This is a genomic window from Bacillus sp. SD088 (genome assembly GCF_017355205.1).
GTDB lineage: Bacteria > Bacillota > Bacilli > Bacillales > Bacillaceae_C > Lederbergia.
The window spans coordinates 1-57,671 of sequence record NZ_JADIJK010000028.1 but is presented as its reverse complement, the minus strand read 5'-3'; the positions used below and the strand labels follow the sequence as shown (position 1 = coordinate 57,671).

At 38.5% G+C, this 57,671-nt stretch carries 57 protein-coding genes (1 of these 57 running past the window's edge); 12 read left to right on the top strand and 45 right to left on the bottom strand.

All coding sequences use genetic code 11. From position 1 onward, the window contains the following. The 12 genes from sigX to IPU53_RS20340 form a co-directional block, all read right to left on the bottom strand. Window positions 1-155, bottom strand: the 5' portion of a protein-coding gene (gene sigX, locus IPU53_RS20395; RefSeq protein WP_207452842.1) for an RNA polymerase sigma factor SigX. 379 nt of this gene lie to the left of the window's left edge; only the first 155 of its 534 coding nucleotides appear in the window; it begins with the start codon at window positions 153-155; its stop codon lies beyond the left edge, outside the window. Between the two features lie 371 nt (window positions 156-526). Next, window positions 527-2,299 carry an ATP-binding protein gene (locus IPU53_RS20390; RefSeq protein ID WP_207452841.1) on the bottom strand — a complete coding sequence of 591 codons (1,773 nt, stop codon included), beginning with the start codon at window positions 2,297-2,299 and terminating at the stop codon, window positions 527-529. After that, window positions 2,296-3,009: a response regulator transcription factor gene (locus IPU53_RS20385; protein WP_207452840.1), complete on the bottom strand. Its 714-nt coding sequence runs from the start codon at window positions 3,007-3,009 to the stop codon at window positions 2,296-2,298. Before IPU53_RS20385 ends, IPU53_RS20390 begins: the two co-directional genes overlap by 4 nt. Window positions 3,010-3,148: 139 nt before the next feature. After that, on the bottom strand, window positions 3,149-4,339 hold the full coding sequence (ccsB, locus tag IPU53_RS20380) for a c-type cytochrome biogenesis protein CcsB (RefSeq protein ID WP_207452839.1): 1,191 nt from the start codon (window positions 4,337-4,339) through the stop codon (window positions 3,149-3,151). After that, entirely contained in the window at window positions 4,332-5,987 is a 1,656-nt protein-coding gene (gene resB, locus IPU53_RS20375; protein WP_207452838.1) for a cytochrome c biogenesis protein ResB, read from the bottom strand. The genes ccsB and resB overlap by 8 nt, the downstream gene beginning before the upstream one ends. A gap of 15 nt (window positions 5,988-6,002) precedes the next feature. Then, window positions 6,003-6,536, bottom strand: coding sequence for a thiol-disulfide oxidoreductase ResA (gene resA, locus IPU53_RS20370; protein WP_207452837.1), 534 nt, complete (start codon window positions 6,534-6,536; stop codon window positions 6,003-6,005). A gap of 87 nt (window positions 6,537-6,623) precedes the next feature. Next, window positions 6,624-7,361: a pseudouridine synthase gene (locus IPU53_RS20365; protein WP_207452836.1), complete on the bottom strand. Its 738-nt coding sequence runs from the start codon at window positions 7,359-7,361 to the stop codon at window positions 6,624-6,626. 106 nt (window positions 7,362-7,467) lie between these two features. Further along, entirely contained in the window at window positions 7,468-8,001 is a 534-nt protein-coding gene (locus IPU53_RS20360; RefSeq protein ID WP_207452835.1) for a spore maturation protein, read from the bottom strand. 3 nt (window positions 8,002-8,004) lie between these two features. Then, on the bottom strand, window positions 8,005-8,601 hold the full coding sequence (locus IPU53_RS20355; RefSeq protein WP_207452834.1) for a nucleoside recognition domain-containing protein: 597 nt from the start codon (window positions 8,599-8,601) through the stop codon (window positions 8,005-8,007). Next, window positions 8,594-9,718: a D-alanyl-D-alanine carboxypeptidase family protein gene (locus IPU53_RS20350; RefSeq protein WP_207452833.1), complete on the bottom strand. Its 1,125-nt coding sequence runs from the start codon at window positions 9,716-9,718 to the stop codon at window positions 8,594-8,596. The genes IPU53_RS20355 and IPU53_RS20350 overlap by 8 nt, the downstream gene beginning before the upstream one ends. Window positions 9,719-9,920: 202 nt before the next feature. Then, a complete protein-coding gene (scpB, locus tag IPU53_RS20345; protein WP_207452832.1) occupies window positions 9,921-10,514 on the bottom strand; it encodes an SMC-Scp complex subunit ScpB in 594 nt (197 codons plus the stop codon). Continuing rightward, complete coding sequence (locus tag IPU53_RS20340; protein WP_207452831.1) at window positions 10,501-11,259, bottom strand: segregation/condensation protein A; 759 nt, start codon at window positions 11,257-11,259, stop codon at window positions 10,501-10,503. The genes scpB and IPU53_RS20340 overlap by 14 nt, the downstream gene beginning before the upstream one ends. 168 nt (window positions 11,260-11,427) lie before the next feature. On the opposite strand from IPU53_RS20340, the gene IPU53_RS20335 reads away from it, so the two are divergent. Next, on the top strand, window positions 11,428-11,916 hold the full coding sequence (locus IPU53_RS20335) for a DUF309 domain-containing protein (RefSeq protein ID WP_207452830.1): 489 nt from the start codon (window positions 11,428-11,430) through the stop codon (window positions 11,914-11,916). 93 nt (window positions 11,917-12,009) lie between these two features. On the opposite strand, the gene IPU53_RS20330 is transcribed toward IPU53_RS20335, so the two are convergent. The 20 genes from IPU53_RS20330 to IPU53_RS20235 all read right to left on the bottom strand — a co-directional run bounded on the left by IPU53_RS20330 (window position 12,010) and on the right by IPU53_RS20235 (window position 33,967). Further along, complete coding sequence (locus IPU53_RS20330) at window positions 12,010-13,356, bottom strand: ABC transporter substrate-binding protein (protein ID WP_207452829.1); 1,347 nt, start codon at window positions 13,354-13,356, stop codon at window positions 12,010-12,012. A gap of 141 nt (window positions 13,357-13,497) precedes the next feature. Then, the gene (locus IPU53_RS20325; protein WP_207452828.1) at window positions 13,498-15,885 is read right to left on the bottom strand and encodes a glycosyl hydrolase family 95 catalytic domain-containing protein; all 2,388 of its coding nucleotides are present in this window, start codon (window positions 15,883-15,885) and stop codon (window positions 13,498-13,500) included. Then, on the bottom strand, window positions 15,878-17,014 hold the full coding sequence (locus IPU53_RS20320) for a PmoA family protein (RefSeq protein WP_207452827.1): 1,137 nt from the start codon (window positions 17,012-17,014) through the stop codon (window positions 15,878-15,880). Before IPU53_RS20320 ends, IPU53_RS20325 begins: the two co-directional genes overlap by 8 nt. Beyond that, window positions 16,998-17,882: a sugar phosphate isomerase/epimerase family protein gene (locus IPU53_RS20315; protein WP_207452826.1), complete on the bottom strand. Its 885-nt coding sequence runs from the start codon at window positions 17,880-17,882 to the stop codon at window positions 16,998-17,000. Before IPU53_RS20315 ends, IPU53_RS20320 begins: the two co-directional genes overlap by 17 nt. 17 nt (window positions 17,883-17,899) lie before the next feature. Then, window positions 17,900-19,711 (bottom strand): rhamnogalacturonan lyase, encoded by a 1,812-nt coding sequence (locus IPU53_RS20310; RefSeq protein WP_242698461.1) that lies wholly within the window; start codon window positions 19,709-19,711, stop codon window positions 17,900-17,902. A 110-nt stretch (window positions 19,712-19,821) separates the two neighbouring features. Then, complete coding sequence (locus tag IPU53_RS25490; RefSeq protein ID WP_207452825.1) at window positions 19,822-20,673, bottom strand: AraC family transcriptional regulator; 852 nt, start codon at window positions 20,671-20,673, stop codon at window positions 19,822-19,824. 55 nt (window positions 20,674-20,728) lie between these two features. After that, window positions 20,729-21,097, bottom strand: a complete 369-nt coding sequence (locus IPU53_RS20300) for a GNAT family N-acetyltransferase (RefSeq protein WP_207452824.1) — start codon at window positions 21,095-21,097, stop codon at window positions 20,729-20,731. 457 nt (window positions 21,098-21,554) lie between these two features. Then, window positions 21,555-22,874 carry a diaminopimelate decarboxylase gene (gene lysA / locus IPU53_RS20295; RefSeq protein ID WP_207452823.1) on the bottom strand — a complete coding sequence of 440 codons (1,320 nt, stop codon included), beginning with the start codon at window positions 22,872-22,874 and terminating at the stop codon, window positions 21,555-21,557. A gap of 92 nt (window positions 22,875-22,966) precedes the next feature. After that, window positions 22,967-24,424: a spore germination protein gene (locus IPU53_RS20290; RefSeq protein WP_207452856.1), complete on the bottom strand. Its 1,458-nt coding sequence runs from the start codon at window positions 24,422-24,424 to the stop codon at window positions 22,967-22,969. 130 nt (window positions 24,425-24,554) lie between these two features. After that, a complete protein-coding gene (sigF, locus tag IPU53_RS20285; protein WP_207452822.1) occupies window positions 24,555-25,313 on the bottom strand; it encodes an RNA polymerase sporulation sigma factor SigF in 759 nt (252 codons plus the stop codon). 12 nt (window positions 25,314-25,325) lie between these two features. Further along, window positions 25,326-25,766, bottom strand: a complete 441-nt coding sequence (gene spoIIAB, locus IPU53_RS20280; protein ID WP_207452821.1) for an anti-sigma F factor — start codon at window positions 25,764-25,766, stop codon at window positions 25,326-25,328. 1 nt (window position 25,767) lies between these two features. Next, on the bottom strand, window positions 25,768-26,118 hold the full coding sequence (spoIIAA, locus tag IPU53_RS20275; RefSeq protein ID WP_207452820.1) for an anti-sigma F factor antagonist: 351 nt from the start codon (window positions 26,116-26,118) through the stop codon (window positions 25,768-25,770). Window positions 26,119-26,489: 371 nt separating this feature from the next. Then, complete coding sequence (locus IPU53_RS20270; RefSeq protein ID WP_207452819.1) at window positions 26,490-27,653, bottom strand: D-alanyl-D-alanine carboxypeptidase family protein; 1,164 nt, start codon at window positions 27,651-27,653, stop codon at window positions 26,490-26,492. A gap of 157 nt (window positions 27,654-27,810) precedes the next feature. Then, window positions 27,811-29,004, bottom strand: coding sequence for a phosphopentomutase (deoB, locus tag IPU53_RS20265; protein ID WP_207452818.1), 1,194 nt, complete (start codon window positions 29,002-29,004; stop codon window positions 27,811-27,813). 93 nt (window positions 29,005-29,097) lie between these two features. Beyond that, the gene (gene xerD / locus IPU53_RS20260; RefSeq protein ID WP_242698460.1) at window positions 29,098-29,997 is read right to left on the bottom strand and encodes a site-specific tyrosine recombinase XerD; all 900 of its coding nucleotides are present in this window, start codon (window positions 29,995-29,997) and stop codon (window positions 29,098-29,100) included. Beyond that, on the bottom strand, window positions 29,997-30,224 hold the full coding sequence (locus IPU53_RS20255) for a YqzK family protein (RefSeq protein ID WP_207452816.1): 228 nt from the start codon (window positions 30,222-30,224) through the stop codon (window positions 29,997-29,999). Before IPU53_RS20255 ends, xerD begins: the two co-directional genes overlap by 1 nt. A gap of 658 nt (window positions 30,225-30,882) precedes the next feature. After that, entirely contained in the window at window positions 30,883-31,347 is a 465-nt protein-coding gene (gene fur, locus IPU53_RS20250; protein WP_207452815.1) for a ferric iron uptake transcriptional regulator, read from the bottom strand. A 169-nt stretch (window positions 31,348-31,516) separates the two neighbouring features. Continuing rightward, complete coding sequence (gene spoIIM, locus IPU53_RS20245) at window positions 31,517-32,161, bottom strand: stage II sporulation protein M (RefSeq protein WP_207452814.1); 645 nt, start codon at window positions 32,159-32,161, stop codon at window positions 31,517-31,519. 95 nt (window positions 32,162-32,256) lie between these two features. Further along, a complete protein-coding gene (locus IPU53_RS20240) occupies window positions 32,257-33,417 on the bottom strand; it encodes an endonuclease Q family protein (RefSeq protein ID WP_207452813.1) in 1,161 nt (386 codons plus the stop codon). Next, entirely contained in the window at window positions 33,410-33,967 is a 558-nt protein-coding gene (locus IPU53_RS20235; RefSeq protein WP_207452812.1) for an NUDIX domain-containing protein, read from the bottom strand. The genes IPU53_RS20240 and IPU53_RS20235 overlap by 8 nt, the downstream gene beginning before the upstream one ends. Window positions 33,968-34,118: 151 nt before the next feature. On the opposite strand from IPU53_RS20235, the gene IPU53_RS20230 reads away from it, so the two are divergent. From IPU53_RS20230 to IPU53_RS20210, 5 genes are all read left to right on the top strand, one after another. After that, window positions 34,119-35,036, top strand: coding sequence for an aldo/keto reductase (locus IPU53_RS20230; protein WP_207452811.1), 918 nt, complete (start codon window positions 34,119-34,121; stop codon window positions 35,034-35,036). A gap of 421 nt (window positions 35,037-35,457) precedes the next feature. Continuing rightward, window positions 35,458-35,631 carry an anti-repressor SinI family protein gene (locus IPU53_RS20225; protein WP_207452810.1) on the top strand — a complete coding sequence of 58 codons (174 nt, stop codon included), beginning with the start codon at window positions 35,458-35,460 and terminating at the stop codon, window positions 35,629-35,631. Between the two features lie 193 nt (window positions 35,632-35,824). Further along, window positions 35,825-36,154: a helix-turn-helix domain-containing protein gene (locus IPU53_RS20220; RefSeq protein ID WP_207452809.1), complete on the top strand. Its 330-nt coding sequence runs from the start codon at window positions 35,825-35,827 to the stop codon at window positions 36,152-36,154. A 263-nt stretch (window positions 36,155-36,417) separates the two neighbouring features. Then, window positions 36,418-37,074 (top strand): 5-bromo-4-chloroindolyl phosphate hydrolysis family protein, encoded by a 657-nt coding sequence (locus IPU53_RS20215; protein ID WP_242698458.1) that lies wholly within the window; start codon window positions 36,418-36,420, stop codon window positions 37,072-37,074. Then, entirely contained in the window at window positions 37,071-38,240 is a 1,170-nt protein-coding gene (locus IPU53_RS20210; RefSeq protein WP_207452807.1) for a toxic anion resistance protein, read from the top strand. Before IPU53_RS20215 ends, IPU53_RS20210 begins: the two co-directional genes overlap by 4 nt. Window positions 38,241-38,598: 358 nt before the next feature. Here IPU53_RS20210 and IPU53_RS20205 read toward each other — a convergent pair whose 3' ends face one another. Continuing rightward, window positions 38,599-38,928 (bottom strand): iron-sulfur cluster biosynthesis family protein, encoded by a 330-nt coding sequence (locus IPU53_RS20205; protein WP_207452806.1) that lies wholly within the window; start codon window positions 38,926-38,928, stop codon window positions 38,599-38,601. A 174-nt stretch (window positions 38,929-39,102) separates the two neighbouring features. After that, window positions 39,103-39,903, bottom strand: coding sequence for an SDR family NAD(P)-dependent oxidoreductase (locus IPU53_RS20200; RefSeq protein WP_207452805.1), 801 nt, complete (start codon window positions 39,901-39,903; stop codon window positions 39,103-39,105). A gap of 217 nt (window positions 39,904-40,120) precedes the next feature. Here IPU53_RS20200 and proC point away from each other — a divergent pair, with 217 nt between their 5' ends. Together proC and namA are read left to right on the top strand one after the other, a co-directional pair. Then, entirely contained in the window at window positions 40,121-40,942 is an 822-nt protein-coding gene (gene proC / locus IPU53_RS20195; protein WP_207452804.1) for a pyrroline-5-carboxylate reductase, read from the top strand. A 103-nt stretch (window positions 40,943-41,045) separates the two neighbouring features. Next, the gene (namA, locus tag IPU53_RS20190; protein WP_207452803.1) at window positions 41,046-42,065 is read left to right on the top strand and encodes an NADPH dehydrogenase NamA; all 1,020 of its coding nucleotides are present in this window, start codon (window positions 41,046-41,048) and stop codon (window positions 42,063-42,065) included. A 228-nt stretch (window positions 42,066-42,293) separates the two neighbouring features. Here the strand turns inward: namA and rnz are convergent, their stop codons facing one another. Continuing rightward, complete coding sequence (gene rnz / locus IPU53_RS20185; RefSeq protein ID WP_207452855.1) at window positions 42,294-43,223, bottom strand: ribonuclease Z; 930 nt, start codon at window positions 43,221-43,223, stop codon at window positions 42,294-42,296. A gap of 157 nt (window positions 43,224-43,380) precedes the next feature. Between rnz and zwf the strand changes: the two genes are divergently transcribed. Both zwf and IPU53_RS20175 read left to right on the top strand, forming a co-directional pair. Beyond that, window positions 43,381-44,871 carry a glucose-6-phosphate dehydrogenase gene (gene zwf, locus IPU53_RS20180; RefSeq protein WP_207452802.1) on the top strand — a complete coding sequence of 497 codons (1,491 nt, stop codon included), beginning with the start codon at window positions 43,381-43,383 and terminating at the stop codon, window positions 44,869-44,871. Window positions 44,872-44,965: 94 nt separating this feature from the next. After that, complete coding sequence (locus tag IPU53_RS20175) at window positions 44,966-45,409, top strand: YueI family protein (protein ID WP_313886540.1); 444 nt, start codon at window positions 44,966-44,968, stop codon at window positions 45,407-45,409. Between the two features lie 12 nt (window positions 45,410-45,421). On the opposite strand, the gene IPU53_RS20170 is transcribed toward IPU53_RS20175, so the two are convergent. The 3 genes from IPU53_RS20170 to IPU53_RS20160 all read right to left on the bottom strand — a co-directional run bounded on the left by IPU53_RS20170 (window position 45,422) and on the right by IPU53_RS20160 (window position 48,727). Beyond that, the gene (locus IPU53_RS20170) at window positions 45,422-46,612 is read right to left on the bottom strand and encodes a DNA polymerase IV (protein ID WP_207452800.1); all 1,191 of its coding nucleotides are present in this window, start codon (window positions 46,610-46,612) and stop codon (window positions 45,422-45,424) included. A 34-nt stretch (window positions 46,613-46,646) separates the two neighbouring features. Beyond that, window positions 46,647-47,117 carry a chemotaxis protein CheW gene (locus IPU53_RS20165; RefSeq protein ID WP_207452799.1) on the bottom strand — a complete coding sequence of 157 codons (471 nt, stop codon included), beginning with the start codon at window positions 47,115-47,117 and terminating at the stop codon, window positions 46,647-46,649. Window positions 47,118-47,605: 488 nt separating this feature from the next. Continuing rightward, complete coding sequence (locus IPU53_RS20160; protein WP_207452798.1) at window positions 47,606-48,727, bottom strand: M20/M25/M40 family metallo-hydrolase; 1,122 nt, start codon at window positions 48,725-48,727, stop codon at window positions 47,606-47,608. A gap of 203 nt (window positions 48,728-48,930) precedes the next feature. On the opposite strand from IPU53_RS20160, the gene prli42 reads away from it, so the two are divergent. Next, window positions 48,931-49,023 carry a stressosome-associated protein Prli42 gene (gene prli42, locus IPU53_RS20155; RefSeq protein ID WP_207452797.1) on the top strand — a complete coding sequence of 31 codons (93 nt, stop codon included), beginning with the start codon at window positions 48,931-48,933 and terminating at the stop codon, window positions 49,021-49,023. Between the two features lie 34 nt (window positions 49,024-49,057). Here prli42 and IPU53_RS20150 read toward each other — a convergent pair whose 3' ends face one another. From IPU53_RS20150 to IPU53_RS20120, 7 genes are all read right to left on the bottom strand, one after another. Then, a complete protein-coding gene (locus IPU53_RS20150; protein ID WP_396019966.1) occupies window positions 49,058-49,561 on the bottom strand; it encodes a L,D-transpeptidase in 504 nt (167 codons plus the stop codon). 146 nt (window positions 49,562-49,707) lie between these two features. Beyond that, window positions 49,708-50,145 carry a BrxA/BrxB family bacilliredoxin gene (locus tag IPU53_RS20145; RefSeq protein ID WP_207452796.1) on the bottom strand — a complete coding sequence of 146 codons (438 nt, stop codon included), beginning with the start codon at window positions 50,143-50,145 and terminating at the stop codon, window positions 49,708-49,710. A gap of 846 nt (window positions 50,146-50,991) precedes the next feature. After that, on the bottom strand, window positions 50,992-52,281 hold the full coding sequence (locus tag IPU53_RS20140) for a dihydrolipoamide acetyltransferase family protein (RefSeq protein ID WP_207452795.1): 1,290 nt from the start codon (window positions 52,279-52,281) through the stop codon (window positions 50,992-50,994). A 22-nt stretch (window positions 52,282-52,303) separates the two neighbouring features. Beyond that, entirely contained in the window at window positions 52,304-53,287 is a 984-nt protein-coding gene (locus tag IPU53_RS20135; protein WP_207452794.1) for an alpha-ketoacid dehydrogenase subunit beta, read from the bottom strand. Window positions 53,288-53,291: 4 nt separating this feature from the next. Beyond that, on the bottom strand, window positions 53,292-54,299 hold the full coding sequence (locus tag IPU53_RS20130; RefSeq protein WP_207452793.1) for a thiamine pyrophosphate-dependent dehydrogenase E1 component subunit alpha: 1,008 nt from the start codon (window positions 54,297-54,299) through the stop codon (window positions 53,292-53,294). A gap of 36 nt (window positions 54,300-54,335) precedes the next feature. Further along, window positions 54,336-55,754 carry a dihydrolipoyl dehydrogenase gene (lpdA, locus tag IPU53_RS20125; protein WP_207452792.1) on the bottom strand — a complete coding sequence of 473 codons (1,419 nt, stop codon included), beginning with the start codon at window positions 55,752-55,754 and terminating at the stop codon, window positions 54,336-54,338. A gap of 37 nt (window positions 55,755-55,791) precedes the next feature. Then, window positions 55,792-56,889, bottom strand: coding sequence for a Leu/Phe/Val dehydrogenase (locus tag IPU53_RS20120; RefSeq protein ID WP_207452791.1), 1,098 nt, complete (start codon window positions 56,887-56,889; stop codon window positions 55,792-55,794). Window positions 56,890-57,213: 324 nt separating this feature from the next. Here IPU53_RS20120 and IPU53_RS20115 point away from each other — a divergent pair, with 324 nt between their 5' ends. Further along, window positions 57,214-57,459 (top strand): DUF2627 domain-containing protein, encoded by a 246-nt coding sequence (locus IPU53_RS20115; RefSeq protein ID WP_207452790.1) that lies wholly within the window; start codon window positions 57,214-57,216, stop codon window positions 57,457-57,459. Window positions 57,460-57,671 lie beyond the last annotated feature (212 nt).

Sequence of the window (57,671 nt, the reverse complement as noted above, 5' to 3'; positions counted from 1 at the left end):
CTTTTCCCTTCAAATCGCTTATAAGAACTCATCACTCGGATATAGACTTCCTGTACTAAGTCTTCAGTTTCCTCCCGATTTTTCACCATATAAAATAAAAATTGAAAAAGATCGTGATGATATTTGTCATACAATTCATCGAACACGGAGTCCATCTACTTCCCTCCCCCGTTACGTATTAGTCGTTCACTATTTATAAAAGTTACAAAAAGTTTTTTAAGTGCCTCAAGGTCTTTGAGACGTAAAAAATGGTGTACCTCCCCGTTAATGCGGGATAAACTAGTTGATTCGAGTGGAAGGTGACAGGTGAGATCCCGGCAGGAGCGTTATGAGACCCTCCAGAAAGGCGCCCGAACGGAAATCAACGGTGTGCAGGCTCTTACTTTGTGTTTAACAAAAAGGAATTATGGAATGGATCGATTATATAAAAATAACGGATTAAACAACCTTTTCGAGTTATTCAATCCGTTTCGTTATACCAATCGTTTCTTGTGGAACAAGATTTTATTGCAGCATTCAACATTTTTTATTTCGAGTTCGGTAAAAAGACAATAAATGTCGTTCCCACATCAACCTTGCTTTGTACTGTTATTTCTCCATTATGAGCATCGACAATATTTTTCACAATCGCTAGTCCTAATCCTGTTCCGGCTTTTCCTCTCGTTCGAGCTTTATCCGCCTTGTAAAATCTTTCAAATACAAATGGTAAATCCTCTTCCGGAATACCCGTTCCGTTGTCGGATACTTTAATCGTTATACCAGCATCATTTCTTGTCTGTGTAATAGTCACACGCCCATTCTCAGCAGTATGACGAATGGCATTATCAATCAAATTGGTTAAGACTTGCTCAATCCGATCTGGATCCATAGAAAACAGCTGATTATCATGGAGTTGACTCTCTAATATTACCTGCTTTTCCTTGGCTATACCACCAAATTTATGCATAATTCGTTGAATAAATGTACCAATTTCAAGATTTTCATAATTTAAGGAGATATGACCTGCTTCCATTTTAGCGAGATCTAATAATTCATTCACAAGTCGACCGATTCGTAAAGATTCATCATAAATAATTCTAGCAAGTTCTTTCTTTTCTTCATCCGAATCGACAATATCATCAATGATCGCTTCACTATATCCTTGAAGCATAGAGATTGGTGTTCTTAATTCATGCGAGACATTAGAAACAAAGTCACTTCTTAATTTATCAAGTCTTCTTTCTTCTGTCATATCACGTATCACTGCGACGGCCCCTCGAACGCTTTGCTGGTTCTGCGTGTATAAGGGACTAACGATCACAACATAATACCGACCTTGTATTTTTAACTCCTCAGTCTGTTCTGTTTCTACTGATATCGCTTGTGCAAGCAAATCAGCCAGCTCACCTGGAATCGGGCTTTTGCTATTTTGCCCTTCACTATACCATTGTTGTAAAAACCGATCAGCAGGAGGATTGGTAATTAGTATATCACCACTTTTACTAAACGTCATAACTCCGTCTGCCATACTACTTAAAATGCTTTTCAATTGCTCTTTTTCTTGGCTTAAGACATTCATATTTATTTTTAATCTTTTAGCCATTTGATTAAAAGCAATTGCTAATTCCCCAATTTCATCATGACTTAAAAAAGGCACTTTTGTATCAAATTCCCCTTTAGAAACTTGAAAAGCAGCCTCTTTCATTTTTCTTAAAGGTGAAGTAATTCTCGTGGATAAGAAAAAGGCAAAAAAAGTTGTCAAGACAATCGCAATACCCGCTGCAAGGTAAATGATCCTTGTTGTTTGCTGTGTCGTATCCTTCAATACAGCTAAAGATTGGTAGATAAAAATAGCCCCATTTTGTTCATTAATGTGGAAGGGAACTGCTGCCACAATGATATTCTCATATCGACTTCCTTTATTCGGATAATCTGTTTGTGAAAATTCCTTGACTATATGTTTTTCATCAGAAAAAACTTTCATTAGTTCATGGTCGCTTAATAGGTCCTTTGCTGAATTTATCTCTTGTTCTGGGGCATCTGGTGAGAGCAGGAAATTTTCTTCATCGTAGGCAATAATCACTCCTAGAGGTTTATCGACTATTTCAAAAACAATTTCTTCTCCTAGTCCATCACCTGCATGCGCCTCCAGAATACTTGAAACTTTATTCGCCTGATTGGCCAATTCCTGCTCAATCTGACTGACATGATATTTTTCAAAAAACTCTAGAAGTAAAATGGTCAAAATGATTAAAACAAAGGAAACTAATAAAAGAATCGTCATCCATAGTTTCCCTACTACACTTCTCCAAAGTCTCATTCATTTGCCTCAAATTTATAGCCTACACCCCATACAGTAACAATCATTGCTGCTGCTTTTTCGGAAACTCGATTTAATTTTTCACGGAGTCTTTTTACATGGGTATCGACTGTTCTTAAGTCACCAAAAAATTCATATTGCCATACTTCTTTCAATAATTGTTCTCGATCAAAAACTTTGTCAGGAGATTTTGCAAGGAAATGAAGCAGCTCATACTCTTTGGGTGTTAAATTCACTTCTTCACCATTTGCTGTTACACGATGCGCATCATGATCAATCGATAAATAAGGGTACACAATGATATCCCTTGCCGTAGCCGTTGAACTTTTGTAGCCTGTTTGTGAGGATCTTCTTAGGAGCGCCTTCACTCTTAATACTACCTCGCGAGGACTGAATGGTTTAACGATGTAATCATCGGCTCCCACTTCAAACCCTTGTACTCTATTTGCTTCTTCTCCTTTGGCTGTTAGCATAATAATAGGCGTATCTTTTTGCTCTCGTATCTCATTGCATACCTCAATCCCGTCTTTTTCAGGCATCATTAAATCTAACAAAATACAATCATAATCATGTTCCACTGCTAATTCTAGAGCGGAATTTCCATCCCCTGCTTCTTCAATCACATAATTTTCTCTTTCCAAATACATCCTAAGCAACCTGCGAATACGATCTTCATCATCTACTACAAGAATTTTCACTTGCTGATTCATTATGTACCCTCCCTGAGTAATTTGTCCGTTTAGCAGCATCGGATAAGAAAAAGGCTCGCACTTTTGAGGGTGTGAGCACTTTTTCACTATTTCTATACCTCTAGTATGTTGATCTACCCTTTATCTCTCATTTTCCATTTTACGCATAGGAATGCAATCCAGCAAGAATGAGGTTCACAAAGATCAGATTAAATAAAATGATGGCAAATCCAACTACGGCAAGCCAAGCTGATTTCTCTCCATGCCAGCCTACAGATAATCGTAAATGCAAGAAAACTGCGTAAAATAAGAAGGTAATAAGCGCAAATACCTCTTTCGGATCCCATCCCCAAAAACGTGTCCACGCAATCTGTGCCCAAATCATTGCAAAAACAAGTCCCCCAAGACTAAATACTGGAAAACCAATGAGCACAGATCGATAACCAATCTCATCTACTAAATCTAAATTCGCTTTTTTCGTTAATGGCTGAAATATTGCACTAATACTCTTTCTGAAAATCAAACGTAGTAATAGATATAATATTGTGCCAATTAGTATACTCCAAATAACAGTGTTAAGTTTTTGAGCATTAATAAGCGCAGGCATTTTCACAAGTGGTTCCATACCTGTCCCGCCGATTTTCTCTGCCTCATGCGGGCCGACAATAGCAGGCAGATGATAATTTGCTTCCAACGTTTGCCCTTCCCGATTGACCCAACTGAAATCTGTTTGATAATGAGCCATTGAGAAGGATGTTGTAATAATAATAAAACCAAGTGCGACAACTAATGTGTACATAATAAATTCCAGAGAAAAAGCTTTAAGACTTCTTTTTGTGGTATCTACTACCTTTAAAAGATAAATAAGTCCGGCAATAAAACTAATTGATAAAATCGCTTGTCCAATCGCAGCTGTTGAGACATGGATGATTAGCCATTCACTTTGCAACGCGGGAATAAGTGGTGCAATATCCGATGGAAACATACTTGCATAGGCAATGATGAGCATGGCGATCGGTAATGCAAAGAAACCTAAAACATTCAAACGATAAATAAAATAAATTAATATAAAAGCTCCTACTAACATCATGCCAAAAAATGTAGTGAATTCAAATAAGTTACTAATTGGGATATGTCCCCCAGCAATCCAGCGAGTTGTAAAATAGCCTAGCTGAGCGATAAAACCGATGATCGTAATAGTGATCCCAATCTTCGACCACATATTCGTTCCCTTTTGTTTTGCTCGTGCTCTTTTATCCCGTATGGCCCCTCCGAAGAAAAAGACGGCCACTAAGTACATTACAAAGGCAATATTTAGTAGATAACCGCTTATTTGTACTAAATTAGACATGTGCATTCTCACTTTCTTTCTCTTTAGTTTTTTCCTCACGTTGATCAAGAGGCTCTGGCACGGAGCTACCTTCTATAATGGTCGCTACTTCACGCTTTAATCCAAACCAGTTTTTGTTCGTGTGTCCAGCTATTAAAATGTTTCCATTCTTATTTTGTAACCAAATACGTCGATGATTCCAATATGCTCCTTGGATAACGCCAATCATAAAGATTGCTCCACCTATCGCTAGAATCCATAAGGTTAAATCTTTCCTTACGGTTAAGATCGTTGCATTTCGAGTGGTCACTTCTTTAAACGCCATCTTATAATCTGTTTCACCTAACAACTCAGTTGTGCGCATAATCTCCACAAAACTGTTTTCTCCTTCAGGATGATCAGGTGAAACCATATTAAAAATAAAGGCAGGGTTATCTGGAACCGCAGAATCAGTCTGTGGTTCTCCTGACTCATCAATCCCGGAAAAATCAGGGTAATATCCTAATAATTCGACCTTATATCCATCTCCAAGATCGTATTCTTTTTCAGGCTCAAATAAATCAATGGTGATTTCTCCCTTGGGTTCATCCGTTTCTTTATTTACAAGTTCAAACGTCATAGTCTTTAATTCATTTAATTTATAATCTGTTTGATATACAGCATAATGATCGAATTTCAAAGGTTCATTCACACGAATTTGCTTATGCTCCCTCTCTGTTAATTCATCCTCAGAACCTACTGGTTGATCGGGATCCCTTTCGTACAGGATGACATCTGATTGAAAGTTCTTCGCAACCCCTCCTACTCGATCAATGGCATTATCGAAAACTTCTTTGTCCGTTCCTTTCTCATATGTTTCCAGAATGAACTTTTTATTTTCTAACACATATTGCTTATGTGTGCCTGGAATAATCTTTTTTTCCCCTTCCCGCAACCAAATCGATTCATCCACATACATTCCGGGTACAAAACGCAACATTGCGCCAAGTAAGAAAATAATTAAACCAATATGATTAACATAAGGACCCCAACGAGAGAACCGTCCTTTTTCTGCCAAAATTTGACCGTTTTCTTCTCGTATTTTATATCTCTTTTCCTTCATTCTTTGTTTGATCAATTCAAAATCACGCTTGGTTTCATCTGTTTCTTGAATGCGATTATAAAGCCTTTGTCGCTTTAAAAAACCCTCATGACGGCTAACTCGCTGATTCCTCAAAGCCCGATATAAAGGGATAAAACGATCAAGACTACAAATAACTAGCGAAACGCCGATCGAAGCAATTAATAGTAAGTACCACCACGAGCTATACAAATCATACAAACCAAATACATAATACATGGTTCCAAAGAAGCCATACTTTTCCGTATAGTATGTGGATGGGTCCGCATTCTGCGGTATGTACATAACTTGGGGGAAAATCGTGCCAAAAGATGACATTACTAATGTAATCACGATTAACCAAACGCCGACTTTAACCGAAGAAAAGAAATTCCATATCTTATCAATGATTTTTTGGTTGTAAGTTTGGGATCTCCGCGCACTCCCCTCATAACGCATGTCATGTAGCTTTTCTTTTTTGGCTTGGTCGGTTAATGCCCGTCCACAAGATTCACAAAGAATCGTTCCGATCGGGTTAATATGCCCACATTCACATTTTACTTCTTTCATACCTTTAAAACTCCCTTATTCCGGCGTAATATGCTCCATCATGGCTTTAATTCTTCCTTCGGGTAGTTGACCTTCTACAATATCGACAATCACACCATCTGCATCAACTATAATGGTCGCCGGCAGTTTATAAATATTATAAAGACCAGCTACATCCTTATTTTTGTCCTCTAAAATCGGAAAAGTAAAATCATATTTTTCTAAAAAGTTATTGATTAATAAAGTCGGTTCGCCCATGTTCACAGCCAGAACGACAACATCTTGATCCTTATACTCATTATATTGCGCATTAATATCGGGCATTTCTACTTTACAAGGCTTACACCAAGTCCCCCAAAAATTAATAAAAACTCCCTTTCCCTTATATTCAGACAACTGATGCTTATTCCCTTTCAAGTCTGTAAGAACGAAATCCGGGGCCTTTTCCCCTATCGCAATGGTCGTTTTATCTTTTGTCAAACTTGCATAAAGGGTAAATGCTACAGCGCCAAACAAAATCACTAATATAACTGTCCGCATTAAGAGACGTCTTTTCTTTTTCCCTGACATCTTTATACTCCCTCCTAGCCCATCCACACTACAATCATTATACACCTTTGTGTACATTATGGTTTTGAAGTTTATGTGAAACTTCCTCTATCTGTGGCCTATCTTTCCCGTTTGGGCTAATGTACGTAAAAGTTTTACCTCATGCAAGGTTAATTCTCTTGATTCACCTGCATTTAGTCCATGCAAATCCAAGAAACCATATTGCTCTCTTTTTAATTTCATAACAGGATGGCCAATGGCTTCCATCATTCTTCGTACCTGCCGATTTCTTCCTTCCTGCAAAGTAACTTCGATAATCGCTGTTCCCTTCCGCTTATCGAAGGAAGTAACTTTCACTTTTGCAGGAGCCGTTTTTCCATCCTCTAAATGGACTCCTCTCTCTAGCTTTTTTAAGGCTTCCTTCGATGGAATCCCTTTCACCTTCACAATATACACCTTTTTTATTTTATAACGAGGGTGCGCAAGCAAATTAGAAAATTCTCCATCATTTGTTAGGATTAACAATCCAGAGGTATCATAATCAAGTCGACCAACAGGATAAATTCTTTCTTCTATATTTTGAAAGAAATCCGTCACCACTTTTCTTCCTTTATCATCGGAAACCGCTGAAATCACTCCGCGTGGTTTATAAAAAAGCATGTATCTTTTTTCTTCTTGCACAACTGGAACTTCATCCACTGCAATTTTATCAGTAGGAAGAACTTTCGTGCCTAGCTCTTTTATTGTTTTTCCATTTACCTTTACTCGCCCAGTTATAATAAGTTCTTCTGCCTTTCTTCTTGAAGCGATGCCAGCATGTGCTATTACTTTTTGTAATCGTTCCATTTTTTCTTCACCTCATGGTTTTTCTGTTAGAATTATTACACATATATTTTAAAATTCAAAGAAAGAGGACTGATTACACTCAAAAAAAACAACAATCATGTCCAGTTTATGAACTGAACATGATTGTTGTAATCAGAATCGCTGCAGAAATACCTGCTAAATCAGCAAGTAAACCCACCTTCAAAGCATCCCCCATTTTTTTTATTCCTACAGCGCCAAAATAGACCGTTAACACATAAAAAGTCGTGTCTGTACTACCTTGTAAAATAGAAGCCATCCTGCCTAGAAATGAATCAGGTCCATGGACAGAAACCATATCTGTCATTAATCCTAATGCAGCATTTCCAGATATTGGGCGAATCAAAGCCAAAGGGATAATTTCTGCTGGAACTCCTATAAAGTCTAGGACAGGGCGGATCAATTGAATAAAGAATTCCAGAGCCCCTGATGCTCGAAAAATAGTAATTGCGACCAACATGCCAATGAGAAAAGGAATGATGGAAATCGCGATCTTGATCCCTTCTTTGCCACCCTCTACGAAATTTTCATATGCTGGTTTTTTCTTCCAAAGGCTATGAACCAAGATGATGGCAATCATAATTGGGATAATCCATAAGGAGATGACAGAAATGATTTGCATAGTTTACTTCTTCACGCCCTTTCTTATTCGGCGTCTATAAAAGTAGCGATCTACAATAATCGCTACAACCGTTGCACAAATCGTTGCCATTAAGGTCGGCCCAACAATTTCTGTTGGATTTACAGATTCATAGTTCATCCGGATTGAAATAACCGTAGTAGGAATAAGCGTTAACCCAGATGTATTTAAGGCGAGAAAGGTAATCATAGATCGACTAGCCGTCTCTTTTCCTCCGTTCAATTCCTTTAATTGTTCCATTGCTTTAATGCCCAACGGTGTAGCGGCATTCCCTAACCCTAGCATATTTGCAATAATATTCGATAATATATAAGCAGCTGCAGGGTGATTTGGCGGAATTTCAGGGAAAAGTTTTAAGACAATCGGTTTAAATAAAGCTGATAGCTTATCTAACAATCCACTCTCTTGTGCGATTCTCATCATGCCTAGCCAAAATACGAGAACACTAATTAATCCAATACAGATGGTAACTGCTTCATTTGCTGATTGAAAAATCGCTTCATTGACTTCCTTCATCGTTCCGTTGATCGCAGCAAAAACCAATCCAATTAATGTCATCGCAATCCATATATAATTAATCATGTGCATCTGCTCTGCTAAACATTAGATTTTTAAAGTGATCCCACCAATTTTCTTGCTTATGATTTTCTTCTAAATAAATAATTTCTTCTTTTACGGGCTGATCTTGCAAGTACATAATCGCTACTCCAGCCTTTCCATTCTCTAATGTTTTTAATTGATTCTCTGGTAACAGCTTATATTCCAACCGCACCTCATCTACCTCTTCCTCAGATAAGGGGTAAACGATCGAATCCTGAAGGAGGAATTTTTTTTCTTCCATTCCCGATATGTTTAAGGAAAGTGAGCCTTTCGGTAAAATCGTTTTTGGCGAATATGTTTTAAATCCATGCTCATACATAGCAATGTGATCTGTCCAATCATCTGGAGCATCTAATGTAACAGCAATTAAATCCTTATTGTCCTTCGTTGCTGTCGTAATTAATGTTCTTCCTGCCCTTTTCGTAAAACCAGTTTTTCCACCTGTACAATACTCATATTTTTCTGTTAACAGTCGATTTTTATTTCTCCATTTATGTGCACCATTTTCTCTTTTTAGTGTATATGATTTAGTCCCTGAAATTTCTTCGAATGTAGGATTCATCATCGCATAACGAGTTAGCAAGGCCATATCATAAGCCGTTGAATAATGTTCTTCATGATCATCTAAACCATGTGGATTCGCAAACATTGTATGGGTCATGCCGATCTCTGCGGCTTTTTGATTCATTAGAAAAACAAATCCCTCTACGCTCCCTCCAACTTGTTCTGCAATAGCTGTTGCCGCATCATTTCCTGAACGAAGCATTAATCCATAAACCAAATCCTTTAACTTAATTTTTTCCCCTTGTTGTAAATAAACAGAGGAACCTTCTGTATACACGGCTCTTTTGCTGACAGTTGTGGTTTCATCCATTTTTCCTGATTCTATCGCTAAAATTGCTGTCATTACCTTTGTAATAGAGGCAATACGATGAGTTTCATTAGCATTATGCTCAAATAAAACTCTTCCCGTTTCCTGCTCCATCAAAACCGCTGCAGAAGCACTTACCGAAACAGCTCCAGTCTTTTTCGGAAGTATCCCTAACTGCACACTCAAGACGAATACAATCACTACCAATAAACGTTTTCTAGCTTTCATTCACTCGCTCCCCAATACTTGATCTAACTATTTTCAACATTTCAAAATCATCCATAAAATGTGATCATTCACTGTTTTTACAACGTACCTCATTCTTTTTGGAATCCCTTTGCTTACATGCTGACTCTATTTGTACAAGTTTATGCCCTTTGTTTTTTGATATGATAAAAATAAAAAAAACTGCTGATTTATCAACAGTTTTTTAGTCTTCCTCCATTTGTTCTTTAAAAGATGAAAAGAATAAATCCGCTTCATCTTCCTCAGCTGGGCTATCATGCGACATTTCCTCAAGTAGAGGTAATTCTTGCAGATCTTTCAGCCCAAAATAATCTAGAAACTCACTCGTTGTTCCGTATAATTTGGCTCTTCCTGTACCTTCAGCTCTTCCCACTTCCATTATCAATCCCTTGGAAATAAGCGTTTGAATTGGTCGTTCTGTTTTTACGCCTCGAATCCCTTCGATTTCAACTCTTGTAATGGGTTGTTTATAGGCGATAATAGCCAATGTTTCAAGACCTGCTTGAGAAAGAGAAGACGCACTCGGACTTTCAACAAGTTTTTTAAGGTAATCAGAGAACTCTTTTTTCGTTACTAGTTGGTATGATTCTGCAAAGGCGACGATTGTCACTCCTCTTGTAGTATCCTCCTCATACTTACTCTTAAGAATGTCCAATAATTGGAGAGCTTTTTCTTCCGGTATTCCCATGGCTTCACCAATCTGTTTGATAGACAAGCCTTCGTCCCCTGCGGCAAACAACAGGCTCTCTAAGATTCCTAACTGTTTATCTTCCTCCAATAGCGACAAGCTCCTTTCGCAAGGATAGAAAAATATCACCGAACATATTTGTTTGTTCCACAATAATCTCATTACGCTTCATTAATTCCAACATGGCTAAGAAAGTAATCACCATATGTTCCTTATTTTCATATGGAAAGAACTGGTAAAAACTAATGCGATTCACTTGCGATGATAATTGTTGCAAAACTTCCGTCATTCTATCCTCAATCGATATTTCCTGATAACTAATTTTTGTTTGCATTGGCTTTTGTAATTTCTTTCTACGTATCAATTTATGATACGCACCAAGCATATCTGCTAGCGTTACATCTCCCAAGATCGGTTCTGTACCCATTTCCTTCGTATAATCCGATAGGTCCGAAGGGGGCTTTGTATACATTAGACTTCGATCAGCTTCCTTGTTTTTTAAAGTAATTGACGCCTCTTTAAACTTTTTATATTCGATTAGCTGCTCCACAAGTTCATCACGTGGATCTTCATCTTCGTATATATAATCTTCTTCAGGTTGATCATGATTAGGTAAGAGCATATTACTCTTAATCGAAAGCATTGTTGCCGCCATCACTAAATACTCACTTGCGTCATCTAATTTCAACTCTTGCATCGCATGTACATATGTCAAGTATTGTTCAGTAATTTCAGCCATAGGAATATCATAAATGTCTATTTCCAACCGATTAATTAAATGTAAAAGAAGGTCAAGCGGCCCCTCAAACTTCTCTAATTTTACTTGATACTCCATTCTATCACCAAATTTTTTTATTGATTTTCTTTCTTATCATATAACAGTGGCAGGAGAAAAAACAAGATTCTCTACTTTCATTTTCCTCTCAATGTTAAACTATAGTTTAAGAGTATCGTTAAAGATTTATATAAAAGCGCATAACATGAAAGAATGGAGACGATCGTTTTGGAATACCCTTTAGCCTATATCAAATATCTATACTATTTTCATGTAGATCGGGATTATTTTGAATGTCATGAAGTTCTAGAGGAGTATTGGAAGGATCACGGAATGAAGCGAAATTCAATTTGGGTGGGCCTTATCCAAGTAGCTGTTAGTTATTACCATTATCGGAATGGCAACAGGAAAGGGGCAAAAAAATTAATCAACAGGGCGATTATAATATTACATAATTCTCAAGAAGAAATTGAATGGCTAGGAATTCATTATCCTGAATTTATCAAAATTATAAAGGATAGCCAAGATAAAATGCTAAAAGAACAACCATATAAAGCCATTAATTTTCCAATTAAGGATAAAAATTTATATATGATTTGTCGTATATACTCTGAAAAGAATTCTATAAATTGGGGCAATCCAGATACGAATACACCCGTTCAAATTTTATTGAAACATAGATGGGGAAGACTGACGAAAAACAAAAATTCTGTCTGAATAAACAATAAGCGAAAGGCTTTGGTGAACCTCACAATGCATTAGCAGAGGAGGCTCACTCACCTCTCGAAAAAAGCGAAGTATATTTAATGTTTAATTTTTAGATAATACACTTTTCATGTTTCCTTCTGCTTTATCTTGCATTTCTCGAATAATTGTATTAATATCCCTTCCCTCAAATATACCTTCTCGATAGTCGACTCCCTCCATGATTTCACTTTCATACTGAGACATTCGTGGTAGAGGGGCTGGTTCTACATCTGTAATGGCTTCTAAGTTCTTATCCTTTAATATATCATCATAATGTTCATTGCCTTTCATAAATGCTTCACGTACTTCTGGTGTCACCACTGATGGAAGGTCCCCATTTTCAGACTTGACCATTTGATACTCATCACTTAATAAATACTCGATTACTCGGAAGGCTTCCCTTGGATGTTTAGAGCTTGTCGTGGCCACAATTCCATTTCCTGGCTCATTCGGACCATAATCGCCAAACTCTCCTCCCCAACGTGGATACGTAACAAAGTCAAAATTCAACCCATTGTCAACAGCCGCGCCTACATAAGCCCCTGCAAATGCTCGATCTGCCGCCATCGCAAGTTGCCCCCGTCTCATCAGGTCGACGCCTCTTTCATCTTTCATCTCTTCCACAGTATCAAAAGAATTCCCTGGAATAGCGTAGATCTCTTCTAATCGTTGCAGATAAATTTTGAACGCTTCGTTTTTATCAATGATTGGCTCATGTGTATCGGGATCGACAAGTTTTGCCGTTTCGGTCTGACGCATCATAAAGTCAAAATTTCCTGGGTGTAAACCACGGTATTGGACACCACCCATCTCCCCTGTTACTTTACGGGCAAGTTCAATAACTTCATCCCAAGACATATCATCTGTTGGATAGTCAACCCCAAATAAATCAAATATATCAGGGTTATATACAAGTGCATATTCTGGTCGGATAAGCGGGAGTCCATTTAGCTCTCCCTCATTCGATTGTTCTTTTAAATAATCTAAAATACTTGGCTCAAGTCGTTCTAAATCAAAACCAGTTTCCTCAATGTATGGAGTAAGGTCAAGTAATAATTCCATTTCTAGGTATTCTGCGCTTACACTTGTCATAATTAAATCAGGGTAAAGTTGCTTAGCAAACACATTTTCCTCAATCTCATCCCAACGTGATTGCACATGTTCCATTGTAATGTGATCAAATTTAGCCTCGATCGGTTCTTTAAAGTATGTTGCAAATTGTTCATCATTCCAATGTGTCATCATGAGTAAAGTGACTGGTTCTAATTCGTCTTCTTTTTCTTGACCTTCATCACTTCCAGTTGTTTGGGCTGAAGTTGATGAGTTATTATCACTTTCTGAAGATGAACAACCAACAACTAAAAATAGCGAAAACAGTATTGACAGCAAGATAAATCCATTTTTTCTCATAAATTGACCACCCCTCTGTTTTTGTTAAGCGCTTACAAATAGTATAAAAAAAGGAGCTCGGCCTTGCTCCACATTATTTGCGCAAAATAAATTATTCAATAAAAATTGCCCTTCTGTTTCGCAGCTTAGGACCTTGAGAAATTATCTTGACTGTAAAGTTAAAACCTCGCCTTTATTTATCTTAATCTCCAGACTGTTAGCTCCTATCACTCTCGTATTGGCATGGAAATGATGGAAATCATACTCACAAAATCCGGGTAATATTACCTTGACGTTTGTATCCCTTTCCGCTACTATCTTGCTAGAAAATACATTTGCCTCTATGTCCCAAGAGAATGATATCTTTCCAGTTGTAAAACAAAAATCCCTCACTTTACCTTGTTTCCATTTCGTTGGAAGAGCAGGTAATAATTTTACTAGAGTTGGTGAAATATAAATGAGCATTTCTTGCACTGCATTAATCCACCCTAAATTTGCGTCTAATTGAACCGGTGCCGTTTGCGAATTCATAGAAATGCCCATATCTCGCCAATCATTATGCAGAGTGAAGAAATTATTCACTAGACAGGATTGTGCGATAATATTTAAACATTCAAGTGCTTGATCTCCCGCACCAATTCGAGCATATATAGAGGACATATGAGCGAGTGACCAACCCGTTTGTGCACCAATTAATCGTTTTCTAACAGCCGCTTCAAAGGCCTTAAACAGGGATGGATTATCCTCGCAGGTAAATTCTTGACCAGGAAAAATCGGATAGATATGAGACAAATGGCGGTGATCATAGCGATCATCAAAATCTGGATGCATCCATTCACGGATTGCTCCATCCTCATTTATTTGGTAATCCGGGATTTTCACTAACATATCTTTCCATTGAGCAATCCTGTTACTTTCTTCTTCCCCAGCTATTCTACTTCCTTCGATCAAATGAGCTAATAATTCTTTTATGATCGCAAAATCAACCGTTGCATTAATCGTTGTCGGCATTGGATGTGCCAATGGTTGACCATTTTTCGGCATATGATTTTCTGGTGTGTTTTCTGGTGAAACGGATGGGTATATCTTATAAAATCCATCATCACCAAGCACTAGAAAATCCTCGTAAAACAGTGCCGCTTCACGCATAAAAGGTAAGACCTTTTCTTTTAAAAAGTTGTGATCATTACTAAATAAAAAATAGTCATAGAAATGCTTTGCTAGCCAACCCGCTGCACCGGTCCAATTCATGATGACGGGTACCACTTGATTTGGAACTCCAATACCGGGGGTCGTGCCAGCTGGAATAAAGATGCCACGACATCCATATAATTGACGAGCATTTTTTCTAAAATCATCCATCATTTGATCATAATAATTGAACAAAGCAGGTACCAACTCTATGAATCCTCCAACATTGGCATGCCAGTACATCATTTGGATATTTTCATTGGCCATATTATGGCCCCACATTAATCGATAATCACCAAACCATAAACCATAGAGGCCAAAGGGCTGGCCTTCCGCTCTAGTTCCAGAAATAAACAGATACCTTCCATATGCCCACATTTTTTCAATCAAAGAAGTTGGTGCTTCCCCACTATAGGCTTCAAGAAGAAGCTCTTCATTCGAACGTAGATCATCACCATCCGTTAATTCAATTTCCGCTGAATGGAATAAAGGACGATGAATTTCTGTATGGCGATTAAGAAGTTCCTCATAATTATGATCGATATCAGCTAACTCGTTTGTTAATCGTTGCCATTCTTTCTTACGTTCACCTTTCACGAATATCTTCACCAAGATTAAAATCTTTTCCGCATTCGTAAATTGAATAGACTCTTTATTTTCCTTCATTTGTCCATTAACTGGAATGACGCGAAAAACACCGCCAAAATCAGTACCATCCTCATTTTTGGCTGCATAGTAATAATATGGTGCTTTCGGTTTTCCTTCAACGCTCTCAACAAGTAAAGGAACTCGGTCGATAAGCTTCCTCCCTTCACTCTTTTGAAGCGCTAAATACACCTCAGCTTGAATAGAGGCATAATTGGATGTAATCTCATAAGCAATTAGATCGTCTGCTCTGGAGACAAATACTTTTCTTTCGTATCTTTTCTGGCCATCCTCCCATTTTACCGATACTTCACCAGTCTCCATATTGAGTACTCTGCTATAATTTTTAAAGGCATATTCACAGGGCATGGTTACCTTTAACGCCCCAAGCGGTAACCTAGAAGCTAAACGCGTATTATACCCTTTTTCTTTTAACGCATTCGTTAAATTCCAACTAGCAGCCATGTGGTCTTTTTGGGACATCAATCTTCTCGTTTCCGCAAGAGTATGACTGACATCAGGAACTTCGTCTTTTTTTCCTAAATGCCATAATTCCTCATGATTGATCAATATCGTCTCATCTTTAATCCCTCCATATACTGCTGCACCTATCTTGCCGTTTCCGGAAGGCAAAGCCTCTCTCCACATATTTCTCCACCACGAAGCAGGATAGCTTAGTTTTAGCTTATATTGATTATTCTTGCTTTCATTCATCAGCTTCTATCACTTCCACTTTTGGTGGGTGAATAAAGTCATGATAGCGATCAGCAACTAAAGCTTCATGTGTATTCCCTTTATGAAAATAAATTCGATAGTTATAAGTAAGTGACTCCCCTTTATTTAATAGTTGACCCCCACGAAAATAGAGATTATTTGGAGCGATTAGCCCATAATTACGAATATGCCAGTACGTAGGAAATTCACTTGTTTTTGGGTTTTCGAATGTAGCAATTCCAAGGAGGTCTTCTCCTACTTTCCCATAATAATCACACCATGGGGCGCTTTTCCCCCAACACTCTTCTTCACCTATGGATCCATAAGCATTAACAATCGTTCCACCATGATCAACACTCATCGTTTCAGCAACACGGATCCCCAGCGGACCAGCTTCTTTTGTGGCTCCAAGTTCCACCCTTCCATAATCTGCACTGAGTGTGAATGATACATCAATGATACGGGCGTGAGATGGCGTATTATAGACAGTGAATGTTCGTTGATCGCGCATAAGGGATCGCCCCTTAAAGTTTGTCCATTCTGCTTCGGATGAGATTCTAGCAAAGACTGTTCCAGCTGTTTTTTCTCGAATATGATCCAGTTTCTGTTTACCATAGTCTGGTCGTTCATTCCAAGCATCTACACCGTTTACATCTCCAATTCCGAGCCAAATCGATCGATGATGTGGATGCTCAGTCGTTTCAAAATCAAGACGTGTATAACTTTGACCACTCGGTCCATTAATCGGTCCAAGATAGGGTTTTGCTAGCGTAGGATCAATTACATATGAGGTTGCGAGCTCACGATCTATCAAAATATCAAACTGGTTTTCTTTTTCTACTATTTCTACTTTCCCTAATTCATCTTTTTGCTTACTGTCATTTAAATCTACTGTATAAATTATCGTTTCCTGTGCATCCAATTTTTCTATTAACCAATGTAGTACAATGAAAGCTTCTGTCTCTTCACATTGCACGGCTACCGCCTTACCAATCTCATCATACAGGCGAAGGTTGGCCAAATTTATTTCAGCTAACGGCAATGATATTTTTAATAATGGAAAAGAAACTGGACAATATTTCCTGTTATGATTTCCTGCTGCTACCTTTAATTTAATCTGGTTTGACATTCGCGATACCTCCCTCAACTGTTGACCAAGTCCTTTTTACAAACTCTAGGGATAAGGCATTTTCATCTACAAAAGAAGCTGCATTACATTCCGAGGATATTAAACCCTTATAATTTTCTTCCTGTAAAATCAAGAAAAACCTAGAAAAATTCATCGCCTCTTTGCCTTCTAGTTCTCCTGGAAATCGTCTTTCTCGATCGGAAATATGGACATGGGAAAGCCATTCATCCTTTATTGCTCGCTTTAAAATCGTGAAAGATTCATTTTCTAAATCCATATGATAACTATCCGCCAACACTTTGATATGTGGTAAATTCACTTCCTCCGCTAATGATATTGCCTCTTCTACAGTATTAATAATATTACTTTCTAGTTTATTTAACGGTTCAATCGCAATAGTAATCCCATACTTCGCAGCATATGATTCACACCGACATAAGAATTGTTTGATTTGTTCATATCCTTGATCTCTAGAAAAACCATCGGGAATAGTTCTTGCCCCACCACTTCCAAATATAATTTGTTCTCCGCCAATCTCCTGCACTCGTCTCATCGCCAAATCCAGATAATCATCTAACTTAATGATGGAGACAGTTGGACCAACAATCTTTAATTGCGGCGGGATAAAACTATTACAGACAGGGATATTTAGAGAGGATTGCTGGATTATCTGTTTTGCCTGTTGAAACTCTTCCTCTGACAGTTGTGTGAGAAATTGGACGGTCAACTCGGCAAAATCATAGCCATTTTCCTCTAGTAACTGAAGACCAGCTCCTAGTTGCTTCACATTGTCTGTCTCTATATCTTTCCCTTCCGTTTGCGGAACAAATGAACCAATGATAAGACAGCATCCAAACTTAGTATTCATCTACACATTCTCCCTTTCTAGATTTTCACTATGAAAATATTGGGTTTCATTGGCCGTTGCATCCCTTCTCCCAAATAGAAGCTAGGATGTGGTGGCTGATTATAAGCGATGTTTTGCCACGCTACTCCTAAGCGGTAAACCGGATCATGCATTAATGTGTGCATTCGATATTTCGTCCTATCTGTTGTTGTATAAATTCTTAAAGCACTGCTATCCTTAGTCCGCCAAATGACTTCTTCTCGCCAATCTCCAAATAAATCTGCTTGTAAACATGGATTGCCTTTTGTCCCATTATTAGAGCTTGTTCCCTTCGCAGTAAGGACATTGACTAACTTTTCATTTTCAAAATCCCATTTATCAATTTTTCCCACTCCATAGCCTTTTTCGGGATCCCAATGATGGTCAAGTAATTCCCGCAACAAATCACCGTCCCACCAAATCCCGAAATTTATAGAAGCTGGTGCGTTTTCATTGATTTTTCTCCCATCATTTGCATACAATCCCATCCCAGATGCCCATACTTCTGCCCCTTCATATCGCGGATCGATATCAGCTGCCATTCCTCGTCCAATATCCTTTCCTGAATGTATCCCCCATATAATCTTTGAGGAGTCTGCTTTCCGATAGGACATGCCATAAGGAGCGTTTTCATCTTCATGTACTTGAAATACTTCTAAACCCAATTCACTTGGATTTAAATTTCCTACATGTAGCGCATCTCCATGCCCTAAACTAGTCGTATACAACCCCGTTCCATCATGATTAACAACCATAGCCCCATAGATAATTTCGTCTTTACCGTCACCATTCACATCAGCCACGCTTAGGCTATGATTTCCTTGCCCGGTATATCCCTCATTTTCATCTTGGTCACTATCAAAGGTCCATAGCTTTGTTAATTTTCCCTGACGCCAATCATAGGCTGTTAACATCGTTTTTCCATAGTATCCTCGAGCCATAATAAAGCTAGGTCTTTCTCCATCTAAATAAGCAACCGCAGCAAGAAAACGATCGACACGATTTCCATAATGATCTCCCCAATCTGATACATGACCACGCTCGGGTTCAAACGATGTGGTCACAAGCTCCGCTCCTGTCTCTCCCTTAAATATGGTTAGATATTCTGGACCTGTTAAGATTCTACCAGTCTCATTACGGTAGTCTGCATGTGGATCACCAATGACTGTACCCACTCCATCCTTTGTACCATCTGCCGTTTTTAATACAACTTCTGCCTTACCATCACCGTCCAAATCATAAACTAAAAATTGTGTATAGTGTGCTCCTGCTCGAATGTTCTTTCCAAGACTTATTCTCCACATAAAGGTCCCATCTAACTTATAAGCATCCAAAAACACTTCCCCTGTATAACCTTTATGGGCGTTATCTTTTGAATTGCTTGGGTCCCATTTCAATATGATTTCATACTCTCCATCTCCATCCAGGTCTCCTACACTCGCATCGTTCGCACTATAAGTATAGGGTGTACCGTCAAGACTTATTCCATCTGCTGGTTTCTGAAGTGGCACTGTTAAATAACTATCTTTCCACACCTTAACAATTTCTGATATTTCGTTCAGCTGTTCATTTTTCATTGAATTCGCTTTCACAAAATAAGTTGAGTTAACTTTTCCCTCTGCATCAAAATAATTAGTGCTTTTTGTGATTGGTTTTTTGTTCACCTTTACATCATCACGATACAGATCAAAAAATGTTGATTCATCATCTGTTCCTAACATTCTCCAGCTAATAAAAACACCTTGTTCGACCTTCACCGCAATTAAGCCACGATTAAGAAATTCCATTTGTCGAGCTACTTTTTTACTCATAAAATTCACCTACATCCTAAATATCGATGTTCTCCTATTAGCATAAAAGCAATCAACGCCCTTCGCTAAACATTTTTTGCCATGTTATAAAAATCTCAACATATTTTGCTCTAATTATTATGAATTTTACGATAATAGGAAGGGGTATAACGTGTATGATTTTTAAAAACTCTCCCAAAATGAGTTAAACTATTAAAGCCGACTTTTCCTGCAATATCAATGACTTTCAGTTGTGAATTTCGCAATAAATTTTGCGCTTCTTGAATTCGCACATGGTTTAAATACTCACTATAAGTAAAGCCTGTTGCTTTTTTAAAAATTCTACTTAAATAATATGAACTGATAAAAAACTCATTTGCTACGGAGTCAAGAGTGAGGTCTGGAGTGTGGTAATGTTTATTAATATAATGGATAATGTCTGTCATCTTATGATAAACACTTCCAGTAAATTCTTGTGTCTCGGCTGTATTTCTATTTAAATAGCGAACAGAAGAGATTAGTAGTTGTATTAACAACGTTTTCAAAAACAGCTCAAAGCCATCCTCTCCTTTTTGCATTTCCTGGATCATTTTAAATAAAATATATTCAATCTCTTGTTGCTCCTGCCGATTAAGCTGAATAATTAAAGTTTGATTAAAAACAGATTGTAAAAGAGAGGAGTACCTAGCTTTTTCACTTCCAAATAATTGATCGGTAAAATTAATTAATAGTCTTTCATGCTCATAGTCATCAACATGGAAAGTTCTGTGAAGGACGCCTTTATTAATAAATACTAGATTCCCTAAGTTTACATAATATGTTTTATCGTTAATAAAATATTTTCGTTTTCCATGTATGAGATAGTATACTTCATAATGATCCACATGGGTGTGATATTCAGGCATAGCATCTTTTGTATCTCGCTTACGATGACTAATATGTAACGGATCATCAGGTTTTTGATAGGAGAAATTAATATCCACTTTAACCCTCCTTATAAAAATATCTAATCATCTTTATAGTTTTTAAAAGCTCGGATTAAGACATATCCGAGCTTTCTTCATCCATATTCTCACATTTTTCAAAGAAACTAGCCGTATAATCAGTAGGTATGATTTTCTTATCCTGATAAATTTGCTTTAATGATTTCACCATATTTTTGCCAATGCCTTCGTCTCGATGGGAGGGATTAACGGAGATATGTTGAATTTCCACTACATCATCCATCTGGATTACACCTAGAAGCCCGGTAATATCCTCATCCTTCCACAGAAATAAGTGCCAATTGTCTGCTGTTTCATAGGTTTTCATTGTATTTTGAAGCTTTTTCAGATCTTTCTCATTCGGCATAAAGGAAAGAAGGCCCATCGCAATCTTTTCATAGGCTTTCTTGTATCGAATTAACATAACAGATCCCTCATTTTTCTTATTTGCTGCTGGCAAACTGCATAAAGCGTTCTAACTTCATCGGGAAAGTTTGTTCACATATCATTTGGTAATACGTACATTCGGTGCAATAAACACCCAATATAAGATTCCCCATATGATAGCCGCAATTAAGATCAACATAAATAAAGTGATATTCTTTTTGCGCAAAGAATGCACACCCCTTAATTCTCTATCTTTATAAACACATGATTTATTGTACTGGCTATGCTTCGTTTTAGCAAATGTTTCTAATCTCGAGCTATTAAAATTAGGTAGCAAACACTTTATTCCCCAAATTCAAAGCATTTATACCTATTTAGACGAAAAATAGCAAAAAAAGTTTCACTTTATCAATAAATATGCAATTGCTCATTAGGCTTAAACAGAAAAGCTTCTGTCTTTTTCCCCCAAGACGTCTAACCCGCCAATCTGCGGGTTAGACTTGTGATTTTTCAGCATAGGCCAAATCTAATCGTAATAAATCTTCGTACGATTCTCTTTTTACGACTAGTTGACTTGTTCCATTTTCTACAAATACGACCGGTGGTCTCGGGATGCGATTATAGTTGTTGGACATGGAATATCCATAAGCACCTGTACAAAAGACAGCAAGAATATCATTGGGAGATGCTTCTGGTAAGGGTAGGTCCCAAATGAGCATATCTCCAGATTCGCAACATTTCCCAGCAATCGCAACAGTTTCAGTCGCTTCATCATTGGCTCGATTGGCTAAAACAGCTTCATATTTAGCATCATAAAGGGCAGGTCTTAGATTATCTGTCATGCCTCCATCCACAGCTAAATATTTTCGAATATTCGGTACATCTTTTTGAGAGCCAACTAAATATAGAGTGGTACCAGCATCGCCTACCATTGAGCGGCCCGGTTCAATCCAAATTTCTGGCAAAGCTAATCCAAGTCGAGCTGTTTCAGTCCTTACTTCATCAATCATTTCCGCAACATAAGACTCAGGAGGCAATGGAGCATCTTCATCTGTATAGCGAATGCCAAAGCCCCCGCCCAAATTTAATACGGAAGCTTTGAAATGAAGTGTGGCATTCCAATCAGCTAATTTTTCTAGAATTTTTTTTGCCGCTAATTTAAAACCTGTCGTTTCAAAAATTTGTGATCCAATATGACAATGCAGACCAAGTACATCTAAATGCTGATTTTGTATGGCATAAGCAAGCGCCTCTTCAGCCTGCCCATTCTGCAAGTCAAATCCAAACTTAGAATCCTCTTGACCTGTCAAAATATAATCATGAGTATGTGCCTCAATACCTGGAGTTACGCGTAATAAAATCTTCACATTCTGTTCCCGATGTTCACAAAGCTGAGCAAGTAAATACAATTCGTGAAAATTATCGACCACGATACAGCCAACATGGTAATCTAAAGCCATGTTTAATTCGGCCTCACTCTTATTATTCCCATGAAAGTGGATTCTTTCGTTCGGAAATTCCGCTTTGATCGCCGTAAACAATTCTCCACCTGAAACAACATCCAGTGATAACCCTTCTTCTTCAGCAAGCTGAATCATCGCTATTGTAGAAAAAGCTTTACTTGCATAAGCTACTTGTGCTTCAACACCCATACGCTCGAAAGTCTTTTTAAATGCCCTTGCTCTTTTTCTAATAAGGGCAACATCATATACATACAGGGGAGTACCATATTTTTCAGTAAGCGTTACGGTATCTACCCCTCCAATTTCTAAATGTCCCATTTGATTAATATTAGCTGTTCCATATAAATGCATTTTTCCCCACCTCAACGGTTGTAAACAAAGATTGTCTTCTTTCTGATAAGTAGAATTACTTTATCATAATCTAAAAATTTATGCAATGACAATCAATCTTTAGTCGGTTGACGAAATCGATCTCTTGGCCGTACGATACTTGGACGAAGCACTGCACCAGGTACAGGTCTTCTCACTAAAATACTAATAAGAGCTTTCGGATTAAACGGTATTAATGGCCATAGATATGGCGCACCTAAAGGTCTACTTTGCGCTAAAAAGAGGATATAGAAGGTACAGGCAATAATGAGGCCTGGTCCTTTAAAGACAGCCACACACAGCAATAAGAACATGCGAACCATTTTATTTGCCACACTTAGCTCATAGCTAGGAGTAGAAAAGGTTCCAACGGCTACAATTGAAATATACAGAATGACCTCTGATTGAAAGAGACCTACATCAACAGCGATTTCACCAATTAACACAGCCGCAATCAAGCCCATTGCTGTAGAAAGAGGAGTTGGTGTATGAATGGCAGCAATTCGTAAGAATTCCACACCGAGATCAGCAATAAGAAGTTGAAAAATCAAAGGAATATGCGATTGTTCATTTGGACCTATAAACGCTAGTTGATCTGGTAAGAAAGTAGGATCCTTTACAAATAAATACCATAATGGCAAAAGGAAAATAGATGCCCATATCCCGAGAAACCGCGTCCAACGCACAAAGGTACCAACTGAAGGTGATTGCCGATATTCTTCAGCATGTTGAACATGGTGGAAATAAGTTGTCGGGGTAATCATAATACTTGGTGATGTATCAATATATATTAATACATGCCCCTCCAATAGATGAATGGCACCAACGTCCGCCCTTTCTGTATAGCGAACAAGCGGATATGGATTATATCCTTGCTTCATTAAATATTCTTCAATGGTTTTATCAGCCATTGCAACTCCATCAATATCAATCGATTTTAATTCCTGGCGGATTATATGAACCATTCTAGGATTGGCTACGCCTTTTATGTAGCCGATTGCTACATCTGTTTTTGAACGTTCTCCTATTTGCATAATTTCGAATCTTAACCGTTCATCACGAATTCTTCTTCTTGTTAAGGCAGTATTAATGATAATATTTTCAACATAGCCATCCCTCGAACCTCGAACGACTTTTTCCGTGTCAGGCTCTTCTGGCTGTCTCCCAGGATAATTACGAACGTCAACAATGAGAACCGTGTCTGCTCCTTCTACTACCACAGCCATAAGGCCTGATAATACCTGGTCAACCATCTCATCCATTGTTTTTGCAGGCTCAACGGATGAGCTGCTTATTCTGTTTTCAATTAACTCAAATAGCTTCGATGTTGTTTTTTCGGTATCATTGAGCTTTTGGAGTTCCTTTACGATTTCGGTAATGACATAGGAATCGCAAAGTCCATTCACAGTATACAAATGTACTTTTTTCCTTAAGATCACTAATTTTCTTACATCAAGATCAAAACTGGTGCCTAGTCCTACCCGATCCTCAAAATACTTTTCAACGACATCCGGATTTTTATCGATCTTCATTGATTTTCCTTGAGAGTCTTTACTCAATCTTTAGAGCCTCCTTTCCATTTTTCTACCTCTGTTCTTTCTAAGCTTTAGTATGTGGTCATTTTATTATTTTCATACAAAAAGGAACATATGGATGCCCTATTCAGGCATCCATATGTTCCTTCATTTGATCTAATATTTTCTTTTCCAAACGTGAAACTTGAACTTGTGATATTCCTAGACGTGAAGCCACCTCTGATTGTGTTTGATCTTTATAATAACGCAGATAAACAATTAATCTTTCACGTTCATCAAGTCCTCTGATCGCTTCCTCTAATGCAATTTTATCAAACCATTTATGATCATTCTCATCTGAAATCTGATCAATTAGAATAATAGGGTCCCCATCATTTTCATACACGGTCTCATGAATAGAGGCTGGAGATCTGCCTGCATCTTGGGCCATTAGCACTTCCTCTTGGGAAACATCCAGATAAGTAGCGATATCAGAAACTGTCGGTACTTTTCCGTCTCTTTTTGCCAACTCATCCCTGGCCTTTCTAATTTTGTTGCCTAGTTCTTTAATGGACCGACTGACTTTTACCGCTCCATCATCACGAATGAAGCGTTGAATTTCACCAATAATCATGGGAACCGCATACGTTGAAAACTTCACATCATAAGATAGGTCGAACTTATCAATTGATTTCAACAAACCGATACTGCCAATCTGAAATAAATCATCCGGATCATATCCTCGATTCAAGAATCGTTGAACGACGGACCAGACCAGTCTAACATTTTTTTCAACAAGGTGGTCTCTTGCATGTTGATCGCCTTCTTGACTTTTTTTAATCAGGTCTTTAACTTCCGTGTCGCTCAAAAAGCCCTTTCTCGCCTCTTTTTTTATTTGCACGTCCATAGGCACGGCTCCTTAATTGCATAACGCTTTGTTTTTCGTTACATATTTTGTTAAACGGACCGTGGTGCCTGAACCTGGTTGCGATTCTACTTCTATCTTGTCCATAAAGTTTTCCATAATCGTAAAGCCCATCCCTGATCTCTCTAATTCGGGTTTGGTTGTAAAAAGCGGCTGTCTTGCTTCATCAATATTGTCAATTCCCATACCATTATCGCGGATGACAAGATCAATTATTTCATCCTCTATCGTAGCAGAAATATAGATAATTCCTGCTGGGTTTTGATCATAACCATGAATGATCGCATTCGTAACAGCTTCAGAGACAACTGTCTTAATTTCAGTTAATTCATCCATAGTCGGATCTAATTGAGCAATAAAGGCGGCTACTGTCACTCTAGCAAAGGATTCATTTTGACTTAAAGCACTAAATTGTAGTTGCATTTCATTTCTCATTTTATGCAACCCCCAATCTTTCCAGAGCTAATTGCTCTGAGCTTTCTAAATTCATAATTTTAAATAAGCCCGACATTTCAAATAGTCTCTTAACTGGGGCTGAAATCGCACAAACGACCATTTCACCATTCTTTAGCTTAATTTGCTTATACCTTCCCAAGATGACACCCAATCCAGAACTGTCCATGAAGGTAAGATTCGCCAAGTTCAACACAATGTGATGAATTTGATATGCTTCAATTGTTTGATTGACCTTTTCCCTTAGCTCCTCCGCTGTATGATGATCCAGTTCTCCCGATAGTCGTATGCATAATACGTCTTGTCTTACATCTAATTCAATATTCAAACTCAATTGCCTAATCCTCCTCGCATATAGAAGTATAAAGAGTCATTTCTACTCTTATCCCCCTAATTCCTTCTTGATGACAAAACTAGAAGAATTTCGGCAATTTTTTTAACAAAAGCGCAAGCGCCTTGATGTAAGACGAAAGGCTAAGTTCGCGACGTCCTGGCGGCAGAGTCAAATCCGACGTCCTGTCGCTTCGTCTACACTAGTACATCCTGTACGTCGCAACGCCGATGGACTCGCATCCTCCGAGCCTCGAGGGGCTATGCGCTGGAGCTAGATCAAAACACTAGCCAAATCTTATACTTTCTTGTCTTTCCATAAAATGGCATACTTCTCGTTCAGTCTGCATTCGAAAGTATTAAGGTATCTTGTCATTAATCTGTTTTTGTAAACATTCCAAATGCTCGTTTATACAAATGCCACCAGGAAGCTTTTTTTATATTTCCCTTTGCAACTAATGGCACCTCGACTAGTTCTTTCCCGTCTTTCTTTACTTTTAAAACGCCAATTTTCTCTCCCTTTTTAAGAGGCGCTTTAATATGTTCAATCAATTCTATTTCTTCTGTAAGCTTATCTAATTTTTCTCCTTTTTTCGTTAGGACCGATACGCTTTCTCCTGTTTCAGCTTCTATATATTTTTTATCGCCCTTACTAACTTTCGCTTTTTCTAACGCTTTTCCCTTTTCATACAATGGATGAGTGGCGTATTGAGAAAAAGAATAATCAAGCATTTTTGTTATTTGCGCATTTCTACTTTTCGATGTTGGAGCGCCAAAGACCACAGCGATCACTCGCATCCCATCTTTTTTTGCTGTAGCGGTTAAACAATACTTCGCTTCACTAGTAAATCCTGTCTTCAGGCCATCTACACCTGGATAAAATTTCACAAGTTTATTTGTATTTACGAGCCAAAATTTCTTATCCGTGTCTTCTCTTAGGTAGGATTCATAGTTTTTGGTGAAGTCTGTAATCTCTTCGTGCTTTAACAACTCTTTTGCCATTAAGGCCATATCATTAGCTGTACTATAATGATCCTCTACTGGTAGACCTGTTGTGTTTTTAAAATGAGTATTTTTTAAACCCAACTCCTTGACACGGTCATTCATCATCTCGACAAACGCTTCTTCACTTCCTGCGATTTTCTCCGCCAATGCGACTGAAGCATCATTAGCTGATCCAATGGCCATTGCTAATAAAAGTTCTTTTACCATCATTTCTTCACCAGGTTCAAGAAAAATTTGTGACCCGCCCATTGAAGCAGCATACTCACTTGTTGTGACCTTCTCATCCATCTTAATTTTTCCAGAATCAATAGCTTCCATAATTAATAACATCGTCATAATTTTTGTCATCGAAGCAGGTGAATACTTTTCATCCTTATTTTTCTCATATAAAACCGTCCCAGTATCTCTTTCAATTAGGATTGCTGATTTCGAATCTTCCGCAAGCTCTGTTTTCTTTTCCTCCGCAAATGCAGCTCCTGAATATAATGAAAGAATTAAACATAAGGCAACAAACATGGTTACAACTTTTTTCATATCAATCCCTCCATCCCTTAGTTCCGGAAATGTTTTCCATAAAACCATTCTCTCCCAGGTCGTATGGATTTATACAAAAGGCAAAAAGAAAAAGCCCGAAAAATCATTTTCCGGACTTTTTGGACATCCTCTAAGAGATAAAAGGATTCTAATTAGACTATTCTTCTTTTTGTAAATCCTCTAAAAAGCTTGTCCCTTTCCCTTTCCAATTTACTTTAAAGTTCTTCGCGATCGTCGCACCAATATCTGCAAAAGTCTTGCGTATCGGTAGCTCTTTCCCATAGATGAATTTCTTTGAATAAGCCAACATCGGCACAAACTCCCTTGTATGATCCGTTCCATGATGGGTGGGGTCATTTCCATGATCTGCAGTAATGATTAATAACTCTTCTTCATCCATTTGATCTATTATTTCGGGAACTCTTTGGTCAAATTCCTCCAGTGCTTGTCCGTAACCCTCGGGATTCCTGCGGTGACCGAATTTCGCATCAAAATCCACCAAATTGATAAAATTTAATCCAGTGAAATTTTTCCCCATCGTTTGTAGGAGTTTATCGACCCCATCCATATTAGACTCTGTTCTAATCGATTCTGTTATGCCTTCCCCATCATAAATATCATGAATTTTCCCAATCGCAATCACATCAAAGTCAGCATCTTTTAATTCATTCATCACTGTTCGTGCAAAAGGTTTTAAAGCATAGTCATGACGATTAGCCGTCCGTTGGAAATTACCTGGTTCTCCAATAAAGGGACGGGCAATGACACGACCAACCTTAAATTCTTCCTTTAAGGTTAACTGTCTTGTTTTTTCACAAATACGATATAACTCTTCTAAAGGAACAATTTCTTCATGAGCCGCAATTTGTAACACTGAATCAGCAGAAGTATAAACAATTAATGCCCCTGTTTCCATATGCTCTTTCCCCAGCTTTTCAATAATTTCCGTTCCACTAGCTGGAATGTTTCCAATCACCGTTCGTCCTGATGCTTGCTCAATTTCCGTAATTAGTAACTCTGGAAAACCGTTTGGAAAGACTTTAAAAGGATGACTCGTGACAAGCCCCATTAATTCCCAATGCCCTGTCATCGTATCCTTTCCATTTGAAGCTTCTTGCATTTTTGTATAAAAGGCGATTGGTTTGTCTACTGGATCTACTCCTTTAATTTTTCTTATATTGGACAATCCAAAGTTTTGTAGATTTGGTAATGCTAAACCGTCCATTTTTTCAGCAATATGACCTAATGTATCTGCCCCTTCATCATTAAAATCAATTGCATCCGGTGCTTCTCCTATTCCAACAGAATCTAGCACAATTAAATGAATCTTTTTAAATGTCATATACTCCATGCCTATTCCTCCTACAAAAATACATTTATACCTTTAACATACCCTTTTAAGTCTAAAATAAAAACCGCATAGGCGGTTTTTTGATGTTATTTCTTAAGCCCGTGGATGATATTTTGTGTAAACATCTTTCAATCTTGTTTTTGTTACATGTGTGTAGATTTGCGTAGTTGAAATATCAGCATGTCCTAACATTTCTTGTACCGCTCTTAAGTCAGCCCCATTTTCAAGCAAATGGGTAGCAAAAGAATGCCTTAATGTATGGGGCGTAAGATCTTTCTCTACATTTGCTTCAGCTGCTAACTTTTTAATTATCTTCCAGAAGCCTTGGCGGGTCAGTCGATTACCATGATGATTCAGAAATAGGGCTTCTGTTTTATATTTTGTTTTTCTAAGTTGAGGCCGAGATTCTCGTAAATATTGCTCGACAGAATCTGAAGCCATTTGTCCAAGAGGAATAATTCGCTCCTTATCCCCTTTTCCAATGCACCGAACAAATCCCATTGTTAAATGAACATTGTCCAAGTCTAAATTGATGAGCTCACTGACCCTGATGCCGGTCGCATAAAGCAATTCCATCATCGCTTTATCCCTTATCCCATAAGAAGTCGTGAGATCAGGCGTATTTAGTAATTTTTCAACTTCTCGGAAACTTAATACTTGAGGTAATGTTCTTTCCATCTTCGGTGTTTCCAAATGAACAGATGGATCATGATCAACTACCTTATCTCTTAATAGGAATTGATGAAAGGCTCGAATCGATGCAATATGTCGAGCTAGTGTCTTTGAGGACTTTCCTTCTTTCTTCAAAAAGGCCAAAAATTGGATAATATGGATACGGGTCACATCATTCAACTTCTTTACTTGCTCTACCTGCTGTAAATATTCCAAATAGCGCTTTAAATCTCGTTTATACGATACAATCGTATTTTGGGACAATCCTTTTTCTACTGTCAAAAAGTGGATAAAATCCTGCATTTCATCGTGCACAACCATTACTCTCCATTCTGGTAAAAAAGGATTAGGCGTGAAAACCAGGCGTCACTTTTTTGACTTTCTGGTTGAAAGGCCTTTACCGCACTCCCTTCCGGCTCATCATAACGCCGGTAATTTTCATATTCTTGATTTATCCACATAATACCATAATAGAAGAGAATCGTGCATCCAATAAGCAAAACAAGTAATCGCAATGTTCCAAAAAAAGTTTTTAAAATATTTCTCATTATTTTCATCCTTTTGTCTTAAATACTTTCCATATACGTTGGTGGACAGGCGCTTCCGCTTTTCTTTTGTCCAGCTACAGCGCCTAGCGACTAGCAAATTTACGTCTTCTTCCTTCGATAAGTCAACATCGGTTCATCCTTCACCGTGTTTCCTTCATCTTCTCAGAAGTCTTTAAATTTGTACGTCGCTGGACAGGCGCTTCCGCTTTTCTTTTGTCCAGCTACAGCGCCTAGCGACTAGCAAATTTACGTCTTCTTCCTTCGATAAGTCAACATCGGTTCATCCTTCACCGTGTTTCCTTTATCTTCTCAGAAGTCTTTAAACTTGTACGTCGCTGGACAGGCGCTTCCGCTTTTCTTTTGTCCAGCTACAGCGCCTAGCGACTAGCAAATTTACGTCTTCTTCCTTCGATAAGTCAACATCGGTTCATCCTTCACCGTGTTTCCTTTATCTTCTCAGAAGTCTTTAAATTTGTACGTCGCTGGACAGGCGCTTCCGCTTTTCTTATTACCATCATATGCCAAGCTTGTTTTCATTTATTCATTAAACCATGTGCTTTGAAGGATTTTTTTCAGGTAGAATATGTTGCAACGGTTATAGATAGAGGGGGATGACCAGTTGAAACTAAAAAAACCTTCTCCAGCTAGAGGAAAAGGTTTAATCTGTTTTTTTATTAACATCTGTTTTTTCTTGACACTTCCAACAAATCCCGTGAAAAATGAGCCGATGATCTTTTATTTTAAAACGCCAATCTCTTTCAACAATTCTTTCTACATCTTCGAGTAAATCGTCTTGAATCTCTTCCACTGCACCACATTCAATGCAAATAAGATGATGATGAAAATGGGCTGCTCCTTCTTTTCTAAGATCGAAGCGTGACACACCGTCACCAAAATTAATCTTATCAACGACTTTCAATTCTGTTAACAATTCTAAGGTTCTATATACTGTTGCAAGCCCGATTTCGGGGGATTTTTCTTTGACGAGAAGATATACATCTTCCGCACTTAAATGATCTTCCTCATGTTCAAGCAATACCCGAACCGTGGCTTCACGCTGGGGAGTGAGCTTGTAGCTTGCGGAATGTAGTTGTTTCTTTATCCGTTCTATGCGACTTTCCATACCTCAATATCCTCCCTCGCGTTTCTCCACTATAATTATATCAGATTGATGCTCATATTCAAACTAAAATAATTATAATGTGCGAAGGTTTCTATAGATTTTTAAAAGATAGGAAGTATGAGATCTGTCCAATGCCGGTCCCCATCGGTTCCTTGCGCTTTTCATATCATTAATTGATTGAGAGAATGACAGACTTCATTAGAGCAGGAGAGATATAAGCTTCAATACTTGCCGCCACTGTAATAATAGCAATCGCTCCTACATAAGCCATCATATATTTAGCAAAGATCGGAACAAACTGAAAATGAAAGGTTGGTCGAATAAAGACTTTTTTGATAATTTTCATCGATAACGCAATCGAACTGACTGATATAAAGATCAATACTGGGATCATAAATAAATTTTGTGGCAAAAGAGATACAAAAGAAAGCAATAATCCTTGCCAACCCATTTGACTCACTAAAAAACCGATGGAAAAACCAACGACAACACCTTTTAAAAAAATCAATAAAAAGATTAGCGGAAATCCAATAATGGAGATGCCTAGTACCCATATCAAGCCAGCTATCTTCACATTATGGAAAAAGCTCAACTTTAATAACTCCTCAGGTGGTACTATCTGTCCATCTCCTACTTGACCGAAGAATTGATTTAAATAATAAAAAAGATCTTCTTTTTGATGAGCAGATAAACTGTTCACCATCACTGCTCCAAATATAACCCCCATTAAAAATAAAACAGTCATAAAGGTATACAGAGAAGAATGTTCTTGAAAATGACGAGTTATCACGTTTGTTGAAAGTCTATAGCGCATTGATTATTTCCTCCTGTCCCACGATTGTTACATCATATGTAGGACAGGCTGTAAATATGACTGGCAAACAAGCTAAAATTCCCCGTCGCAAAATTTTAGTTTTTCTTCACTTTCCCATATTTACCGCCGCCACCGGCGGCTATTTGTAATTTCCCTTCACGTGCTTGGATGATCATATCGGCAAGTTGAATATTGACAAGTGCTTTCAGATCGGCTACTTTCACCCGATGCAAAATATTCATCTCTGTTCCAAAATGATCCAACAGGTGTAGCATCGTTTTTGATCCCAAGCCCGGAATAAATTCTAATGGTACTTGATGAATATAAGGAGGTCGCTTCGGGGCATCAACCGTATTCGCCAATTCGGAAATACGTTCGGATACTCCTTTAGTGAATTTTTCGGAACCACAATGAGAACAGATAGATCCGTTCATGGGCGCGCCACAAACGGCGCACGTGGTCCGATAATATTTTCCCAAACGAGGATTTAAACCATAGTTTGCCATTACTCGATTCGCACCTTGGTTCTTTAAGGCATGAGAAAATGCTGCAAATGTAGGTGCTTCTAAATCAAACTTTTGATATTCGCGAGCAATTTTTTGCGTTGAGTGCGCATCCGAATTTGTTAAAAAAGTAAATGCATGCAATTCAGTTATTTGATCAGCCATTTCAGTATCTGAACTTAATCCAAGCTCTACAGCATCTATAAAAGCAGGATTTAGAATTTCCGTCAATGAATTTAAAACGCCTTTTCCATATAGGCTTTTAAAAGGAGTAAAAATATGTGCTGGTATAAACAAGCCACCTAGACTTTTCACCTTTTCTTGTAAAGTCGGGGCGTTTTCATATATTCTTTGCGTGCTTAATTGAATATTGGTTACTCGAGCTGAAAGCCAATTCGAAAAATCTTTTAACGTTGTTAACGATGGAAAATAAGCTAGTACATGTAGCGGTCCACGACAATTCTTATCATATACCTCTATCTCAGCTCCTGGTATAAGGGTGACCTCATCTTCATAGCGAAATCCCCCCTCCTCCATTTCTACTAGTTTTCCTTTAGCAACCAATTGCTCTATTTCTATTATTACTTCTGGAGAATGACAATCAATAACACCAACCATATCAAGGCCTTTCGGATATTTGGCTGCCTCTAGAATAGCTGATAAGGTAAGATTCCGACTGCCAGTTATTTTAACGGCCTTCCCTGTAAAGGTTCTTCCGATGTGAATATGTAAATCAGCAAACACTTCACTCATATTGCTCTAACACCTTCTTCATTTGGAGATAAAGAACTGCATACGCTGTTTTTGCATCATAAATACGTTTCTCATCTATAAAGGTAGCAGCGGATTTCAAATCTACCTCTAACAAATCAACAAATTCATCTTCATCACCAGGAAGAGGATTTTCCACCTTTTCCAAACCAGTTGCGATGTAGAGGTGAATGACTTCATCGGAAAATCCGGGGGCTGTATAGAAGGATGTTAAATGGTCCAATTGGTTTGCACGAAATCCTGTCTCCTCCTCCAATTCTCTCCCAGCTGTTAACAGTGGTTCTTCGCCTTGCTCAAGCTTACCAGCAGGTATTTCCAGCAAAGATCGTTCCAGCGGTTTGCGAAATTGTTCTACCATTAAAATGTTCCCGTCATCTGTTATCGGGATAATTCCGACAGCGCCCGGATGCTTGACAATTTCACGCTTGGCTATTTTTCCATTTGGAAGCTCGACTTCATCTACTTGCAATTGAATAATCTTTCCATTAAAAATTTCTTGGCTCTGAATTGTTTTTTCTTCAAATTTCTTCACATTCATCTGCTCCTTACTTCTAACTATTATTATCATACCATAGCCAATAGAGAACATTAATTTTGTTTTCTCTACCAACTTTTAGGTAAAATAAAAGCAAGTGAACCTCAATAGTAGGGTTTACCTGCTAATCTTGAAAGGGCGAGATAATATGGAAAAGAGACAATTAGGAAATTCGGACCTGTGGGTTTCCAAGATGGGACTTGGCTGTATGTCGTTAGGGACAGACAGTAGTCATGCAAAAAAAATTATTCAAGCTGCTTTTGACCAAGGAATTAATTATTTTGATACAGCAGACCTGTACGATTATGGAGTGAATGAGGAAATCGTTGGAAAAACATTATCTCCTATTCGAGATCAGGTGATCATTGCAACCAAAGTTGGCAATCGTTGGAATGATCAAAAAGATGGTTGGCATTGGGACCCTTCAAAAACTTACATTAAAGATGCGGTAAAAAATAGTTTAAAACGTCTACAAACGGATTATATTGATTTATATCAATTGCATGGGGGCACAATCGATGATCCATCAGAGGAAACGATTGAAGCCTTTGAAGAATTACAGGAAGAAGGACTGATTCGCTGCTATGGTATTTCTTCCATTCGACCAAATGTGATCAAATTATTTGCTAAAGAATCTTCCATTGTGAGCAATATGATGCAATACAGCCTTTTAGATCGGCGTCCAGAAGAATTATTTCCTTTCATGCAAGATCAAAAAATTAGTGTGGTGACAAGAGGCTCTGTTGCAAAAGGATTACTGAGCGATAAAGTGATAGAAAAGCTACATTCGGATGAATTACCAGGCTATTTACAGTATACGCCTGCGGAAATAAAAGAATTAATTGAAAGCATTCAGGCGAAATTATTAACAGATCGAACCATGAATGAAGTAGCTCTTCAATACACGCTTGCTCATGAGACAGTAGCGGCTGTTGTCACAGGGGCAAGTTCAATAGAACAAGTACAAGATAATTCTCGTGCTGTTAAAGCAAAACCGCTTCACAAAGATGAAATAGAATATTTAAAATGGATTACAAAAGATACAAGATATGAAAATCATCGATAAAATCTGAGTCTGTATAGAAGGCGAATTGGGATCCTATCGATAAACATAAGTATATGCAACAAATTCTAACAAAATTCAACCTGAATCCATCAATTTATTGTCCTTATGGGTTCAGGTTATTTTTCGCGTTAACAATCCTGCAAAAAATTTCAGCAATTCTCCCTAGAATTCAATCTATTTACTCACTTACTCATACTAAAAAACATAGACCTACTTGCTAGGAGTGGCAATTTTCACCAAAAAATGCCATAGAAAGATGCCCTTCCCTATCTTACTACCGTTTAACGACATCGACATTTTTTTCGGGTTTGTGACTTTTGTATCAGTTATACTATCACTAGGAATATAGTTCTATAAAATTTCAGATAAACACCTTTAGTAGTGGTTATCTAATCATTGGCGGGGCATTAGGGGGATATAAATGGATAAAATAACAAATCAAGCTTTGGACCATGAATGGAAAGATCTAATTTTAAAAGCGCTAGAGGCGGGAATGACCTCAGAAGCAATCCGGGATTTTTTTCGCCAGTATATTACCACGCAAAAGACACAAGCACCTGTTGAACGAAAAGCACAGTTTAAAAACCTTAACTAAGATATTGTCAAATTTCTTAGTAACTAACTGGCCCACCTTATCTTACAAACTATGTTCACCCATTCATTTTACCTAGTACAATAGACTGTTTTATTCTGGTCACGATCTAAAAAATCAAATTAATTCGTTCTAAATACAAAACAAGCCTTCGTTATATGATATAATATGGTATGTAAGGAAGGTGAAGACATCCATGATTGGCGAACGAATACGTGAATATCGAAAACAAAACAATATGTCTTTATCAGAGTTGGCTGAAAAAGCCGGGATTGCCAAATCATATTTGAGCTCTATTGAACGAAACATTCAATCAAATCCCTCCATTCAATTCTTAGAAAAAATTTCTTCTGTCTTGAATGTTTCCGTCCAATCATTATTACACGAAAATCCTGAACAATTGTCCGACGGTCAATTGGATGATGATTGGGAAGCCCTTGTTCGAGAAGCGATGGCTTCTGGTGTTTCAAAACAAGAATTCCGTGAATTTCTTGAGTTTAATAAGTGGAAAATGGAGCATAAGTAAAAACGTGCAGAGGCAAACTGTCTCTGTACGTTTTGCGTTGTCGTATCTGTTTGTTCCTATTTTTGTAACACTGACAATCGCTATTTCAGCTCTGATTAATTAACGGTAAGACCCGATGGCTGAATGTCATTTTTTTATTTTAATCTGGAGTGCTTTTAAAAGTTCCGTTTTTTCCTTATAATAGAATGAAATAGCTGAAACTTTTTAGCATGAAAAACGTATTTACACATAGGGAAAAGAATGAGACAGGAGTCGATGTTGCCTTGAAACCTATTCTTCTATTTTTATTAGGGATGTTTTCCGTTGCTGAAGCGTTCATATTATGGATCATATTGTTATTAGGTTTTGACCTCCCCTATTGGACCGCTTCTTTAAGCTCTATCCTCGTTGGTGGTCTCACCTTTTTCGGTGTGAAGTTCTTTGTCGATCATAAATTTTTGAAGAAAAATAAATTGACCAGAAAAGAATATGCCTACATCCAAAAAAGCATGCAAGATGCAAAGTCAAAAATGGCTAGGCTCCAAAAGGCTTTTTTATCCGTACGCTCAATGGGTGCTTTTAAACAATTATACGAACTAAATAAGTTAACAAAGCGCATGTATCACATCGTTCATAAAGATCCACGGCGTTTTTATCAATCCGAGCGGTTCTTTTTCTATCATTTAGATTCGATTGTCGAGCTTTCTGAGCGATACGCATTGTTAGCCTCACAGCCAGTTAAAAATGAACAAATGTATATCTCACTTAAAGAAACACAAAGTACGCTTGAAGACTTAAGTGAATCCGTTAAAAAAGATATTTATCATGTGCTATCACGAGACGTGGAAGATCTGAATTTTGAATTAGACGTTGCAAAACATTCTCTAAAAAAACTTGAATATAATCCTATGGACAACGATGAAAGGAGTACCAAACAATGAGTGAACAAAATAAAGAAACTGAATTACAATTTGACAGTATAGATGATCTTTTAGCCAATCCTTTTGGAGAAGAAGAATTAATCAAACCAGAACAGAGTCCACAACCTCAAGAAGCAAAACCCGTTAGACTCGTAGATAGTCTCCCAGAGGAAAATAAAAAACGGGCTCTAGAGCTTGCGAGTCAAATTGATCCAACCAATCATCAAGCTGTGATTGCCTATGGCACCAATGCCCAATCACAATTACTAAATTTCTCAAGTTCGATGCTTGAACATGTGCAAAATAAGGACATTGGACCAATAGGAGATATTTTGAGTGAACTAATGGGAAAACTAAAGGATGTCAATCCAGATGAACTTACACCCGAAAAGAAAAACTTCTTTTCAAAAATGTTTGGAAAAATGTCAAATTCAATTCAAGAAGTAATGTCGAAATATCAGAAGACAGGTGCACAGATTGATCGAATTACAGTAAAGCTTAATCAGTCCAAAGAAGTTTTACTTACAGACGTAAAAACGTTAGAACAATTATACGAAAAAAATAAGGATTACTTTCGCGCTTTAAATATTTATATCGCGGCAGGAGAATTGAAAATTGAGGAACTTCGAACCAAAACCATTCCAGAGTTGAAGAAAAAAGCAGAAACAACGGATGATCAAATGATGTATCAAGAAGTGAACGATATGGTACAATTTGCTGATCGACTTGAGAAACGATTGTATGATTTAAAACTAAGCAGACAGATTACGATTCAAAGCGCTCCACAAATTCGCATGATCCAAAATACGAATCAAGCCTTGGCGGAAAAAATTCAGACATCCATTATGACGGCGATCCCTCTTTGGAAAAATCAAATCGCAATTGCCCTGACACTCATTCGCCAGCGCCAGGCAGTAGAAGCACAAAAACAGGTTTCACAAACAACGAATGACCTGCTCCTTAAAAATTCGGAAATGTTGAAATCAAACACGATTGAAACCGCTCGTGAAAATGAGCGAGGCCTAGTAGATATCGAAACATTGAAAAAGACGCAATCTAACTTAATTTCTACTTTAGAAGAAACCATTAAAATTCAGCAGGAAGGACGAACAAAACGTGCCCAGGCTGAACAAGAACTTGTAACAATGGAAAATGATTTAAAAGAAAAGCTTTTGAAATTAACATAAGCCAGATCCTTATATGTAAATACTTGAGGGCAAGCCATTTTACACTCATAATCGAAACCGGACGTCGTGAATGATGTCCGGTTTTATTTTACCCCGAATTTTAGAGAATACGGTGAGACGTAGACGTGAGATAAACTGCCCTAATCTAGTCCATCGCCTAGCGACTAGCAAAGCAGCGGTTTCTGCTTGCATAAATCAACATCGTTTTACCCTTGGGCTCATCGCATTTCCTTTATCTCAGGCTACAGGATATAGGTCAGAGCAGCAGGATGTACTAGTGCAGATAAAGCGACAGGCCCCCGCAAATTTAGCCTTTGATCTACTCAAATCAATGGGTATGCACCCATTGATTGAAGTATCATTTTATTTGGCAACTCATGCGTCCATTTAAAATTTCGCTCGGACTGCTAAGTCGAAAGATTTGTTTTTCTGGTAAATAGTCTATCTTCATTTCATCATCGAAAAAAACCAATTTCGTTTTTTCTATGTACACATCCATTGCATCGGTCGCAACCCTCACATAATCTTCTTCATTTACTTGTTGTTGATTGATTAATTCTAAAGTTGGGATACCACTAACTGCACAGCCACATCCCTCTGTTTCATATTTTAAAGTGACGATCAAATGATTTACCTTCATTTTTTGCTTTATTTGTTTTTCCGCTTCTGGTGTAATAAATAACTTCATGCAACCTCTCACCTTTCATTTTATCTTGGTGCAACCACTTGTAAGCCCTCACTGATTGAAGCTCCACTTAATTTTAACATGAATTCGATTTATGGCTCCCTTTTTGCACTTCTCTACGAAAATGAAGAGGAATAAACGAACAGCTGGATACAATTTAATCTGAAATTGGTTTTGCTATTTTTTATAAAAAGCCTTTTTTCCTACCTTTTCTACTACTCTTGGCATTAGAATATGAAGGGTAGCAGCAACATTCATCCACCAGGGCAAATTAATCTCTCTTTTTGATGTAAGCATCGCCCTAACAATTTGCTTCGCCACATCGTCTGGCTCCAAGACAAATCTTCCTAATTGATCCAGATACTCCCCGTTCGGGTCTGTCTGTTCAAAGAAATTTGTACGAATCGGACCCGGATTCACTGCCGTTACAAAAATCCTATCAGCTGACAATTCCATCCGTAAGCTATCCGTATAACCAAGCACCGCATGCTTTGTAGCTGCATAGGCGCTTGATTTGGGAGTGGCCAGCTTCCCCGCTTGGGAGGCAATATTGATAATATGGGCAAACTTACTGGATCGCAGCAAAGGGATTGCTTCTTTTGTACAAGCAATCAATCCTAAAACATTCACAGCAAACATTTTTTCGACTTCTTCTATATTTGCCCTTTCAGCCTTGGCAAAAATCCCATAGCCTGCATTATTAATGAATACATCAATCTTTCCAACCTGCTCGCGAATATGGGAGAACACATGCTGGATGTCATCCCTGCTCGTTACATCTAATTTAATTGCCGTACAATTTACTTTATAAGTTTCTTGAAGGTGGTCAGCTAGTTCTGCTAGTAACTCTTCTCGACGTGCAAGTAAAAAAAGATCTGCTCCATGTTGAGCACACTGCTCCGCAAGTGCTCTTCCTAGCCCTCCCGAAGCCCCTGTGATGACAATTATTTTTCCTTGAATTCGCTTATTTTTCTTCATGAATATATCTCCACTACCCATCCTTATTTATAATCATGATCTACTCAATAGTATAGATGAAATCTTACTAATCGAATAGGCTTAAATTTTCTCAACTTCTTTCCCTTGACAAGCGCAATGATGATTTGCATAATCAAAGATAACTTCAAGTCGAAAAAGATCTTTCATCCTAACTTGGATGGAAGTTTTTTATTTTCTAAAGAAAAGAGTGAATACAATGAAAATAACCTTTATTGGGGCAGGTTCCATGGCTGAAGCAATTTTAAAAGGAATAATAGATAAGAATGTTTGCTCTTCCCAAGATCTTTGGGTCACAAATCGCCATTCGATAGCTAGATTAGAAAGTTTACGGAATCAATATGGTGTGCAAACGACTTATGATCTGCAAAAACTATTGCAAGACTCGGATATAGTGATTCTTGCTGTTAAGCCAAAGAATGCTGAAGAAGTTTTACAACAACTGAATCCCTATCTTCCAAAACAATCTTTCATCGTTTCGGTGATGGCGGGAATATCCATTGATACTATTTCTACTTATCTTAAAAACGATTATGCCATCGCACGCGCTATGCCTAATACATCAGCTAGTGTTGGAAAGTCTGCTACAGCCATTGCCTTTCATTCATCTGCTTCTCAGGCGCAGCAACAATTAACCCAAACGGTTTTTTCGGCGATTGGTCGCACTTTTATCGTGGAGGAAAATCAACTTGATGCGATTACGGCCCTCTCGGGAAGCGGTCCAGCTTATTTTTATTATATTGTCGAAGCAATGGAAAAAGCGGCTAAACAAATGGGAATTGAAAAAGAGATGGCACAACAGCTCATTCTTCAAACGATGATAGGTGCCGTTCACATGTTGGAGGAGACAAGCCAAGAAGCAGCCGAATTAAGAGAACGTGTCACTAGTCCAGGAGGAACAACGGAAGCTGGACTTAACACCCTACAAAAACATAAGGTCGCACAATCCATTACTGCTTGTATTTTAACTGCTGAAAAGCAATCTAAGAAATTAGCTGCTTTATTTGACAAGCCAAACTAATTATTTTTCTGATCGTTCATGAGCTTACCGCTACCTCTTCTATTCAACCATTGATATAATGGTACACAGTCATATTTTAAAGAAGTAAAGGAAGTGGACTGCATTGTCAATCAAGCTATTCGAGCCCTATCAGATAAAAAACGTAAGATTAAAAAATAGAATTGTCATGTCCCCTATGTGTATGTATTCCTGCGAACAGGAAGATGGAATGGTGAATGCTTGGCATGAAACCCATTATACGAGTCGAGCTGTTGGGCAGGTAGGCTTAGTCATGGTAGAAGCTACAGCTGTTACTCCTGAAGGAAGAATTAGCCCTCAAGATTTGGGAATTTGGGGCGATAACCATATTACAGGTTTTAAAAATTTAACATCACGGATGAAGCAACAGGGAGCGGCTTCTGGTATTCAACTTGCTCACGCTGGAAGAAAGGCTATTTTGGAAGAAGATATTCTAGCTCCAAGTGCACTTCCATTCGATGAACATACAAAAACACCAAAAGAAATGACGAAAGCGGAAATAAAGAACACCGTTCAAGCTTTCGCTGATGCAGCAAGACGAGCAAAAAAAGCCGAGTTTGATGTGATTGAGCTTCATGCAGCACATGGATATTTAATCAATGAATTCCTATCCCCGCTTACGAATCATCGCACAGATGATTATGGTGGTACACAAGAAAATCGCTATCGATTTTTACGTGAAACGATTAATGCCGTTCAACAAGTTTGGGATGGGCCTCTGTTTGTGCGGATATCTGCAAGTGAATATCAGAAAGAGGGACTTCAAGCAGAGGATTATATCCAAATTGGACAATGGATCAAAGAGCAAGGTATAGACTTAATTGATGTAAGCTCAGGTGGAGTTGTTCCTGCTTCGCCCCGTGCCTTCCCTGGTTATCAAGTGCCTTTTTCTGAAAAAATCCGTCATGCTGCTAATATTCCAACTGGTGCTGTTGGCTTAATCACAAGCGGAATTCAAGCAGAAGAGATTTTACAAAACAACCGAGCAGATCTAGTTTTTATTGGACGGGCCTTATTACGAAACCCTTATTGGGCGAAGGAAGCAGCAAATGAATTAAACTATGCACTGCCATCTCCTAAGCAATATCAGAGAGGCTGGGGTTAATAAGAAAAGCGCAAGCGCCCGTTTAGCGACGTACAAACTTTTTAGGGGCCTGACGAGATAAAGGAAACACAGTGAGCCTGATAAGGCGAGCTGATGTTGACTTATCGTAGGAAGGCACCGAAAGTTTGCTAGTCGCTGAGCGCTGGAGTTAGACGACGAAACTCGAAATTACAACTTATCCACAGGCTGCAATTTTATAAATTCCTAAGCCGCAAAAACGATTGCCCATCAGGATTTATGCGGGGCAATCGTCATATGCGAAAAGTCGTTGGATAACTGCGTATTTTGAAAAATAGATCTTGCTTCTTTGACAAGCTGCTCCCAATCCGCCGTTAAATATCGAGAGCTAATATGATTTAGGATCAATTCTTGCACACCTGCTTGTTTGGCTATTTTAGCTGCTTGTGTGGTGGTAGAATGAAAATATTCTGCAGCCATCTCTTCATTACCAGCTGCAAAAGTGGCTTCGTGGACAAGCACGTCTGCATTTTCAGCTAACTGAAGGGCATTTTCACATGGACGAGTATCACCAAGGATCGTGATAATCCGTCCTCTGATATCAGGACCTAAATAATCTAATCCGGAAACAGTTTCACCATTATCTAGTTGAACGGTTTCACCCATTTTTAACTGTTTGTAAATTGGACCAGGGGGAATTCCCTTTGCCTTAAGTCGTGCTGAATCAAGGGTTCCAGGTAGGTCACGCTCTGTAATTCTAAAACCAAAACTGGGGATGCCATGATCCAAAAAGGCTGTTTCGACAAGAAATTGATCATCCTCAAATATATGTCCTTCTTCTATTTCGACAATAGTTAGAGGATAACGCAGCCGAGTTTGGCTGACACTAAGAGAGATCTCAATGAAGTCACGAATTCCCTTTGGACCGTAGATGGTCAATTCAGTCGTTCCACCTTGAAAGGATCGACTCCCTATTAGCCCAGGCAAACCATATATATGATCTCCATGCAAATGCGAGATAAAAATCTTTTCAATCTTTCCCGGTTTTAAAGACGTATGTAAAATTTGATGTTGGGTTGCTTCCCCGCAATCAAAAAGCCAGACCGCATTTCTCTCTTGAAGCAACATGAATGCGAGCGATGAGACATTGCGTTGTTTAGCGGGAATCCCAGCTCCTGTACCTAAAAATAAAAGTTCCATGCCAAATGCCAAACCCCCAATAATCGTTTTCATATATTTTACATTATGAGCTTGGGAAATGGAAATTTGCAAATTTTCGATCCAATAGTCGAGTTTTTCCAATAAAATTGATAAAATAAATATATAGGTATTACTTATAAAAAGTGAGGTTGACGAAATGATCCAATCAGAAACACCTGCATCTTTGTTTACCATATTCGGAGCAACAGGCGATTTAGCTAAGCGAAAACTTTATCCTTCTCTTTATCACCTTTTTACAAAAGGACAACTAGCCGAACATTTTGCTGTAATCGGGGTCGGGAGACGACCTTGGAGCAATGATATATTACAAGCTCATGTAAAAGATTCTGTGCTTTCTTCTATTCCTGAAGCCAAAAATGTCGAAGAATTTATATCTCGTTTCTATTATCAATCCCATGATGTATCCGATTCTTCATCATACATAAAACTGAACGAGTTAGCGAACGAATTAGACGAAAAGTATTCCTTACAAGGGAATCGAATCTTCTATCTAGCCATGGCGCCTGAATTTTTTGGAACGATTGCCGAACATCTAAAACAAGATGGTTTAACAGAGACAGCTGGCTTCCAAAGACTTGTCATTGAAAAGCCTTTTGGGCATAATTTGGAATCAGCCAAAGAATTAAATACGCGTATTCGCAATGTGTTTGATGAAAATGATATTTATCGTATCGATCATTATCTTGGCAAAGAGATGGTGCAAAATATTGAAGTTATTCGTTTTGCAAATGCCATTTTTGAACCGCTCTGGAATAATCGCTTTATTTCTAATATCCAGGTGACTTCAAGTGAAGTCTTAGGAGTTGAGGAACGCGGTGGCTATTATGAAAATAGTGGTGCCCTAAGAGATATGGTTCAAAACCATATGTTACAGATGGTGGCCTTACTAGCCATGGAACCCCCTATTCGCTTGACACCTCGAGAAATTCGTAGTGAAAAAGTAAAGGTTCTAAGAGCGTTAAAACCAATGGAAGACGAAGAGGTTGAAAACTATTTTGTTCGCGGTCAATATGGACCAAGCAACACCCCAGAACAACCCGTTCTTGGTTATCGTGAAGAAACAAATGTACAACCTGATTCAAATACAGCCACATTTGTGGCAGGAAAACTAATGATTGATAATTTCCGCTGGGCAGGTGTTCCTTTTTACATTCGAACAGGCAAACGGATGTCAACAAAATCAACCAAAATTATTATTCAATTTAAAGATGTGCCAATGAATTTATACTATAATTCTGATGACAAATTGGCTCCTAATCTGCTTGTCATTCATATCCAGCCTGAAGAAGGAATCACATTGCATTTGAATGCTAAGAATACAGGACATTCTATGGAGACAAAGCCAGTTAAATTGGACTTTTCAACCAATGATATCGCTGGTTATAACACTCCTGAAGCATATGAAAAATTGCTTCATGATTGCTTACGTGGTGATGCGACTAACTTTACACATTGGGATGAAGTTGCTCTTTCTTGGAATTTCGTTGATAAAATTAGTCGTGTATGGGAAGAAAACAAGGCACAATTTCCAAATTATCCTGCCGGTTCAATGGGTCCCGTGGAATCTGATCAATTATTGGAGAAGGATGGGTTCCAGTGGTGGTCTGTTACTCACGATAAAAACTGATTGTCAACTCAACTGTTGGAAGGGCTGTGAACTCACGCCCTTCCAGTTAACAGTCCATCATCTTAATGAATATAGTATCGCGGAGGTGTTTGCCGTGGAGAAATCAAATATAGACGATTATCTTGAAAAAGGTATGTATGGAGAAAAACAAATAAAGCCTGAAGAACGCAAAAAATACCTTGGAACATTGCGAGAAAGAATTGTTGTAGTCTTAACAAAAGGTCAAGTTATGGAACAAGGTACTTATCCACAAGTCGTCCAATTGATGAAAGAAAATCCGAAAGCAACTCTTTTACTGAACGGGGAGCTCGATTATAGTTATTTATCCGACTACATCGTCATAGCAAGAAACAACCAAATTGCCTTTTCGATTATTAATAACCACACATCTGTTACAAATATCGGCTTAGTGCTAACGTATAATCATGCGATTGACAAAGAAGAAATCTTTGTTTCTAAAAAAAAGGAGCAGCTAACGCCGCCCACGAAGAAAAAAAAGGGGATTTTTTCTGGATTAAAAGGATTTTTAAGAAAATAAGATAATAAAGATTTACTTAAAGTCCTTCCCTTTCTTAAAGATCGTATCACCATATTTATCACGAAGTTGGCTGACTACTTGATGAAGCGGCTCTAGCTTCGCCGCTTTTTCAAATGTAAAAAGATTAAGCTGTTCATAGGCTTGATCTTCGTCTATAAGGTCCATCCCTGTAATCCCTAGAAGGCGTACCGGGTCACCATTCCAATGTTCAATAAATAAATGTTTAGCCTCTAAAAATATCTCTTCTGACTGAATCAAAGAATTTCTTAATTTTCTGCTTCTCGTAATTGTTTTTCGATCTTTATACCGAATGGTAATTCCCACATTCATAGTTAAATATCCTTTTTTCTTCAGTCTAACTGAAACACTCTTGGCTAATTTTTCAAGCACAGAAAGCAGCTCGGCTTGGTTCGCTAAATCTTGTGGCAAGGTCAAAGAATTGCCCACACTTTTATTTTCCGCTGCAGCTTCCGGATCCACAGGACGAATGTCCTCACCATTTGCCCTCTCCTTTAATTTTATCCCTCGAATGCCCAATGCAGCACGAAGCTGCATCTCATGGGCATTAGCCAAATCGCCGATCGTTTGAATTTGTTTTGATGCCAATTTTATCGCTGTTTTTTCGCCAACACCATGCATTTCCACTACAGGCAAAGGCCACAAAATTTGTGGAACCTCTCTCTTACGTAAAATCGTGATCCCTAGCGGTTTCTTCATATCAGAAGCCATTTTTGCTAAAAACTTATTAGGAGCAATACCAATACTACAGGGCAAGTCCAATTGATTTAGTAACAGTTGTTGGATTTGATTGGCAATTTCCAATGGGCTTCCAAGTTCTTGACATGCCGAAATGTCTATATATCCCTCGTCGATTGAAACAGGTTCCACTATATCAGAGAACGTACGTAACAATTCAAACATGGCTTGAGAAGCCTGACGATAACGCTCAAAGTTAGGCTTTTTCACAAGTAATCCTGAGCAAAGTTTTTTCGCTTCCCAAAGAGGCATCGGCGTCTTGATTCCAAATTTTCGCGCTTCATAACTGCATGTCACAACGATTCCCTTTCGTTGCTTTTCATCTCCAGCAATGGCTAAAGGTTTCCCCTTCAATGTTGGATCATAAGCCATTTCAACAGAGGCAAAGAAGCTGTTCATATCCACATGTAAAATAACTCGACCTTTTTTAGGATAGAATTGTTGCACCTTCAATCATCCTCAGAAAAAAATAAGGTAAATATTAAGCCTCTTGCTTTAGCATAGACATATAATTCTTTATTTCCTTTACACCCTCTAATACATTTAGTAATTCTTCCGGATCAATCATCGTGATCAATCGATCTTGTAAATTAGCAATAGCGGAAAAATACTTGGTTTTATCATAAGCGACAAGTCCTACTTGTTGCAGTGTTTCAGAAGGAATTTCCAGAATCTCTTTTGCCTCATGAACAACTAAACCATACGAAAATTCCTTCGTATGAATGACAAGTAAACGTGTCTCTATATCCACCTGGGTTGCGCTTTCATATAAAATAGCAGCTAGATCTAATACGGGAATTAGTTCACCTCTCGATAGTACAACGCCCCTTACATAAGAAGGGAGATGGGGAATTGGATTAATTTCCTCCATGTTTTCAATTGAAATGATATACTGCACAGGAATAGCATATTCTTCCTTTCCTGCATTAAAAACAACGGATTTCTCTGACATTTTCCATACATTCCTTTCAAAAGAGGTAGAGGCTGAGACATAAATTTAAGCTTGGGGGACAAACAAGGCAATTACCTTACGAAGGAAGTATACTTAGACTCCTTCGAGAAGTGAGAGAGTCCACTGAAAAAGTCCTGATAATGGAATGCGATCGCTGGACGTGCAGTTAGTTTCCTCCGGTCTACAGGATGTAGGTCACAAAGGCGTTGCGACGTACAGGATGTGACTAGGGCAGACGAAGCGACAGGACGGCGTGTTATTAGCCTTTGGTCTATAGAACGCTCCTGCAGCTCACCTGTCACGTTAATCCGTTGTCTTCCGCTTCAACGATAACTGCTCATAATCAGTGGCCTTAAGTGAGAGTTCGGCAAGCCCTCCCTGAGGAGGCTTTCCACTCGCCCGCGAAAAGCAAAGTATACTTCCGGAACAAGGGTATATGTACCTCAGTATTTTGGTAAAAATACCTTGTCCCAATCTCTACCTGTATGTTATTGATTAGAAACTTCTTCAATAATAGCGACAGTCATTTCTGCTAATTTACTAAGTTCTTCAACTGGCATCTTTTCATTTGTTGTATGAATTTCTTCATATCCAACAGCTAAGTTCACTGTGGGGATATTGAAGCCTGCGAAAACATTCGCATCACTACCTCCACCACTTTTTAATAAGTTAGGTTCACGTCCAATTTTTTTGGCTGCTTTTTTCGCGATTTCGACAACAAGATCACCATCGGAATATTTAAATCCCGGATACATAATGTCAATAACAGTATCGGCAGATCCACCCATTTCTTTAGCTGTTTCTTCAAATGCCTTTTTCATCGCGTCTACTTGTGCTTCCATTTTTTCACCTACGAGAGAACGCGCTTCTGCCAATACAAATACCTCATCTGCCACAATATTGGTGGCCTTTCCACCTTCAAAACGTCCAATGTTCGCAGTGGTTTCTTCATCAATTCGACCAAGAGGCATTTTAGAAACCGCTTTGGCTGCAATTGTAATCGCTGAAACGCCTTTTTCTGGTGCTACGCCAGCATGCGCTGTTTTACCATATATATGAGTAGTAATCTTTGCTTGTGTTGGAGCAGCTACAATGATATTTCCTACTTTTTCATCACTATCAAGCGCAAAGCCGTATTTTGCGTGTAATAATGTTGGATCCAATGCTTTTGCTCCGACTAAACCTGATTCTTCTCCTACTGTAATGACGAATTGAATATCACCATGCTCGATATTTTCTTCTTGAATAACGCGTATTGCCTCTAACAAGGCAGAAATTCCCGCTTTGTCATCCGCGCCTAAGATCGTTGTTCCATCTGTTACGATGTATCCATCCTTAATTGTTGGTTTAATTCCATTTCCCGGAACGACTGTATCCATATGACAGGTGAAATAAATCGGATCGACCCCTTGTTTATTCCCCTTTAATGTACAAAATAAATTTCCAGCACCATGCCCTGTTTTTTCCTTTGTATCATCTTCATAGACTTCAAGACCAAGGGAGGAAAATTTTTCCTTTAATACTTTGGCAATATTTGCTTCCTGAGTTGTTTCAGAATCAATTTGCACTAACTCTAAAAATTCATTAACAATACGTTCTTGATTAACCATATACATAAAACCTCCCAAAATTATCATTCCTAATAGTATTTATCTTATAATTTTAACACGATTTAACTAGAAAACAACGATTTGAACACTGCGCTTAATTATTTAAAATCTTTATTTTCTATGCCAAATGAAAGAATAAGCTTGTATCCTTGGCTTTTTCCATCTAAAATAAAGATAAAGAAATAATGATGGGGTGCTTCAAAATGTCCAATAAAAAAATACAAAAAGTCGTCATTTATCTTATGATCTTTTCCATGCTTGCTACTGCGGTTATAGCAGGTCTTTCTTACTTATAGGAAAATGAAAGGTGAGGACGTAGTCTCTCACCTTTTATAATACTCCTTGTGATTGAGCAAGTTGTTCAAAGGTTAAGGAAGAATCGGTAATGAATACTTTTGTATTAATTGGAACTTGGTCATATAAAAGTTCCAAAGGTTCTTTATCCAAGCGAACACATCCATCTGAGATATACTGCCCAATTGAATTTGGCTGATTCGTACCATGCAAACCATAGGTACGCCCATCTGTCTCCTTCGCATCAAAGCCAATCCATCTTGAGCCAAGTGGGTTATTCGCAGCCCCTCCAGGAATATTTAATTTTCGATAGTAGGGCTCCTTGGCTTTTACTGTAACTGTGAAGATTCCTTCTGGTGTCCAATCCTTCATTTTCCCTGTCGCAACTTTTGTCTTTATTTTTATTCTACCTTGATCAAACCAGGCAAGTTCATTGGTTTGTTTATTGACAATAATGAGCGAATCTCCTGGCAACAATACGGTATCCATTGGCCAAAATGGTGTAGAAATAAAAAGAAACATCAACATCCATAATTTCACTGTGAACACCCTTTTTATCTATAGTTTGCGCTAGAGCCTTCTTCTCCATGCATCCATAAATATGTGACTAATCGCAACTCTATAGACAATAGTAGCCAGTATATGATAGACGTCAAAAAAACCCTAACCTAAGTTAGGGATCTTTATCAAACTTCTTCACAGTATTCATCAAAATATTGTTGAAGTTTATTGACTACTGACATAGGATCATGTCCCTCAATCTCATGGCGCTCAACCATTGTACAAATTTCCCCATCTTTTAACAGAGCAAAGGATGGAGAAGATGGAGGATAATCGGTAAAAAAGCTTCGCGCCTTTGCTGTGGCTTCTTTATCTTGGCCAGCAAAGACTGTCACAAGGCGGTCTGGTCGCTTATCATAATGGACAGCGTGGGCAGCTGCAGGACGAGCAATTCCACCAGCACATCCACAAACTGAATTGACCATTACAAGAGTTGTTCCTTCTTGCGTTAATTTCTCTTCCACTTCCTCAGGGGTTGTAAGCTGTGTATAACCTGCTCTATCCATATCTTCACGTGCCTGAGTCACAACATCATTCATATAAAGATTAAAATCCATACTCACTTCATTTTCACTCCTTCGCACAAACATTCTTCTATCTTATCATAGCAGTTTCTTGGCCTCTTAGGCAAATAATCAGTATTAAATAAAGAGAAACTTCAATCAGTGGGCTTATTGTTTGTTATTACTGGATAAACAGTAGAAAAGCCTGCCTTTTTAATAAAAAAGGTTTAACAAACCAAAAAATGGGTATTCTAATAATACATCTAGATCCATACCCCTAAACTCCCTAGATGTTTTGGACAGCCAATTTGCTGTCCTTTTTTATAGCTTTGGAAATTATAAAATTGTAGCCTGTGGATAACTTGTTTACCTTGCAGTTGGTGTCTAGCTCCAGCTCCCAGCGACTAGCAAACTTTCAGCTTCTGCTTGCGTAAGTCAACATCGGCTCATGCTTCGCCGTACTGTCTAGCTACAGACGGCAGGAGCGAGAGACTCGCAGGATGCGAGTCTCTCGGTGTTTCGACAGGACGTCGAGCCTATAACCGATGTTCCGCAAAATAACCCTGAATTGTAGAAGGGGAAATTCACCCTTCTTCGTTTCAGGAACATTTGCTTGTCGCTCCTAATCAGCCGTCTTTCGCATTTCATGTATCCTTTTTCCCAGGGCTACAGGATGTAGGTCAGAACAGCGTTGCGACGTACAGAAGGTACTAGTGCAGACGAAGCGACAGGACGTCGCGTTTGAGTCTGCCGCCAGGACGGCGCGTTTTTAGCTGTTCATCCTTACTATGAAAGTTTGTACGTCGCTAAACGGGCGCTTGCGCTTTTCTTGTTTTAAGATGATGTTCAAAAAAAGAGGAGCTTCAAAAGGTTATCTCAACTTTTTGAAAGCTCCTTTTTTAATTCTTAATAAACTGATGTATTTTCCTTTGGTATATTTTCAAGAATTTCTTTAATCCGTTGCATAAAATGGCCAGAGATAAGCCCGTCCAATATTCTATGGTCTAATGAAAGACAAAGATTTACCATATCACGAATGGCAATCCCTTCATTTAGAACTACAGGGCGCTTAATAATCGATTCCACTTGTAATATAGCTGCTTGCGGATAGTTAATGATCCCGATCGACTGAACAGATCCAAATGAACCCGTATTATTAATCGTAAAGGTTCCACCTTCCATATCCTCATTGGTTAACTTGCCTTCTCTAGCTTTTTTGGCAAGATCAGCAATGTCTCTAGCAATGCCTTTAATCGATTTTTCATCAGCATGTTTAATCACAGGCACAAATAATTCATCTCCTGATGCAACAGCAATGGAAATATTAATATCCTTTTTCTGAATAATTTTATCTCCTGCCCACATCGAGTTCATCATAGGGTATTCTTTCAAAGCTTGTGCAACAGCTTTAATAAAGAAAGCAAAATAAGTTAAATTAAAGCCTTCCTTTTGTTTAAACGCCTCTTTCAAGGAATCGCGATATTGAACAAGCTTTGTGACATCCACTTCAATCATCATCCAAGCATGAGGAATTTCTTTCTTACTACGAACCATTTTGTTGGCAATCGCTTTGCGAACATTTGAAACGGGAATTTCGATATCTCCCATCCCTGTTTGGATCTGTGGCTTTGGTGATGCTGGTTGTTGTTTTTGTGACTCCTGAGTGGTTATTGACTGAGCCTCAGGCTCTTGTATGCGATTTTCTTCTTTAACAGCAGTAGAAGCCACACCAGTTTCAATGAATCCCAACACATCTTTTCTCGTAATTCGACCACCTTGACCTGTCCCGGCTACTTGTGACAAATCAATTTGATGTTCCTGAGAAAGCTTAAGGACAGCTGGTGAAAATCTGAGTTTTTGTGATTTTTCACTTTGTACCTGCATATCCATCGGTTCCCCCCGCTTCGCACTCGCTTTAGCGGTGATCTTTGGCTGATTTTGTGCGTAATCTTCGTTCTCAATCTCAATCGTACAGATATTCTTTCCTACTTCTAAGGTATTTCCCTCTTCTACGAGTAATTCTACGATAACCCCCTCAAAAGAAGAGGGAATTTCAGCATTTACTTTATCCGTCATAACTTCTGCAATCGGGTCATATTTTTCTACATGATCGCCTGGCTGTACAAGCCAGCGGATAATTGTTCCTTCAGTGACACTCTCTCCGAGCTTGGGCATGGTGATGTTTTCCGTTGCCAAGATGTTACCCTCCTTACCTGCATTAAAATTCAGCTAGCTCACGCATTGATTTTTCAACTTTATCAGGATTAATCAAGAAGTTTTTTTCCAACGATGGAGCGAAAGATGTTGCGGGAACATCTGGCCCAGCCAATCTCATAATAGGTGCGTCTAGTTCAAACAGGCAGTGTTCAGCAATAATCGCTGCTACTTCACTTATAACGCTACCTTCTTTATTATCTTCCGTGATAAGTAATACTTTACCTGTCTTAACTGCTGCATCGATAATAGCTTGTTGATCAAGCGGATAAACTGTTCTTAAGTCAAGAATATGAACCTCTATTCCCTCGGCAGCTAAACGTTCAGCAGCTTGTAGAGCAAAATGGACACATAATCCATAGGTAATAACCGTTATATCATCGCCTTCTCTTTTCACATCAGCTTTTCCAATTGGCAATACATAGTCCTCTGCTGGTACCTCACCTTTAATCATACGATAAGCTCTTTTATGTTCTAAAAATAGCACAGGATCTTCGTCACGAATAGCTGCTTTTAATAATCCTTTTATATCATATGGAGTAGAAGGCATGACAACCTTCAAACCTGGCTGATTGGCAAAAATCGCTTCGATTGATTGAGAATGGTATAAGCCACCACCAACGCCTGCCCCATAAGGTGCCCGAATCACAATGGGACAATTCCAATCATTATTAGAACGATAGCGAATCCTAGCTGCTTCTGAAATAATTTGATTAACTGCTGGCATAATAAAGTCAGCAAATTGCATCTCTGCGATAGGTTTATATCCATACATTGCCGCGCCAATACCAACTCCAGCAATGGCAGATTCAGCTAGTGGAGTATCTATAACCCTATTTTCTCCAAATTGGTCATATAAACCTTGAGTTGCCTTAAAAACCCCGCCTTTTTTCCCGACATCCTCTCCAAGGATAAAGACGGTTTCGTCTTGCTCCATCTCTTCCTTCATAGCCAGAGTGACAGCTTCAATATAAGATAGGACTGCCATGATTTTATTCCCCCTGTTTTTCCGCTGCATAAACGAAATTTTCCATCGTATCCGGGTCCGGATATGGTGCATTCTCTGCGTATTCCGTTGCCTCGTTTACTTGTTTCATCACTCGATCATTTATTTCCTTTTCTTTATCTTTATTTAAAATGCCAGCTTCTGTTAAATATCGGTTGAATAACACGATTGGGTCATTCTCTTGCATTTGCGATAATTCTTCCTCTGAACGATAATAACGATGATCATCATCTGATGAATGAGGAGTAGTCCGCTGTGTCATCGTTTCAATTAGTGTTGGTCCTTCCCCACGCTTTGCCCGTTCAGCAGCCATTTTCACGGCCTCATAGACGGCAAGAGGATCCTGTCCATCTACTGTAAATCCTGGCATGCCGTACCCTTGTGCACGATCGGCAACATGCTTACATGCTATTTGCTTTTCAAGGGGAACGGAAATAGCATATTGGTTATTTTCACACATGAAGATGACCGGTAATTTATGAACACCTGCGAAATTAGCTCCTTCATGGAAATCGCCTTGGTTAGATGAACCTTCCCCAAAAGTGACAAAAGTGACAATATCCTCTCCCTTCATACGGGCAGCAAGAGCAATCCCAACAGCATGAGGAACTTGTGTTGTAACCGGCGAAGACCCAGTGACAATTCTATTTTTCTTATCACCAAAATGGCCTGGCATTTGTCTTCCACCTGAGTTTGGGTCTTCTGCTTTAGCAAAGCTTGAGAGCATGATATCCTTCGCTGTCATCCCGAATGAAAGGACGACCCCAAGATCTCGATAATAAGGTAATGTATAATCCTTCTCCCTGTCAAGTGCAAAAGCTGCTCCTACCTGTGCAGCTTCTTGTCCTTGACAAGAAACAACAAAGGGGATCTTTCCAGCACGATTAAGTAACCAAGTTCGCTCATCTAATCGCCTTGCCATCAGCATCGTTTCATATATTTCCAAGACTTCTTCATTACTAAGTCCGAGCTCAGTATGACGGTTTTTTGCCATGTGAAATCCCTCCCTAATTTTTGCATCTATACGGCATTATATATGGATTGCTGCTCGGTCCACAGCCAATGCTGCTTCACCTATTGTTTCGCTTAATGATGGATGTGGGTGGATCATCGTTCCCACTTCCCAAGGAGTTGCATCTAAAACATGAGCTAAGCCTGCTTCGGAAATTAAATCTGTTACATTTGGACCAATCATATGAACTCCCAATAGGTCATTGTTTTTTTGATCAGCTATTAGCTTAACAAAGCCAGTTGTATCACCAAAAACAAGCGCCTTTCCATTCGCTAAGAAGGGAAATTTCCCTGTTTTAACTTGAAAGCCAGCATCTAAAGCCTCACTTTCTGTCATACCAATACTAGCAACCTCCGGATGACTATATACACATCTCGGTACATTTTGATACTGAATAGGATCTGGGTTCAGTCCGGCGATATGTTCTACAGCTAAAATTCCTTCATGTGACGCAACATGAGCAAGTTGTAATCCACCAACAACATCCCCAATTGCGTACATATGTGATTCTTGGGTTTGCATATTATGATTGACTTGAATAAAGTTATTTTCAAGGCGAATATCTGTATTTTGTAAGCCAATTTGTGCGATATTAGCTTCTCTTCCCACAGAAACAAGGATTTTCTCTGCAGAAAAGCTCTTTATTTCGTCCTGCTTTTCTACTTGTATTGTCGCTTCATCCTGATCGATCTCAATAGTTTCAGCCAATACTTTTGCATTTGGGATGATCTGGACTCCCTTTTTCGTTAGAGCTTTTGTCAGTTCTTGAGAGATATCTTGATCTTCGTTCGGTAAAATGCGGTCTGCATATTCCAATACCGCTACTTCCACCCCAAAATCTGAAAGCATGGAAGCCCATTCTATCCCAATTGCTCCTCCACCTATAATTAAAATCGATTTTGGCAGTTGATCTAGTTCTAAAGCATGTTCTGATGACAACACAATCTCACCGTCTATTTCTAAGCCTGGTAAAGTGCGTGGACTCGATCCTGTCGCAATGATTAAGTTTTTCGGGATTAATAGTTCATTATCGTCTTCTAATTCAACAGACACTGTTCCAGGGAGTGGTGAGAAAATGGAAGGGCCTAAAATGGTACCTACTCCCTTATAGACGTCAATATTTCCTTTTTGAATCAGTTGCTGAACGCCTTGATATAATTGGTTGACAATTTTCTGCTTCCGTTCTTGTACTTTTTCAATTTGCAACTGAACATTATCCGTAACAACGCCAAATTCAGTACTTCGTTTTGCTAGAGAAAAAACCTCTGCACTTCGGAGCATAGCCTTACTTGGTATACATCCTTTATGTAAGCATGTACCACCGAGTTTATCATGTTCAACGATCGCTGTCTTTAAACCAAGCTGAGAGGCACGAATCGCAGCGACATATCCACCTGTTCCGCCTCCCAAAATAACTAAATCATATTCTGTAGCCATTAATATCCCTCCCTATCATTTTCTATGGACCGTTAGCTTAAAGTCTATTCGTCAAAATATGTTTATCATTGAGAAGGAATTGACCGCGAGATTTTCTCATTTGCTCGATTCTTTCTTCAGCCATACGATCAGCAGCTAGATATGTTGGGATATGGTCTCGCTTCGAAATTTCAATAACCTTTGCGACATTTTGATAAATGGTTTCAACTTTTTTCAATGCCCTGTCATGATTATAACCGGATAATTCATCTGCCACATTGATTACTCCCCCAGCGTTAATGACATAATCTGGAGCATAGACAATTCCCAGTTCATGAATAAGCTCGCCATGCTGAGGATCTTGTAATTGATTATTGGCCGACCCAGCAATTACTTTTGCCTTTAATTGGGGGATCGTTCGATCATTAATAATGGCTCCTAAGGCACACGGTGAAAAAATATCTGCCTCTACACCATAAATCTCTTCTGGATCTACAGCTTTCGCATTAAAAGCTTCAACCGCGCGATGAGCAGCCTCCCTATTGATGTCTGTTACAATCAAAGAGGCACCTTCCTTATGTAAATATCGACATAATTCAAACGACACATTCCCCACACCTTGAACGGCTACAACTTTCCCTTCAAGAGAATCAGATCCATAAGCTTCTTTAGCAGCAGCTTTCATCCCCACATAACAGCCATAAGCTGTCACAGGAGATGGGTTTCCTGATGACCCAGCAGCTTGGGAAATCCCAGTTACAAAGTTGGTTTCTTCATGGATCAAATCCATATCTTCCACGGTTGTGCCGACATCCTCAGCAGTAATATAGCGACCGTTTAATCCTTGAATATATCGACCAAAAGCTCTAAACATCGCTTCATTTTTGTCCTTTTTTGGGTCGCCGATAATAACCGTTTTTCCACCACCTAAATTAAGACCGGCTGCCGCATTTTTATATGTCATTCCTTTTGCCAATCGCAAAGCGTCTTCAATCGCCGCTTCTTCTGTTTCATACGTCCACATTCTTGTCCCGCCTAAAGCAGGGCCAAGCGTTGTATCGTGTAACGCAATGATCGCCTTTAAACCTGATGCTTCATCTTGACAAAATAAAAGTTGTTCATAATCATATTTCACCATATAATCAAAGATTTTCAATTTGAGCGCCTCCAGAAATATCTCTTTAAGACGTGTTCAAAAAGGAGGATAAATTCGATATTCGACCCAGGATGTATCAGCACCTAGTCGAATATGCTTTATCTTACAGTGTTATTTTCACCGGACTTTTTGAACGTCCTCTTTAAGACCTAATCTTGATACCTAATCATAATTCCTATTCTATTATTGTAACGAAAAGCCCGTTGCTTGACAAATCTTTAAGGTGTACTATGATTTTTTTATATAGAAATTGACAAAGTTGCCACATGTTTGCTTGAAATGAAGCGACTCACTAAAAGGCGGCTAAATAGAAGGAGTATATATATGGGTAGAATCGTGGCACTAGTTTTATTAGTCATTCCCGTTATTTTAGCAGGATATGGGATCAAATTAATGCGAGATATGCTATTTGGTATTCTGCAACCCCCTTTTCCATTTCTCTGGTTACAATTTTTAAGTGGGGTCATACTTTTGGTGATCGGTTTAGGGTTTATTTCAGGGTTTGTCCTACATCGTGATAAAAAAAAGAATAAAGTGCAAGATCGTTTCAATAAAAATGAAGGAAAATAATATAGAGATCATTGGCTTTTATGAAACCTGACACTGTTCAAACGAGAACAAAAGCGCAAGCGCCTGGATCAGCCCCGACAAGCAAATGTTCCTGAAGAGCTTTTTCCCTTCCTAGGTTCAAGGTTATTTGACCTCGAGGGGCTAGGCGCTGGAGCTAGATGACAAAACTCAAAATTACAACTTATCCACAAGCCAAGAATTTTATAGTTTCC

Bases quoted from the DNA above. Each gene is read 5' to 3' on its own strand.
- IPU53_RS20115 (WP_207452790.1), top strand. From the start codon at position 57,214: ATGGGTAGAATCGTGGCACTAGTTTTATTAGTCATTCCCGTTATTTTA.
- prli42 (WP_207452797.1), top strand. From the start codon at position 48,931: ATGTCCAATAAAAAAATACAAAAAGTCGTCATTTATCTTATGATCTTT.
- deoB (WP_207452818.1), bottom strand. From the start codon at position 29,004: ATGGAGTATATGACATTTAAAAAGATTCATTTAATTGTGCTAGATTCT.
- IPU53_RS20350 (WP_207452833.1), bottom strand. From the start codon at position 9,718: ATGAAAGCTAGAAAACGTTTATTGGTAGTGATTGTATTCGTCTTGAGT.
- lpdA (WP_207452792.1), bottom strand. From the start codon at position 55,754: ATGGCTACAGAATATGATTTAGTTATTTTGGGAGGCGGAACAGGTGGA.
- proC (WP_207452804.1), top strand. From the start codon at position 40,121: ATGAAAATAACCTTTATTGGGGCAGGTTCCATGGCTGAAGCAATTTTA.
- IPU53_RS20340 (WP_207452831.1), bottom strand. From the start codon at position 11,259: ATGGAGTATCAAGTAAAATTAGAGAAGTTTGAGGGGCCGCTTGACCTT.
- IPU53_RS20205 (WP_207452806.1), bottom strand. From the start codon at position 38,928: ATGAAGTTATTTATTACACCAGAAGCGGAAAAACAAATAAAGCAAAAA.
- IPU53_RS20355 (WP_207452834.1), bottom strand. From the start codon at position 8,601: ATGATTAATTATATATGGATTGCGATGACATTAATTGGATTGGTTTTT.
- IPU53_RS20290 (WP_207452856.1), bottom strand. From the start codon at position 24,424: ATGAAGATCGATAAAAATCCGGATGTCGTTGAAAAGTATTTTGAGGAT.
- IPU53_RS20385 (WP_207452840.1), bottom strand. From the start codon at position 3,009: ATGAATCAGCAAGTGAAAATTCTTGTAGTAGATGATGAAGATCGTATT.
- IPU53_RS20325 (WP_207452828.1), bottom strand. From the start codon at position 15,885: ATGAATGAAAGCAAGAATAATCAATATAAGCTAAAACTAAGCTATCCT.
- IPU53_RS20330 (WP_207452829.1), bottom strand. From the start codon at position 13,356: ATGAGAAAAAATGGATTTATCTTGCTGTCAATACTGTTTTCGCTATTT.
- IPU53_RS20320 (WP_207452827.1), bottom strand. From the start codon at position 17,014: ATGTCAAACCAGATTAAATTAAAGGTAGCAGCAGGAAATCATAACAGG.
- IPU53_RS20240 (WP_207452813.1), bottom strand. From the start codon at position 33,417: ATGAGTGAAGTGTTTGCTGATTTACATATTCACATCGGAAGAACCTTT.
- rnz (WP_207452855.1), bottom strand. From the start codon at position 43,223: ATGGAACTTTTATTTTTAGGTACAGGAGCTGGGATTCCCGCTAAACAA.
- IPU53_RS20300 (WP_207452824.1), bottom strand. From the start codon at position 21,097: ATGTTAATTCGATACAAGAAAGCCTATGAAAAGATTGCGATGGGCCTT.
- resA (WP_207452837.1), bottom strand. From the start codon at position 6,536: ATGTCAGGGAAAAAGAAAAGACGTCTCTTAATGCGGACAGTTATATTA.
- IPU53_RS20315 (WP_207452826.1), bottom strand. From the start codon at position 17,882: ATGAATACTAAGTTTGGATGCTGTCTTATCATTGGTTCATTTGTTCCG.
- IPU53_RS20230 (WP_207452811.1), top strand. From the start codon at position 34,119: ATGGAAAAGAGACAATTAGGAAATTCGGACCTGTGGGTTTCCAAGATG.
- IPU53_RS20130 (WP_207452793.1), bottom strand. From the start codon at position 54,299: ATGGCAAAAAACCGTCATACTGAGCTCGGACTTAGTAATGAAGAAGTC.
- sigF (WP_207452822.1), bottom strand. From the start codon at position 25,313: ATGGACGTGCAAATAAAAAAAGAGGCGAGAAAGGGCTTTTTGAGCGAC.
- resB (WP_207452838.1), bottom strand. From the start codon at position 5,987: ATGAAAGAAGTAAAATGTGAATGTGGGCATATTAACCCGATCGGAACG.
- IPU53_RS20255 (WP_207452816.1), bottom strand. From the start codon at position 30,224: ATGAGAAATATTTTAAAAACTTTTTTTGGAACATTGCGATTACTTGTT.
- spoIIM (WP_207452814.1), bottom strand. From the start codon at position 32,161: ATGCGCTATAGACTTTCAACAAACGTGATAACTCGTCATTTTCAAGAA.
- IPU53_RS20225 (WP_207452810.1), top strand. From the start codon at position 35,458: ATGGATAAAATAACAAATCAAGCTTTGGACCATGAATGGAAAGATCTA.
- spoIIAB (WP_207452821.1), bottom strand. From the start codon at position 25,766: ATGAGAAATGAAATGCAACTACAATTTAGTGCTTTAAGTCAAAATGAA.
- IPU53_RS20200 (WP_207452805.1), bottom strand. From the start codon at position 39,903: ATGAAGAAAAATAAGCGAATTCAAGGAAAAATAATTGTCATCACAGGG.
- xerD (WP_242698460.1), bottom strand. From the start codon at position 29,997: ATGGTTGTGCACGATGAAATGCAGGATTTTATCCACTTTTTGACAGTA.
- IPU53_RS20365 (WP_207452836.1), bottom strand. From the start codon at position 7,361: ATGGAACGATTACAAAAAGTAATAGCACATGCTGGCATCGCTTCAAGA.
- IPU53_RS20160 (WP_207452798.1), bottom strand. From the start codon at position 48,727: ATGGTTAATCAAGAACGTATTGTTAATGAATTTTTAGAGTTAGTGCAA.
- IPU53_RS20270 (WP_207452819.1), bottom strand. From the start codon at position 27,653: ATGAAAAAAGTTGTAACCATGTTTGTTGCCTTATGTTTAATTCTTTCA.
- IPU53_RS20135 (WP_207452794.1), bottom strand. From the start codon at position 53,287: ATGGCAGTCCTATCTTATATTGAAGCTGTCACTCTGGCTATGAAGGAA.
- zwf (WP_207452802.1), top strand. From the start codon at position 43,381: ATGATCCAATCAGAAACACCTGCATCTTTGTTTACCATATTCGGAGCA.
- IPU53_RS20220 (WP_207452809.1), top strand. From the start codon at position 35,825: ATGATTGGCGAACGAATACGTGAATATCGAAAACAAAACAATATGTCT.
- IPU53_RS20310 (WP_242698461.1), bottom strand. From the start codon at position 19,711: ATGAGTAAAAAAGTAGCTCGACAAATGGAATTTCTTAATCGTGGCTTA.
- IPU53_RS20390 (WP_207452841.1), bottom strand. From the start codon at position 2,299: ATGAGACTTTGGAGAAGTGTAGTAGGGAAACTATGGATGACGATTCTT.
- IPU53_RS20165 (WP_207452799.1), bottom strand. From the start codon at position 47,117: ATGTCAGAGAAATCCGTTGTTTTTAATGCAGGAAAGGAAGAATATGCT.
- ccsB (WP_207452839.1), bottom strand. From the start codon at position 4,339: ATGTCTAATTTAGTACAAATAAGCGGTTATCTACTAAATATTGCCTTT.
- fur (WP_207452815.1), bottom strand. From the start codon at position 31,347: ATGGAAAGTCGCATAGAACGGATAAAGAAACAACTACATTCCGCAAGC.
- lysA (WP_207452823.1), bottom strand. From the start codon at position 22,874: ATGCATTTATATGGAACAGCTAATATTAATCAAATGGGACATTTAGAA.
- IPU53_RS20360 (WP_207452835.1), bottom strand. From the start codon at position 8,001: ATGCAAATCATTTCTGTCATCTCCTTATGGATTATCCCAATTATGATT.
- IPU53_RS20210 (WP_207452807.1), top strand. From the start codon at position 37,071: ATGAGTGAACAAAATAAAGAAACTGAATTACAATTTGACAGTATAGAT.